The organism is Clostridium sp. USBA 49 (assembly GCF_900167505.1).
GTDB lineage: Bacteria > Bacillota > Clostridia > Clostridiales > Clostridiaceae > Clostridium_AT > Clostridium_AT prolinivorans.
In genome coordinates this window covers 57672-115342 of the sequence record NZ_FUYD01000009.1, presented here as the reverse complement: position 1 = coordinate 115342, position 57671 = coordinate 57672, and the positions used below count along the sequence as shown (strand labels likewise).

At 27.8% G+C, this 57671-nt stretch carries 42 protein-coding genes and 1 other annotated feature (1 of these 43 only partly in view); of the genes, 35 read left to right on the top strand and 7 right to left on the bottom strand.

Annotation, left to right across the window (positions count from 1 at the left end; genetic code table 11):
• Positions 1–439 precede the first annotated feature (439 nt).
• The gene (locus B5D11_RS09485; RefSeq protein ID WP_078682790.1) at positions 440–2176 is read left to right on the top strand and encodes an ABC transporter ATP-binding protein; all 1737 of its coding nucleotides are present in this window, start codon (positions 440–442) and stop codon (positions 2174–2176) included.
• Between the two features lie 57 nt (positions 2177–2233).
• Here B5D11_RS09485 and B5D11_RS09480 read toward each other — a convergent pair whose 3' ends face one another.
• Positions 2234–3553 (bottom strand): replication-associated recombination protein A, encoded by a 1320-nt coding sequence (locus tag B5D11_RS09480; RefSeq protein ID WP_078682789.1) that lies wholly within the window; start codon positions 3551–3553, stop codon positions 2234–2236.
• Positions 3554–3893: 340 nt separating this feature from the next.
• Between B5D11_RS09480 and B5D11_RS09475 the strand changes: the two genes are divergently transcribed.
• The 8 genes from B5D11_RS09475 to bglX all read left to right on the top strand — a co-directional run bounded on the left by B5D11_RS09475 (position 3894) and on the right by bglX (position 17666).
• Positions 3894–5558, top strand: coding sequence for a ribonuclease J (locus B5D11_RS09475; RefSeq protein ID WP_078682788.1), 1665 nt, complete (start codon positions 3894–3896; stop codon positions 5556–5558).
• Positions 5559–5979: 421 nt separating this feature from the next.
• A complete protein-coding gene (locus B5D11_RS09470) occupies positions 5980–6990 on the top strand; it encodes a LacI family DNA-binding transcriptional regulator (protein ID WP_078682787.1) in 1011 nt (336 codons plus the stop codon).
• 37 nt (positions 6991–7027) lie between these two features.
• Positions 7028–9424 carry a beta-galactosidase gene (locus tag B5D11_RS09465; protein WP_242942268.1) on the top strand — a complete coding sequence of 799 codons (2397 nt, stop codon included), beginning with the start codon at positions 7028–7030 and terminating at the stop codon, positions 9422–9424.
• Between the two features lie 17 nt (positions 9425–9441).
• Positions 9442–11823 (top strand): GH36-type glycosyl hydrolase domain-containing protein, encoded by a 2382-nt coding sequence (locus B5D11_RS09460; protein ID WP_078682785.1) that lies wholly within the window; start codon positions 9442–9444, stop codon positions 11821–11823.
• Between the two features lie 53 nt (positions 11824–11876).
• Positions 11877–12806: an ABC transporter permease gene (locus B5D11_RS09455; protein WP_242942267.1), complete on the top strand. Its 930-nt coding sequence runs from the start codon at positions 11877–11879 to the stop codon at positions 12804–12806.
• A gap of 14 nt (positions 12807–12820) precedes the next feature.
• Complete coding sequence (locus tag B5D11_RS09450) at positions 12821–13708, top strand: carbohydrate ABC transporter permease (RefSeq protein WP_078682784.1); 888 nt, start codon at positions 12821–12823, stop codon at positions 13706–13708.
• Between the two features lie 152 nt (positions 13709–13860).
• Positions 13861–15417 (top strand): DUF3502 domain-containing protein, encoded by a 1557-nt coding sequence (locus B5D11_RS09445; RefSeq protein WP_078682783.1) that lies wholly within the window; start codon positions 13861–13863, stop codon positions 15415–15417.
• Positions 15418–15497: 80 nt separating this feature from the next.
• Entirely contained in the window at positions 15498–17666 is a 2169-nt protein-coding gene (gene bglX, locus B5D11_RS09440; RefSeq protein ID WP_278320350.1) for a beta-glucosidase BglX, read from the top strand.
• Positions 17667–17794: 128 nt separating this feature from the next.
• On the opposite strand, the gene murQ is transcribed toward bglX, so the two are convergent.
• The 3 genes from murQ to B5D11_RS09425 all read right to left on the bottom strand — a co-directional run bounded on the left by murQ (position 17795) and on the right by B5D11_RS09425 (position 21267).
• A complete protein-coding gene (gene murQ / locus B5D11_RS09435) occupies positions 17795–18718 on the bottom strand; it encodes an N-acetylmuramic acid 6-phosphate etherase (RefSeq protein WP_078682782.1) in 924 nt (307 codons plus the stop codon).
• Positions 18719–18754: 36 nt separating this feature from the next.
• Complete coding sequence (locus tag B5D11_RS09430) at positions 18755–19834, bottom strand: DUF871 domain-containing protein (RefSeq protein WP_078682781.1); 1080 nt, start codon at positions 19832–19834, stop codon at positions 18755–18757.
• A gap of 83 nt (positions 19835–19917) precedes the next feature.
• Positions 19918–21267 carry a PTS transporter subunit EIIC gene (locus B5D11_RS09425; RefSeq protein ID WP_078682780.1) on the bottom strand — a complete coding sequence of 450 codons (1350 nt, stop codon included), beginning with the start codon at positions 21265–21267 and terminating at the stop codon, positions 19918–19920.
• Positions 21268–21742: 475 nt separating this feature from the next.
• On the opposite strand from B5D11_RS09425, the gene B5D11_RS09420 reads away from it, so the two are divergent.
• From B5D11_RS09420 to B5D11_RS09395, 6 genes are all read left to right on the top strand, one after another.
• Complete coding sequence (locus B5D11_RS09420) at positions 21743–23374, top strand: glycoside hydrolase family 13 protein (protein WP_078682779.1); 1632 nt, start codon at positions 21743–21745, stop codon at positions 23372–23374.
• Positions 23375–23562: 188 nt separating this feature from the next.
• Positions 23563–23798 (top strand) — a binding site (T-box leader).
• A gap of 104 nt (positions 23799–23902) precedes the next feature.
• Positions 23903–25219: a dicarboxylate/amino acid:cation symporter gene (locus tag B5D11_RS09415; protein WP_078682778.1), complete on the top strand. Its 1317-nt coding sequence runs from the start codon at positions 23903–23905 to the stop codon at positions 25217–25219.
• 127 nt (positions 25220–25346) lie between these two features.
• Entirely contained in the window at positions 25347–26252 is a 906-nt protein-coding gene (locus B5D11_RS09410) for a phosphate ABC transporter substrate-binding protein (protein ID WP_078682777.1), read from the top strand.
• Between the two features lie 80 nt (positions 26253–26332).
• Positions 26333–28045, top strand: coding sequence for a methyl-accepting chemotaxis protein (locus B5D11_RS09405; RefSeq protein ID WP_180376997.1), 1713 nt, complete (start codon positions 26333–26335; stop codon positions 28043–28045).
• Positions 28046–28229: 184 nt separating this feature from the next.
• Entirely contained in the window at positions 28230–28922 is a 693-nt protein-coding gene (locus tag B5D11_RS09400; protein ID WP_078682775.1) for an iron-sulfur cluster assembly scaffold protein, read from the top strand.
• A gap of 13 nt (positions 28923–28935) precedes the next feature.
• Positions 28936–29934 (top strand): GGGtGRT protein, encoded by a 999-nt coding sequence (locus tag B5D11_RS09395; RefSeq protein ID WP_078682774.1) that lies wholly within the window; start codon positions 28936–28938, stop codon positions 29932–29934.
• Positions 29935–30060: 126 nt separating this feature from the next.
• Here the strand turns inward: B5D11_RS09395 and B5D11_RS09390 are convergent, their stop codons facing one another.
• The 3 genes from B5D11_RS09390 to pgmB all read right to left on the bottom strand — a co-directional run bounded on the left by B5D11_RS09390 (position 30061) and on the right by pgmB (position 35978).
• Positions 30061–32631, bottom strand: coding sequence for an FAD-dependent oxidoreductase (locus B5D11_RS09390; RefSeq protein WP_078682773.1), 2571 nt, complete (start codon positions 32629–32631; stop codon positions 30061–30063).
• 309 nt (positions 32632–32940) lie between these two features.
• Positions 32941–35244: a glycoside hydrolase family 65 protein gene (locus B5D11_RS09385; RefSeq protein ID WP_078682772.1), complete on the bottom strand. Its 2304-nt coding sequence runs from the start codon at positions 35242–35244 to the stop codon at positions 32941–32943.
• A gap of 83 nt (positions 35245–35327) precedes the next feature.
• Positions 35328–35978, bottom strand: a complete 651-nt coding sequence (gene pgmB, locus B5D11_RS09380) for a beta-phosphoglucomutase (RefSeq protein WP_078682771.1) — start codon at positions 35976–35978, stop codon at positions 35328–35330.
• Between the two features lie 304 nt (positions 35979–36282).
• Here pgmB and B5D11_RS09375 point away from each other — a divergent pair, with 304 nt between their 5' ends.
• The 20 genes from B5D11_RS09375 to B5D11_RS09280 form a co-directional block, all read left to right on the top strand.
• The gene (locus tag B5D11_RS09375; RefSeq protein ID WP_078682770.1) at positions 36283–36876 is read left to right on the top strand and encodes a hypothetical protein; all 594 of its coding nucleotides are present in this window, start codon (positions 36283–36285) and stop codon (positions 36874–36876) included.
• 350 nt (positions 36877–37226) lie between these two features.
• Positions 37227–37562 carry a DUF6514 family protein gene (locus B5D11_RS09370; RefSeq protein WP_242942266.1) on the top strand — a complete coding sequence of 112 codons (336 nt, stop codon included), beginning with the start codon at positions 37227–37229 and terminating at the stop codon, positions 37560–37562.
• Between the two features lie 97 nt (positions 37563–37659).
• The gene (gene acpS, locus B5D11_RS09365) at positions 37660–38067 is read left to right on the top strand and encodes a holo-ACP synthase (protein WP_078682769.1); all 408 of its coding nucleotides are present in this window, start codon (positions 37660–37662) and stop codon (positions 38065–38067) included.
• Entirely contained in the window at positions 38051–39553 is a 1503-nt protein-coding gene (locus tag B5D11_RS09360; RefSeq protein ID WP_078682768.1) for an NAD(P)H-hydrate dehydratase, read from the top strand. Before acpS ends, B5D11_RS09360 begins: the two co-directional genes overlap by 17 nt.
• Positions 39554–39633: 80 nt before the next feature.
• Entirely contained in the window at positions 39634–40248 is a 615-nt protein-coding gene (locus tag B5D11_RS09355) for a germination lipoprotein GerS-related protein (RefSeq protein ID WP_078682767.1), read from the top strand.
• A gap of 47 nt (positions 40249–40295) precedes the next feature.
• Positions 40296–41456 carry an alanine racemase gene (gene alr / locus B5D11_RS09350; RefSeq protein ID WP_078682766.1) on the top strand — a complete coding sequence of 387 codons (1161 nt, stop codon included), beginning with the start codon at positions 40296–40298 and terminating at the stop codon, positions 41454–41456.
• 231 nt (positions 41457–41687) lie between these two features.
• Positions 41688–42008 (top strand): CopG family ribbon-helix-helix protein, encoded by a 321-nt coding sequence (locus B5D11_RS09345; protein ID WP_078682765.1) that lies wholly within the window; start codon positions 41688–41690, stop codon positions 42006–42008.
• Positions 41968–42318 (top strand): type II toxin-antitoxin system PemK/MazF family toxin, encoded by a 351-nt coding sequence (locus tag B5D11_RS09340; protein ID WP_078682764.1) that lies wholly within the window; start codon positions 41968–41970, stop codon positions 42316–42318. The genes B5D11_RS09345 and B5D11_RS09340 overlap by 41 nt, the downstream gene beginning before the upstream one ends.
• Before the next feature lie 60 nt (positions 42319–42378).
• Entirely contained in the window at positions 42379–42729 is a 351-nt protein-coding gene (locus tag B5D11_RS09335; RefSeq protein ID WP_078682763.1) for a hypothetical protein, read from the top strand.
• Between the two features lie 25 nt (positions 42730–42754).
• Positions 42755–43609 carry a YitT family protein gene (locus tag B5D11_RS09330; protein ID WP_078682762.1) on the top strand — a complete coding sequence of 285 codons (855 nt, stop codon included), beginning with the start codon at positions 42755–42757 and terminating at the stop codon, positions 43607–43609.
• A 333-nt stretch (positions 43610–43942) separates the two neighbouring features.
• The gene (ftsE, locus tag B5D11_RS09325; RefSeq protein ID WP_078682761.1) at positions 43943–44632 is read left to right on the top strand and encodes a cell division ATP-binding protein FtsE; all 690 of its coding nucleotides are present in this window, start codon (positions 43943–43945) and stop codon (positions 44630–44632) included.
• Positions 44622–45512, top strand: coding sequence for a permease-like cell division protein FtsX (gene ftsX, locus B5D11_RS09320; protein ID WP_078682760.1), 891 nt, complete (start codon positions 44622–44624; stop codon positions 45510–45512). Before ftsE ends, ftsX begins: the two co-directional genes overlap by 11 nt.
• Before the next feature lie 106 nt (positions 45513–45618).
• A complete protein-coding gene (locus B5D11_RS09315; protein ID WP_078682759.1) occupies positions 45619–46911 on the top strand; it encodes a murein hydrolase activator EnvC family protein in 1293 nt (430 codons plus the stop codon).
• 129 nt (positions 46912–47040) lie between these two features.
• Entirely contained in the window at positions 47041–48240 is a 1200-nt protein-coding gene (locus tag B5D11_RS09310; RefSeq protein WP_078682758.1) for a S41 family peptidase, read from the top strand.
• A gap of 25 nt (positions 48241–48265) precedes the next feature.
• A complete protein-coding gene (locus tag B5D11_RS09305; protein WP_078682757.1) occupies positions 48266–49597 on the top strand; it encodes a PDZ domain-containing protein in 1332 nt (443 codons plus the stop codon).
• A gap of 245 nt (positions 49598–49842) precedes the next feature.
• The gene (gene uvrB, locus B5D11_RS09300; RefSeq protein WP_078682756.1) at positions 49843–51819 is read left to right on the top strand and encodes an excinuclease ABC subunit UvrB; all 1977 of its coding nucleotides are present in this window, start codon (positions 49843–49845) and stop codon (positions 51817–51819) included.
• Positions 51820–51845: 26 nt separating this feature from the next.
• Positions 51846–54668 (top strand): excinuclease ABC subunit UvrA, encoded by a 2823-nt coding sequence (uvrA, locus tag B5D11_RS09295; RefSeq protein WP_078682755.1) that lies wholly within the window; start codon positions 51846–51848, stop codon positions 54666–54668.
• A 61-nt stretch (positions 54669–54729) separates the two neighbouring features.
• A complete protein-coding gene (locus tag B5D11_RS09290) occupies positions 54730–55164 on the top strand; it encodes an FHA domain-containing protein (protein ID WP_078682754.1) in 435 nt (144 codons plus the stop codon).
• Positions 55165–55174: 10 nt separating this feature from the next.
• Complete coding sequence (locus B5D11_RS09285) at positions 55175–56374, top strand: FtsW/RodA/SpoVE family cell cycle protein (protein ID WP_078682753.1); 1200 nt, start codon at positions 55175–55177, stop codon at positions 56372–56374.
• Positions 56375–56376: 2 nt separating this feature from the next.
• A protein-coding gene (locus B5D11_RS09280; RefSeq protein ID WP_078682752.1) for a peptidoglycan D,D-transpeptidase FtsI family protein crosses the window boundary here: on the top strand, positions 56377–57671 show its 5' portion. The gene runs 148 nt beyond the window's last position; only the first 1295 of its 1443 coding nucleotides appear in the window; the start codon lies at positions 56377–56379; the stop codon falls past the right edge of the window.

The window sequence follows — 57671 nt, the reverse complement described above, 5'->3', positions numbered from 1 at the left end:
ATTAATTATTAATAATATTATTAAAAAGCAAAAATCAGTTTTTAAAAAATATATAGTATAAAATTGCTATTGATAAAAATTATTAATTAGGATAGAATGTTATGTGTAAATAAGCTTATTATTTATTATTAAAGTTTAACAACACAAAAAGGTTATAAATACAATAAATTTACAAAAAATATTTACTTTTACATCATAAATATCCAACATGAAAATCAGCATTAAACCTTAAATATATAATAAAGTAAAATAATAATCCGAGCAGGGAATATCTTTTATCTGACCAGAGAGGATTATTATTTTACTTATAAAATTAGCATTAAACTTTAAATATATAATAAAGTAAAATAATAATCCGAGCAGGGAATATCTTTTGTCTGACCAGAGAGGATTATTATTTTACTTAATGTATTAAATTTTAGAATTAAGGGGGATAATAATGACCAAAATCTTAAAAAAATTTATAAGTTATTATAAGCCTTATAAATTTATGTTTTTTATGGACATGTTTTGTGCACTAACTTTGTCAGTCATAGATTTAGTTTTTCCATTATTTGTGAATTTCTTATTAGATGATGTATATAAAGGAGAAAAATCTCAAATATTAAAATATGTAGCATTAGTAGGTACCATACTTCTTTTTATGTATATCATAAGATATTTTTGCCAATATTACATAACTTTTCAAGGACACGTTATGGGTGCAAAAATGGAAACAGATATGAGAAGAGATATATTTAATCATCTTCAAAAATTATCATTTTCTTATTATGATAACAATAATACGGGTAAGCTAATGTCTCGAATAGTTACAGATCTTTTTGATATTTCAGAATTAGCACACCACGGCCCAGAAGATATATTTATATCTATATTAAAAATAACAGGTTCTTTTGTAATTCTTATGAATATAAATATTAAGCTTACAGTTATATTAATTTTTATAACTTTATTTATGGCTTATTTTTCATATTTTTATAATAAAAAAATGAAAACAGTATTTACAAAAAATAAAGAAAAGATAGCTAATGTAAATGCTCAAATTCAAGACAGTCTTTCTGGAATAAGAGTAGTAAAATCTTTTGCAAATGAAAGCGTAGAAAAGAAAAAATTTCAAAAAAGCAATAATGAATATTTACAAAGTAAAGAAGATAATTACAGCGTTATGGGAAAATTTTATAGTACAAATGGATTTTTCCAAGGTATTTTATATCTTTCAGTAATACTTTTTGGAGGAATATTTATAAGTACAGGAGAAATACAAACATCAGATCTTGTAGTTTATATACTTTATATCAATATATTCTTAAACCCTATAGAAAAACTTATAAATTTTACTGAGCAATATCAAAGAGGTATAACAGGATTTGAAAGATTTTTGGAAATTATGGATACTCATCCTGATATAAAAGATAAAAAGGGAGCAATAGAGCTTAAAAATACAAAAGGTAATATTACTTTTGAAAATGTATCTTTTAGTTATGATAATAAAAATACTATTCTTAAAAATATAAATGTTAATATAAAATCAGGAAAAACTGTAGCTATAGTTGGACCATCTGGAGCAGGGAAAACAACTTTTTGCAGTATAATACCAAGATTTTATGAAATAGATGAAGGTTCTGTTAAAATTGATGGTATGGACATAAAAGACATTAAGCTAAAATCTTTAAGAAATAATATAGGAATTGTACAACAAGATGTTTATATGTTCTCTGGAACTATAAAAGAAAATATAGCTTATGGAAAACCAGATGCTACAGATGAGGAAATAATAGAAGCTTCCAAAAGAGCTAATGCTCATGAATTTATAATGGAACTTGAAGACGGATATAATACTTATGTAGGTGAAAGAGGAGTTAAACTTTCAGGAGGCCAAAAACAGAGAATTTCAATTGCTAGAGTGTTTTTAAAGAATCCTCCAATATTAATACTTGATGAAGCAACATCAGCTTTAGATAATGAAAGTGAAAGATATATTCAAAAATCTTTAGAAGATTTATCAAAAAATAGGACAACCATTGTAATAGCACATAGGTTAAGTACTATAAGAAATGCAGATAATATATTAGTTTTAACAGAAGATGGAATTAAAGAAGAAGGAACTCACGAAGAATTATTAAGGAAAAATGGAATATATGCTGGCCTTTATAATATGCAGTTTGAAATAGCATAAAAAATGACGAGAAAAATCTCGTCATTTTTTATTATCATTTATATCATTTATTATATTTTATCTTTTTTTATTTTTCCAAAGAGTATTTAATCTATTTTTTAATTTTGCTTCTATACCATTTTCTGTAGGATTATAATATATTTTATCCTTATGTGATGTTGGAAGATATTGCTGCTCTATAAAACCTCCAAAATCATGAGGATAAAGATATCCTTTACCACGATTAAGATTTTTGGCTCCTTTATAATGAGCATCCATTAGATAAGGGGGAATTCCGCTATCATTTGTTTTTCTTACATCAGAAAGAGCTTTATCTATAGCCATTATAGAAGCATTGGATTTTGGTGCGCAAGCTGCATATATAGCTGCTTGTGATAAATTAATCCTACATTCAGGCATACCTATCATATGGCAGGCAGTCATAGCACTAGTTGCTACAACAAGAGCCATTGGGTCTGCGTTTCCAATATCCTCAGAAGCGAAAATAACAATTCTTCTTGCTATGAAAACAGGATCTTCACCGGAATCAAGCATTTTTGCAAGATAGTAAACTGCTGCGTCAGGATCGCTTCCTCTCATAGATTTTATAAATGCGCTTATGGTATCATAATGATTATCTCCATTTTTATCATATAAAGTCATTTTTCTTTGTATACATTCTTTTGCATCTTCTACAGTTATAACAATTTTATTTCCATTCATTTTTGAAGTTTTTACAGCCATTTCTAAAGCATTAAGAGCCTTTCTTATATCTCCATTACTGTGAATAGCAAAATATTTAAAAACATCTTCTTCTATATCTATATTTAGATTACCAAGACCTTTTGGGTTTTTTACTGCATTTTTTAGTGCAAGTATTACTTCTTCATCAGTCAAAGGCTTAAGTTCAAATATCATAGAACGGGATAAAAGTGCGTTATTTACTTCAAAATAAGGGTTTTCGGTAGTAGCACCTATTAAAATTATTATACCTTTTTCGACAGATGGAAGAAGAGAATCTTGCTGAGATTTACTAAATCTATGTACCTCATCTAAAAAAAGTATTGTTTTTTTACTGTATAGCTTTAAGTTATTTTCGGCTTCTTGAACAATTTTTCTAATATCAGCTGTTCCTGCAGTAACAGCACTTAATTCTATAAAATTTGCTTTAGTTTGATTGGCAATAATTCTAGCTAATGTAGTTTTTCCAACTCCAGGGGGTCCATAAAAAATAGCTGAAGATATATTATCTGTTACTATGGCTCTATAAAGCATTTTATCTTTAGATAAAATATGCTTTTGACCTATATATTCATCAAGTGTTTCAGGTCGTACTCTTTCTGCTAAAGGTTTTAAATTTATGTTATTTTTAGCATTAGCTATATCGAATAAATCCATATATTCACTTCCTAAAAATTTTAGTTTCATTTGTTTTATATATTTTACCATACTTTATTATAATGATAGAATAGTAATTTTAAATTAGGTGAAAATAGATTTATATAAATAAAATATAATTAACAATTATTACATATTATAAATTAAAAGTATCATTAAGATTTAAAATATTTTTATTAAAAATTGATAAGCTGATATATAAAAATAGAAATCTTAAAACACTATGAAATATATAGTGAAAATTAATTTATAGTTTATTGTGGGTTAATATATATAAAAATTATTAAAACTTTAATTTAATATAGAAATATTTTAATTATATAAAAACAGGAGTGATAAAATGGATAGCAATGATATATTAAAGGTTATTCCTTTAGGTGGGTTAGGTGAAATAGGAAAGAACATTACAGTAATAGAATATAAAGATGAAATAATAGTAATTGATTGTGGGCTTTCTTTCCCAGAAGAAGATATGTATGGAGTAGATTTAGTAATACCTAATATTACTTATCTTTTAAACAATAAAGAAAAGGTAAAAGGTATTTATTTAACTCATGGACATGAAGATCATATAGGGGCAGTACCATATATTTTAAAACAGATAAATGTTCCAATATACGGAACAAGATTAACATTAGGCTTAGTTGAACTTAAGCTTAAAGAACACAAGATGCTTTATGATTGTAAACTTAATATTGTAGAGCCGGGAGATATAGTTGAAAATAATTTTTTAAAAATAGAATTTATAAGAAACAGCCATAGTATTTCAGATTCATGTACATTAGCTATACATACTCCTATTGGAGTTATAATTCATACAGGTGATTTTAAAATTGATTATACACCAATAGATGGTAAAATGATGGATTTACACAGAATTTCACAATTAGGAAGAGAAGGGGTTTTACTTCTTTTAGCAGATAGTACAAATGTAGAAAGACAAGGATATACTGTTTCGGAAAAGGTTATTGGCGAAACTTTTGATAAAGTATTTAAAAAAGCTATGGGGCGTATTATAGTAGCAACTTTTGCTTCTAATATACATAGAATACAGCAAATTATAGATTCATCTGTAAATTATGGCAGGAAGATAGCTTTTAGTGGAAGAAGTATGGAGCAAGTTTCTCAAGTAGCAATGGAATTAGGATATTTAAATATACCAGAAGGATATAATATAAGTATTGAAGAAATAAATGAATATCCAAATAATAAATTAACAATAATTACAACTGGAAGTCAGGGGGAACCTATGTCAGCTTTAGCAAGGATGTCTATTGGAACACATAAAATACTAAAAGTAGAACCTCAAGATTTAGTTATTGTTTCAGCATCTCCCATTCCAGGTAATGAAAAATTTATATCTAGGGTAATAAATGAATTATTTAAAAAAGGGGCAGAGGTTGTTTATGAAGCTTTTGAAGAAGTTCATGTTTCAGGTCATGCTCGTCAGGAAGAATTAAAGCTTATACATACATTAGTAAAACCTAAATTTTTTATGCCTGTTCATGGAGAATATAGGCATTTAATGCATCATGCTATGCTTGCAGAAAAATTAGGAATGGATAAAAAAAATATTGTTATAGGAGAAACAGGAACAGTTGTAGAAGTTACAAAGGATTCTATAAAATTAGGAGGAAAGGTAAGCTCTGGAGCTATTATGGTAGATGGTTTAGGTGTCGGAGATGTAGGCAATATAGTTCTTAGAGATAGAAAACATTTAGGAGAAGATGGAATTTTAACAATAGTAGTAACTATAGAAAAAGAATCATTTAGTATTATTGCAGGACCAGATATAATAACAAGAGGCTTTATTTATGCAAAAGAATCTGAAAAATTACTTAATGCAACTAAAGATATAGTAAGAGAAGAAATTGATAAATGTTTAGATAATAAGATTATAGAATGGACAGTTATAAAATCAAATATAAAAAACTCTGTAAGCAGATTTTTATATGAAAAAACTAAAAGAAGACCTATTATACTTCCTATAATTATGGAAATATAAATAAAATAGTATTTAGAAAATAACAATAAATTTGTAATTAAAAATGCAATAAATAAAATATGTGTAATGAGATTAGAGTTTTTAAACTTTATTTAATTCTCTTTGCACATATTTTATTTAATACTACTTTTTGAATATGGTGTTTTGTTTATAGTATAATTGCTTTAATTGGAATTTTTATTGGAGAGTTGTTAATTAAATACAAGAAAAGGTAGAAATATTTAATTTATTTTAAGATCAACAACTCTATTTTGTTACAGTATTTTTAAAAATATTTGAGAAAAATAAATGTAAACTATTGCATTTATATAAAATAACATATATAATAAAATCATAGTCGAAACGTTTTTACAGTAATGTAAATAGAAAATATATTGTTTTATATTTTATTAATGAATAAAAAAGTAGAGGATGAAGTTATATGCATACAATAAAGGACGTAGCTCGTTTAGCTAATGTAGCTTTATCAACAGCATCTTATGCACTTAATGGAACAGGAAAAGTTAGTCAAGCTACTAAAGAAAAAGTTTTAAAAGCTGCCGAAGAATTGGGCTATAGACCAAATGGAGCAGCAAAAGATTTAAAAAGAAATAAAAAAACAGGCATAATATGTATGTTTGTTAGCGATTTTGGAGGACCTTTCTACAGTGAAGTTTTAAGAGGAGTACAAGATGTAGCGATATGCAATAATTACAATTTAATTGTATGTACTTATAAAATGACAGAAAAATTTTTAAATGAAAGACGGGTAGATGGAGCTATAATATTATCTCCTCATATTCCTGATGACTTAATTTTAAAGGTAGCTAGTCCTCAGTTTCCTATAGTTGTTATGGATAGAGAATTAGAATGCGAAAATGTATATACTGTTCTTTTAGATAATGTACAAGGGGCTTATAATGCTACTCAATATTTAATTGAATTAGGGCATAGAAATATTGCTTATATAAGCGGACCTGTTGTATCATATGATAATACCAAACGTTTAGAAGGATATAAAAAAGCATTGTCAGATAATAATATAGAATTTAATCCTAATTTGATTGTTCAAGGAAGATTTACTGAAGAAGGCGGATATGGAGCTGCTAAGCTTCTTATATTAAATTCTAAATTAAATAAAATACCATTAGATGCAATATTTTGTGCTAATGATGAAATGGCAATAGGTGCAATAAATGCATTAAATGAAGATGGAATTAATGTACCAGAAGATATTTCTATAGTTGGTTATGATGATATTAGATTGTCTTCTTACATTAAACCTTCTTTAACTACTATAAGTCATTATAATTATGAATGGGGAACCATGGCTGCTAATTTGATATTTCAAGGATTAAAAGAAAATTCTAAATGCGGGAAATTGATCTTACCTGCAAAACTTATAAAAAGAGAGTCTTGCATAAAATCACAAAGTAAAGAAAAATTTAATTAAATTAAAATTATAAATATAGTACTAAAAGGAGTACTATATGAAAAAAATCGAAACGTTACGAATTGATGGTTTAAAGGAGTTGCTAAATTTGATAGACAGTAAAGAAGAAACTTTTATTATAAATGGCGAAAAAATTTTTATATATGGTGGAGAACTTCATTATTTTAGAGTTCCTAAAAAAGATTGGGAAGATAGAATAAAAAAAATTAAAGAAGCAGGATGTAACCTTATTAGTACTTATATACCGTGGATGTGGCATGAAGTTAAAGAAGGTGAGATAGATTTAATTGGGGAAAGTACCCCTGAAAGAGATTTAGTATATTTTTTAAAAAAAGTAGAGGAACAAGGTATGTATTGTTTGGTAAGACCAGGACCATATGTAATGTCAGAAATAAAAAACCATGGTATACCATATTGGATAAACGAAAAGTATCCAGAAGTAATTGCTAAAAAACAAAATGGAGAAATGCATACTACAGGAGTTGTAAGTTACTTACATTCTATTTTTTTAGAGAAAGTAGAAAATTGGTATAAAGCTATTTGTAAAGTTATAGCTCCAATGCAAATAACAGAAGGAAAAAATGTTATAATGTTTCAATTAGATAATGAAGTTGGAATGCTTCAATGGGTTACTAATCAAGCAGATTATAATGAAGATACATTAAAAAAATTTGTTTGCTATATTAAATCTAAATATACTTTAGATAAATTAAATATTTTGTTAAAAACAAATTTAAAAAAGTATGAAGATGTAATTAAATTAATTAAAGAGCCTAAAGAATATTGTAACATTAAAATTCAAAATGAATTTATGTTATTTATGAGAATGTACTATAAAAAATATATTGAAACATTAAAAGCAATAGCAGTTAAATATGGAATTAAAATTCCTTTTGTAATAAATGTGCATGGTTTTGATTCTAATGATTATGCAAAACGAGGGCTAAAATATCCAATAGGGTTATCTCAACTTTATGAAGCCAGCAAAATTAACGAAATTATTACTGCAGGAGATTACTACATAGGAAATATTGTTCATGAAAATTATCATGATATTGTTTTAGCTAATGCTTTTACTAAAGCAATTCAAAATGAAAAGCAGCCTCTTTTTTCTGCAGAATTTCAAGGAGGATTTCAATATGATATACCAAGGCTTCAACCAACTACTTTTGATTTAACAACTAGGCTTTGTATTGCAAATGGAATGAATTCGCTTAATTATTATATGTTTGCAGGAGGAGAAAATTATGAAAATATAGGGATTCTTGGGAAAAGACATGATTGGCAGGCTCCTATATCTTCAGATGGATCTTTAAAAAAACATTATTACATAATTCAATATTTAGGAAATGTAATAAAATCCATAGAAAAAGAATTATTAGAATCTAAAAAAGATATTGTAACTTATATTGGTTTTTATGTTGATTATTATATGACTGAGTATTCTAATAAATATACACAAAAAATGAATGATAGATTAAAAATATTTAGAGAATCTTTTTTATACGATGGAGTAGGTAAAGGGCTTACACTAAATAATATAACTTATGAAGGTTATGATGTAAAAAGAGATAAAAAAATTAATGTAAAAAAAATAAAAAGTTTATGGATGTTTTCAAGTTATTGGATGGATGAAGATATTCAAGAAAAACTTATTGAATATATAAAAGAGGGAGGAAAATTAATATTATATCCATCCGTTCCTACTATGAATATGAAAGGTGAACCATGTACTAAACTTATTGAAGCTTTAAATATAGAAGTTGGTGAAAGTTTTTTTGGTAAATATGTAAATTTAGAAGATATAGATTCAGTTCTAGCAGATTATGTTGAAATATATAAAGGAAAGGACATTAAAAGTTTTGCTTACTTGCAAGATGATAATCAAAAAGTTTGTGCTTTTGAGAAAAATATAGAAAAAGGTAAAATAATAGTTTTAGGTATAGGTTTTAAACTTGATCACCATTTTAAAAATGAAATAATTTTAAAACTTGCAGAAAAAATAGATAATTATCCTGTAACAAAAAGAAATGATTATATAGATGTTTCATTTAGGAGTATATCAGGTAAGAATACAAAATTTATGTTTATACAAAATTATGATGAATATAAAAAAACAATGGCATTTGACTATTTTGGAGAAATTCTATTTGATGGCCATGAAATTACAATAAATCCAAGAAGCGGGTTACTCCTTCCTATTAACTATAAAATAAATGAAAATATTGAATTAATTTATTCTACTTGCGAGCTAGTTTTAAATGATAAAAATAAAATTGAAGTATTTTGTAAACAAAATATAGAAATAATGAAATTTAGTAAAAAAGTTCAAGTAGAAACTCAAAATATAGATTATAAACTAATTAATGAAAATGAAAAATATAAGTTAATTTTAAAAAATTGCTTACACAAAAATATTAAGATAACGTTTTAAAATTGGGAGGAAATAATATGAAAAAATTGTTTGAAAGCAAATATGGTTATTTCACAGAAGATGGAAGAGAGTATGTTATTACAAATCCTAAGACTCCAAGACCGTGGGCTAATATTATAAGTAATGGTGATTATTCTTTTATGGTATCACAAACTGGTGGTGGATATTCATGGAGAGGGAATGCAGGACAAAACAGAATAACAAGAGCTTTTCAAGATCTTATTAAAGATTCATGGGGAAAATATGTATACATACGTGATTTAGAAAGCAAAAAATATTGGTCAGCAGCTTGGGCTCCAGTAAAAGCAGATTATCAAGAATATGAAGTACGTCACGGTATTGGATATTCTGTTTTTAATCATAAAGTGGACAATATAAGAAATGAAATGATTGTATTTGTAGTACCTGAAAACCCAGTTGAAATAATGCAGATTACTTTAACTAATGAAGATCTAAAAGAAAGAAAATTAGATATAACAACCTTTTTTGAATGGGGACTTGGAAATGCTCCAGATGAACATAGAGAATTTCATAAAATATTTATTAATTCTAAATTTGATGAAGAAATAAATGGACTTTTGGTTGAAAAATATCTTGGCCAATTTACAGATGAGAAAGGTAGGGCAAACAATACAGATTGGGATTATATAGCTTTTCATGCTTCTAGCGAAAAAGTTAAATCTTATGATGGTGATAAAGAGTCTTTTATTGGTATGTATAACTCAGAAGTAACCCCTCAAGCTATGAATATGGAAAAACTTTCAAAAAGAACTGGAAGATTTGTAGACGCAGCAGCATCTCTTCAAGTAGAAGTTAGCTTAAATCCAGGTGAGTCTAAAACAATAGTATTTACTATAGGAGCTGCTAAAAAAGGAGATGAAGATGTTTATAAGATTGCTAGAAAGTTTACAAATATTGAAGCTTCAAAGGTGGCATTAAAGGCAGTTAATAAATTTTGGAGTGAATTTATAGATACAGAAGAAATTAATACTCCAGATGATGCTATGAATATTATGACAAATATTTGGCTAAAGTATCAATCTATTTCTTGTAGACTATGGGGTAAATCTGCATATTATCAAACTTCAGCAGGATATGGTTTTAGAGATCAGCTTCAAGACTCTCAAATATTTTTGACCAATAAAAGTGAACTTGCAAAAAAACAAATATTAATGCATTCAAAACAGCAGTTTAAAGAAGGGGATGTTCTTCATTGGTGGTTTACAATAAATGGAGGTGGACCTAGGACAAGATGTTCTGATGATCTTTTATGGCTGCCATTTATAACTGAATCTTATATAGAAGAAACAAAAGATTATTCAATATACGATGAAATAACCCCATTTTTAGATGATAAAGAGGCTACTATATATGAACATTGTAAAAGAGCTATAGAAAGAGTATTTTTAAGAATAAGCCCAAGAGGAATTCCACTTATGGGAGATCATGATTGGAATGATGGATTAAGTGCAGTAGGTAACGATTGGAAAGGTGAAAGTATTTGGGTGGGAGAATTTTTATATAAAATATTAAAAGATTTTATACCTATAGCAGAAAGCCGTGGAGATAAATTATTTGCTGATAAAGCAAAAGATGTGTTAGAGACATTAAAATTTTCAATTAATAAATATGGTTGGGATGGAGAGTGGTATATTCAAGCAACTACAGATAATTGGGAAAAAGTTGGATCAAAGGAAAATGAAGAAGGAAAAATATTTTTAAATCCGCAGATTTGGGCTGTTATAAGTGGTATAGCAGATAAAGATAAAGCAGAAAAATCTATGGAAGCTGTTACAAAATATTTATTAAAAGATTATGGAGCATTACTTTTGCATCCAGCATATACAAAGCCTAGAACAGATATAGGATATATTACTAGGTATGCTCCAGGATTAAGAGAAAATGGTGGTGTATATACTCATGCTGAAACTTGGGCTGTTTGGGCTTATGCTTTGATGGGAGATGCTGAACACGCTTATGAAGCTTATAGAAAAATATGTCCTCCTAATAGATCAAATGATATTGAAAATTATATGGCAGAACCTTATGTAACTCCAGGTAATAGTGATGGCCCATTATCACCTTATTATGGACGAGGTGGATGGTCATGGTATACAGGTTCTTCACAATGGCTTCATAGAGTTGGAACACATTTTATACTAGGAGTTAGACCAACAATAGAAGGATTAAAAATAGATCCATGTATACCAAAAGAATGGGATGGATTTACTTACAAAAGACAATTTAGAGGTTCGGAATATTTAATTGAAGTAGATAACAGTTTGCATGTAAGTAAAGGTATTAAAGAAATATATGTAGATGGAAATTTAATACAAAACAATATAATTCCTGATTTTTCAGATGGTAAGCAGCATAAAATTAAAGTTATTATGGGATAGTCTAAAGCAAAGTATTGAGAATTAAATATAAGCGAAAATAGGAGGAAATTATGATGAATAGTATAAAAAGTAAAAATTTTATACAGGAAATCAAAAATAACAAAACATTATTTATTATGCTCTTACCTATAGTAATATATTTTTTTATATTTAGTTATATGGTAATGCCTGGAGTATATATAGCGTTTGTTAATTATGATTATTCTAATGGCATATTTGGAAGTAGTTTTGTAGGATTTGATAATTTTAAATTCCTTATTACAAGTGGTGATTTATGGCGTATTACTAAAAATACAATTCTTTATAATATAGTTTTTATATTACTTGGAAATATAATTCAAATCTTTATTGCAATATTAATTAGTGAAATATCAAACAAATTATTTAAAAAAATATCACAATCTGTTATTCTTCTTCCTAATTTTATTTCTTATGTAATTGTTGGAGTGTTTGCGTATAATTTATTTAGCTATGATCAAGGATTAATAAATTCTATATTAAATAATTTAGGCATAGGTAAACATGACTTTTATGGAGATGCAGAAATATGGAAATATATTGTAACTATTTTTTATATTTGGAAGGGTACAGGATATGGAATGATAGTATATCTTGCATCTATTACAGGTATAGATGAAGAAATATATGAAGCAGCAGTAATAGATGGAGTTAATATATTTCAAAAAATAAGATATATAACATTGCCTTTATTAAAACCTACCTTTGTAATGTTATTATTATTTAGTCTTGGAGGTATATTAAGAGGTCAATTTGATTTATTTTATAATCTTATAGGGAATAATGCATTACTTTTCCCACAGACAGATATTATTGATACTTATGTATTTAGAAGTTTAATAGGAAATTTTAATTTTTCATTAAGTGCAGCAGCAGGATTTTATCAATCAATATTTGGTCTTGTATTAGTACTTACTATAAATTTTATTGTAAAAAAGATAGATAGTGATTATGCACTTTTTTAATGGAGGTGAATTAGTTGGATCTTTATAAAGACACTAAAAGTAAAATATTTAAAGTATTTTGTTATTTAATTATAAGCGTATTTGCATTGTTTTGCTTGATACCATTTTTTTTAGTTATATCTGCTTCCATTACTCCAGAAAATGATATTGTAAAATATGGATATTCGTTAATTCCTAAACATATAAGTTTTGATGCATATAAGCTTTTGCTTAGTAATGGAAAAGAAATATTCAATGCATACAAAGTTACAATATTTATTACTCTTTTTGGTACAGCAACAGGATTAATACTTATGTCAATGACGGCTTATGTATTAGGAAGAAAGGATTTTAAATATAGGAATAAATTTGCTTTTTATATTTATTTTACAACTTTATTTAATGGAGGGTTAGTTCCTTTTTATATAATGATGGTTAAATATTTACATTTAAAAGATAACATTTTTGCAATGATTCTTCCAGGTCTTGCTAATGTATGGTCAATATTTTTATTGCGTAATTTTATGAAATCCATACCAGATTCTCTTTATGAAGCAGCAAAGTTAGATGGAGCTGGAGATTTTAGAATATATTGGCAAATTGTAATACCTCTTTCTAAACCTGCATTAGCAACAGTAGGATTATTTCAAGCACTTGGATATTGGAATGAATGGTATAATGCTATGCTTTATATACAAACTCCTGAAAAGTATCCATTACAGTATTTTCTACAAAATATGATGGCTTCAGCTAATATTACTAATTTAATAAAAATTGGAGCGAATATAGATTTATCAAAAATACCTACTGAATCTATAAAAATGGCTACAGCTATTATAGTAACTGGACCTGTAATATTATTTTATCCATTTTTACAAAAATATTTTGTAAAAGGGTTAATAGTTGGATCAGTTAAAGGATAGCAGGATAATATATAATGCTTGGTTGAATTATCATTATATATTTAATGTTTATAATAAAACTTTAACAAAATAAAGTATAGAAGGGTGGTGATATTAACTGTTTAATTATTAATACAATCAATATATAGTATGTAGAATTAGGAGGGGAATCTATGAAAAAGAAAATTCGTATAAAAAAATGTATTGCATCTTTACTTGTTTTATCTATGAGCTTAGGTACTTTAATTGGATGCTCAAAGAAGGTGGACACAGGCTCATCAACTAATGGAAAAAAAGTTGATACTTCTAAAAAAGTAAATCTAGTTATGTATTTATGGGGTAATCAATCTCCAGACCATGAAAATGTTATGGCTGAGCTTAATAAAAAGCTTACTGAAAAAATAAATGCTACACTTGAAATAAAGTATATTCCATGGGATGCTATTTCAACAAAATATCCTTTAGTATTTGCTTCAGGAGAAAACTATGATATGATATATGTATCAAGTGCAGCTAACCCTAATTATTTTAGCTTAGCTGAAAAAAATTCTTTCAAAGCACTTGATGATTTATTGCCAGTATATGCTCCAGAAACTTGGAAAAAGACAAGTCAGGATATGTGGAATGATACAAAATATAATGGTAAAATATATGCTATACCTTCAAGATATACTGAATATATACCTCATGGATTTGTTTATAGAGGAGATTATTCTAAAAAATATGGTATAGAATCTATTTCTTCTATGGATGATATGGAAAAATATTTTAATGGGGTACTGAAAAATGAAAACGGTATAATTCCATGGGATGCTAATATTAATAATGCTAGTGATTTATATAAGATGTTTATTGAAAGTACAAGCACTTGGATTCCAGCTCCTGGACTAGCTTTAAGTACAATGTATCTTACTGCAAAATCTAAAGACGAAATTAATAATATATTCCACCCAGCATTTACAGATGAATTTTATGCATTTGCAGAAAAGATGAAAAATTGGGCAGATAAAGGATATTGGCCTCAAGATGTTCTTTCAAGCAAAAAAGATCCTGTTAATTCTTTTAATACAGGTAAAGGTGCATCATTTTTTCAACATGCTCAGGGTTATATTGGATGGTATGGTGGACTTCTAAAAGCTCAACCAAATTCTGATCCTAAGTTTTATTGCTTTGGTGAAGCTAATAAAAAAGTTATAAAAACAAATACAATGCAAAATGCTACAGCAATTAGTGCAAATTCTAAAAATCCTGAAAGATCTCTTATGATGATTGATTTACTTATGAATGATAAAGAAATTTATGATTTATTCCAGTATGGTATAAAAGGGAGAAACTATGAGTTAGATAGCAATGGTAAACGTATAACTCCTGAAAATTTTGATGATAAGAAAAATGGATATGGTCAATCAGCATGGGCTGTAAGAACTGATGAATTTGAAATACCAATGGCTTCAGATTATAAAGGAAGAGATGATATGAACAAACATTATGATACATTTGCTATAAAAGATCCTTTTGCTAATTTTAATTTTAATTCAAAAGCAGTAGATTCAGAAATAGCAGCTGTAAATCAAGTAAATGTAATGTATGGTGTTCCGATATTATTTGGAAAATCTGGAGATCCAAAGACTGCTGTAGAAAATTATAGAAATAAACTTAAATCAGCAGGAATAGATAAAATTATAGATGAAATAAAAAAACAACTTCAAAATTATAAACCAGCACAATAAAATTTATGAAATAATTTAAGGCCTCCTAATTTGGAGGCTTGAATTATAAATATTAATTTTAAAAGAAAGAGGTAAAAAATGTGAATAGCAAAAAAATAGATATTAAAAAGATATTAGAAAGTATGACATTAGAAGAAAAAATAGGTCAATTAATTCAAATAATTCCTAGTTTTTTTAATCCAAAAACAACAGGAGAAATAACAGGACCATTAGAAGACTTAGGATTAAAAGAGAAAGATATATGGCAAGTTGGTTCTGTTATTGGGATTAGTGGAGCTAAAGAAGCTATAAATATACAAAAAAATTATTTAGAAAAAAGTGAAAAAAAGATACCGTTAATTTTTATGGCAGATATAATACATGGATATAGAACTATATTTCCAATTCCATTAGGTATAGGTTGTACTTGGGATAAAGATTTAGCTAAAGAAGTTGCAAGAGTTTCTGCAAAAGAAGCTTCTGCTGCTGGGATTCATGTTACATTTTCACCTATGGTAGATCTTGTTAGAGATGCAAGGTGGGGAAGAGTAATGGAATCAACAGGGGAAGATCCATATTTAAATAGTTTATTTGCTCGTGCTTTTGTTAAAGGATATCAAGGAGATGATATAAAAAAAGATGAAAATATTGGAGCGTGTGTAAAACATTTTGCAGCTTATGGAGCACCAGAAGGTGGTAGAGAATACAACACAGTTGATATTTCAGAAGGTATGTTAAGAGAATATTATTTTCCTTCTTATAAAGCAGCTATTGAAGAAGGTGTAAAAATGGTTATGACATCTTTTAATCCAGTAAATAGGATACCTTCAAGTGGCAATACATGGTTAATGAGAGATATATTAAGAAATGAATGGGGATTTGACGGAGTAACAATTTCAGATTGGGGGGCAATTAAAGAATTAATAGCACATGGAGTAGCTGAAGACGAAAAAGAAGCAGCAGAAAAAGCAATTAAAGCTGGAGTAGATATAGAAATGATGACTGGATGCTATGTTAAATCTTTAGAAACTCTTGTTGAAGAAGGGAAAATAAGCAGTGAATTTATAGATGAAGCAGTTTTAAGGATATTAAAACTTAAAGAAGAATTAGGCTTGTTTGAAAATCCATTTAAAGGAGCAAATGAAAAAAAAGAAGCCGAGATAATACTATGTGATGAGCATAGAAAATCTGCAAGAAATGTAGCAGCATCTTCTATGGTATTATTAAAAAATGAAAATGTTCTACCAATATCTAAAGAGGTTAATAAAGTTGCAATAATAGGTCCTTTTGCTGACAATCATGAAATATTAGGTGGATGGTCATGGCAAGGGAAACCTGAAGAAGCAGTTTCGTTAAAAGAAGGTATTATAAATAAAATAGGAAGTGAAAAAGTTATAGTTTCAAATGGTTGTGGAATATTAGATGGAAATGATTATGAAATTGAAAAAGCAGTCTCTGAAGCTGAAAAAGCAGATATTATAATACTTGCATTAGGAGAAGATTCTGGAATGACTGGAGAAGGGGCAAGCAGAGCTTTTATAAAACTTCCAGGAAGGCAGGAAGAACTTGCGGAGAGAATATTGAAACTTGGGAAAGAAACTATTGTTGTATTATTTAATGGTAGACCTTTGGAAATAACGAAATTGTATAGTAAAGCACCTGCTATTTTAGAAGCATGGTTTCCAGGAACAGAAGGAGGTAATGCAGCAGCAGATATTTTATTTGGAGACAAATATCCTAAAGGACGTTTAAGCATGAGTTTTCCATATACAATAGGTCAGATACCAATATATTACAATGCTTTTAATACAGGAAGACCTAAACCATCAGATGAAAGTAATGAATATAGATATTCTTCACAATATCTTGATATACCAAATTTACCATTACTGCCTTTTGGATTTGGGCTAACTTATACTACTTTTGAATATTCAGATTTTAGAATTAGTGAAAAAATATTAACAAAAGATAATACTATAACAGTTTCTGTAAATGTTAAAAATACAGGAAGAAGGGCAGGAGAAGAAATAGTTCAGCTTTATATAAGAGATTTATCTGCAAGTGTAATTAGGCCAATAAAGGAACTTAAAGGATTTAAAAAAATAAAATTAGAGGCAGGAGAAGAAAAAAAGGTAATATTTGAGATAAAAGAGGAAATGCTTAGATTTTATAATGATAAAATGGAATTTAAATCTGAAAAAGGTATGTTTAATGTTATGGTAGGTTCAAATTCAAGAGATTTACAAGTTTTAAGCTTTGAACTTAAATAAAAATAAAATAGTATTTTTATAAATTTTATTTTTATATTTTATAATAATTAAAAAATTAATAAAAAGTAAAAGCAGGCTTTGTATTAATTTACAACCTGCTTTTGTTATAAAAACTTTAAGAAATAAAATTATTTAGAATTATTGTCTTGTAATGCTTTAATGGCTTTTGATATATAACCATTATTTTCGTTTAAAAGCTTTTGAGCTTTTTCTTTAGTAAGGCCTGTTTTAAGCATTAGTATGCTTAGCTTTACATCAAAATTAGTTTCTTCTAGTATCTTAGATACAGTTTCTTCTTTTTCATAAGTAGCAAGCATAGTTATTCTTTTAGCTCTAGCATAAAGCTTTTTATTTGAAGCTTTAACATCAACCATTAAATTGCTATATACCTTTCCAAGTTTAATCATAGCTCCAGTGGTAAGCATATTAAGTACCATTTTTTGAGCTGTGCCTGCTTTCATTCTTGTAGATCCCATAATAACTTCTGGACCAACTATGACGGATATAGGTATATCTGCAAGTTTTGCCATTTCACTTTTTGGATTCATAGTAATACATATAACAGCTGCTCCTAAACTTTTAGCGTATTTCATTCCTCCTATGACATAAGGAGTTCTTCCTGAAGCTGCTATACCACATACAACATCTTTACAAGTTAAATTTTTTTCTTTTAAATCTTTTATGGCAAGTTCACTGTCATCTTCTGCTCCTTCAATTGCTTTAAACATAGCAGCATATCCTCCTGCAATAACACCTTGAACTAAATCTGGAGAAACTCCATAAGTTGGAGGGCATTCTGAAGCGTCAAGTATTCCAAGCCTTCCACTTGTACCTGCACCAATGTAAATAAGTCTGCCTCCTTTGGATAATTTATCAGCAATTAAATCTACTGCTTTAGCAATACTTTCTTTTTCTTTACTAACTGCTTTAGCAACTTTTTTATCTTCTTCATTTATCATCTCTATCATTTCTAAAGTACTCACATTATCTATATTCATAGTATTTGGATTTCTTTCCTCTGTAATAAGTTTTGATAAATTTTCAATTTCCATATATATGCTGCAAATTTTTGCAGCCTTCACCTCCTGTTATTTTCTTATAAATCTAAATTTTGTTTCATCATCTATATAATTAATTAAAAAAATTTCTTCATCGATAATTTTACCTACTACATTTACTCTTTCATCTTTAGGTAAATCTTTTTTACAAATTTGAAGTTCTCCACAATATCTTAAATAATTTTTGTTATCTATAGTTATAAATCCTAAATTTCTCTCTAAAGTATTATTTGGATTTATTATATCGTCTTTTTTTAAACCAATTCTTGAATTAGTTGATCTTATTACATCTTCTGCACAATCAGGCCTATTTTCATGAATATAATTGAAAATAATATTTTCTTCTATACTGCATGGCTTAAAAGTTTCTATTCTAATGTCAATAATATTTTCTGAAATTTTTCCAACTGTTTTTAACTCTTCATCTGTAGGTATGGCATCTCCAAAAAAAACTCCATCTATGCCTAATGCAAAAAGTTCTTTGGCAGATATTTGAGGTTCTAAAAATCTGTGAATTTCAAGAGTTGGAAGTCCTTCAAAGATAGGTCCTCTTTTATTTACTAAAGAAGGAATAAAAGCAGATATTTTCAAATTATGTTTTTTTAACAAATCATTTTTCTTTTTAAAAGTTTTAATGGATATTCCTGTGTTTAATCTTGGATAATAATTGTGGCAGGATTGAAGCATTTCATAATTAGGGTTATAACTTTCAAGTTCTTTTAAAAATTTTTCTGTTACAGTACTGGCGTTTATTTCTATTTTTAATCCATAAGGATTTTGGGTGAAATATGCAATTTCTTTTGCAGAAAATCCGAAATCTATTCTTATAGCAGATACACCTAAATCTTTAATAGCTTTTAGATTATTTATATCAAATCCAAGATAATTAAATGCTCTAGGAGAAATATCTGCAATTATATTCATATTTAAATTCTTACATAAAGCGGCAATTTCTTTAAAATCTAAAATAGCCTTTTTATAATTTGCTTCTGGAATATGAAGTGAAGTAAATACATTATTAAAGCCAAAAGTTTTAGCACTTTTAATAAATTTTATATTATCTTCTAAAATATAATTCATTCCTACAAAAACGGATATACCTTTAGACATAAAATTCCTCCTAATTAAAATAAAAGGACAGCAGTATTTTATAAAGTTAATTATATAACAGTATTCTGCTGCCCAATTTTATATTATTCTTGTGGATCGTCAAAACCTAAAATATAAGTTGCTGCAAACCCAGCTGCATATGATATTATTACTGCAAGTAAATAAACCATTGGCTTATTTACTAATAATGAAAGAGGTATTCCTGATAATCCCATACTTTTAGCTCCTACAGCTAAAGCGGCATTAATTGCTCCTCCAAAAGCTCCCCCTATACAAGCTCCTAAAAATGGTTTACCAAGAGGCAGAGTAACACCATATATTAAAGGTTCTCCTACACCAAGTATACCTACTGGAAGTGCTGACCATATTGTTTTCTTTAATCTTTGATTTTTTGTTTTAACAAGTACAGCAATAGATGCTCCAACTTGACCTGCTCCAGCCATAGCTAATATTGGAAGAAGCAATGTCATACCTGTAGTTTTTATAAGGTCTGCATGTATTGGAGTTAAACCTTGATGCAATCCAGTCATAACAAGTGGAAGGAAAGTTCCTCCTAAAATAAATCCAGTAAATGCTCCACCACCATTTATAGCTGCTTTAACTGCATTTCCAATTCCATCTGAAATAGCTCCTCCTATTGGTTGTAATATTATTAACGCAATAAATCCAGATATTAATACAACTAATAATGGAGTAATAAATAAATCAAGTACTTCTGGTACTATTTTTCTTATTTTCTTTTCAAGATAGCTGCTAAATGCAACTACTATAAGAACTGCTATTATTCCACCTCTGCCTGGCACTAATGCTTTGCCAAATAATTTTATATTTGCTAAGTTTGGATGAGTTATTATTGCGGCCATTACACCACCAAGTATTGGGGAACCTCCAAATTCTTTAGAAGCATTAACACCTACAAATAAGCTTAATCCCCAAAATACTGAATTTCCTATTATAACTAATATTTGTGCTGTTGGAGTTGCTGCAAAGCCAGCATTAAATTTTACTAAAATATTAAGTATTCCAGTTACAAGACCACATCCTATAAATGCTGGAATAAGAGGGATGAATATACTGGATATTTTTTTTAATAAATTTTTAAATGGAGTATTGTTTTTAGCTTTTATTTCAGCTTTTAAAAGTTCGGCTTCATCAACTTCTCCAATTTTAAGTCCAGTGATTTCTCCAACTTCATTTGCTACTTTAGTAACTCTGCCAGGACCTAAAATAATTTGAATCTGACCTCCTTGTTCTACAAGTCCCATAACTCCTTCAATCTTTTTTAGGCCTTCCTTATCAGCAAGATTTGGATTTTTTAGAGTCACTCTAAGTCTTGTCATGCAGTAAACTACAGATGATAAATTGTCTCCTCCACCAAGTTTGTCTAAAATGTTTTCAGCCAAAATTTTGGGAGTTATGTTTGTATTAGCCATAATGATTCCTCCTAATTAAAATTTTTATAATAAATAATAGTATTAATAAAATGCTCTTATGATAAATTAAATAAAAATTATAAGTATTGATTTTCAAAATTTGGTGTAATCGTATTAATAAAGTGGTCAATTCTAAGAAAAAATAGTTTTTGTGAGATAATCATTAATATATAAAAATAATTTATAACCTTGTAATTTTATTTTATATTTTTTTAAATATCTTGTCAATTTCTTTCATAAGCATTTTTTAAACTTTTTCAATATAAACAGACAAATATTTTATTTTATATTTTGAAATAAAAGAAATATTAATATTATAATGTCTAAAATTCAATATATTTACATATTTTGAATTTTGAATTAAAATAAGATGTAATAGATTATAAAAATAAAATTATACAAAAGGTATTTATATAGGGCATTAACAAGACAAGCATACAATTTGTATAAGATAAAATAAAAGGTGGTATTTTTTATGGAAAAATGGTGGCATGACAAAGTTGTTTATCAAATTTATCCTAAAAGTTTTATGGATAGTAACAATGATGGAATTGGAGATTTACAAGGTATAATAAGTAAACTTGATTATCTTAAAGAATTAGGTATAGGGATAATATGGTTATCACCAGTATATGAATCACCAATGGACGATAATGGCTATGATATAAGTAATTATAGAGAAATTGCCTCTGAGTTTGGTACTATGCAAGATATGGAAAAACTTATAAAAGAAGCAGACAAAAGAGGCATTAAAATAATAATGGATTTAGTTGTAAATCATACTTCAGATGAACATACTTGGTTTATAGAGTCTAGAAAATCTAAAGATAACCCGTATAGAGATTATTATATTTGGAGAGATGGGAAAGACGGCAAAGAACCAAGTGATATTAAATCTTATTTTAGTGGTTCTGCTTGGCAGTATGATGAACATACTAAGCAGTATTATCTTCATTTATTTAGCAAAAAACAGCCTGATTTAAATTGGGATAATGCAAAATTAAGAGAAGAAATATATGATATGATGAACTTTTGGCTTGATAAGGGTATAGCAGGATTTAGAATGGACGTTATTGAATTAATAGGTAAAGATATAGATAATTGTATTTTAGGAAATACTGATAATACTCATAAATATATTCAAGAGATGCATAAAAAAACATTTGGGAAATTTGATTCTTTTACAGTAGGGGAAACAGGTGGAGCAACAATAGAAAGAGCAAAACTTTACAGTAATCCAGAAAGAAAAGAACTTAATATGGTGTTTCATTTTCAGCATGTAGGATTAGATGAACAAAAGGGTAAATCAAAATGGGATTTAAAAGAATTAGATTTAATTGAGCTTAAAGATATATTAAGTTCTTGGCAGACTGATCTTGGTACAGAAGGATGGAATAGCCTTTATTGGAATAATCATGATCAACCAAGAATAGTTTCAAGATGGGGGAATGACAAGGAATATAGGGTAGAGTCTGCGAAAATGCTTGCAACTATACTTCATTTTATGAAAGGTACACCCTACATATATCAAGGTGAAGAAATTGGTATGACTAATGCATATTTTACAGATATAAACCAATATAAAGATATTGAAACATTGAACTTATATAAAGAAAGAATTGAAAAAGGGTATCCTTATGAAGAAATCATGAAATCAATTATGACAAAAGGAAGAGATAATGCTAGAACTCCAATGCAATGGAATGATGAATATAATTCAGGTTTTACTAAAGGAACACCATGGATAGAAGTAAATAAAAATTATAAAGAAATAAACGTAGAAAATGATTTAAAAAATAAAGACTCTATATTCTATTACTACAAAAAGCTTGTAGATTTAAGAAAGAATAATCCTTTAATAGTATATGGAGATTATAAACTTATAAATAGGGAACATCCTCAAATATTTTCTTATATTAGAGAATATAAAGATGAGAAACTTATTGTTATATGTAATTTTTATGGGAAAGAAACAGAATTTACTCTTCCAGAGGATATTTTATATAAAGATAAAGAGCTTATTATTTCAAATTACCCTAATAAAGAAAATGATATAAGAAGATTTAAACTTGCTCCTTATGAAGCATGTGTTTATAAGCTATTTTAAAATAGTAAAAGTTAAAATTTTATTGAGATTTAAAAATTATTATAATTATAAACTGATTTAAATGGATAAGTTTAAAAAGTTTTAATATTCATTAAAACTTTTTCTAGATTTAGATTTTATTCTTATAAAAATATATTGATTTTTTTACATAAGTGTTTATAATATAAATATAAGTAAAATAGTATGAATTAAATGCTGTGATCAGGAAAAGTAAACTATATGAATCAGACAGAGAGAAGTTTCTAGGGTGAGAGAACTTTATGTTGGATTATAGTTGAAGTGCCCCTGTGAGCATTAAGCCGAAGAAAGTAGGCTGATACGTGAGCTCACGTTATAGAGCTATGACATGATTGTGTCAGAATAAAGATGGGTATTTTATACCTAATCAGAGTGGAACCGCGGAATTTAACCTTCTGCCTCTGTATAAATTACAGAGGCAGAAGGTTTTTTGTTTATATACCAAGGCGCCGGTATATAAATTAATATTTTACTTATAATTTACTTATAAAAATTTAAGGAGGATTAAGTATGTTACAATTTATAATTTTAATAATATCTATACTATTAATAGGTTTATTATATTTCTTAAAAACAAAAAAAATTAGCTTTGGAAATAGAGTGCTTATAGCAATGATATTAGGTATTGCTATTGGTTCAATATTTAAGAAAAATGCTTTAGTTATAGAACCAATTGGTAAAATTTATGTTAATTTAATTAAAATGCTTGTTATTCCGCTTGTTACTACATCCATGATTTCAAGTATAACTAATTTAGATAATACTGCTAAACTCAAAAGCATAGGATTTAAAACAATTGGATGGCTTATAGCAACAACAGCTATAGCATCAATAATTGGATTAATAGTAAGTATTATTATGGATCCAGGGGCAGGTATAAAGATTGTTAAGGATGCCTCTTTTAAAGCGAGAGAAATACCTTCTTTTGCTGATGTTTTAATAGATTTAACTCCATCTAATCCGGTAGCAGATGCTGCAAATGCAAAAATAGTACCTGTTATTATATTTTCAATGTTTGTAGGAATAGCTATTGTTATTGAAAATTCAAAAAAACCTGAAGTTATAAAGCCAGTTATAAATTTTATTAATGGTTTTGCTCAAATTATGTTTAGAATTACAAAGATGATACTTAAAATAACTCCATATGGGGTTTATGGATTAATGGCAGGAGTTTCTGCTAAGTACGGTTTTGAAACATTATTGCCTCTTGGTAAATTTGTTGTAGCAATTTATATAGCATGCATAATCCAAATAATTTTGGTTCATTCAACCCTAATAACTTTCATAGCCAAAATTAACCCAATTAAATTTTTTAAAGCAATATTGCCAGCACAGATTGTTGCATTTACAACAAGAAGTAGCTATGGGACGCTACCTGCAACAATTAAAAGTTTAACTGAAAGAGTTAAAATTTCAGATAGAATTGCAAGCTTTGTCGCACCAATGGGAGCTTCTATGGGTATGAATGCTTGTGGTGGATTATATCCTGTTATGGCTGCAATGTTTGTAGCGAGGGTTTATAATATAAATTTAAATTTTAGTCAATATATAATATTAATTGTAGTAACTACAATAGCTTCTTTTGGTACTGCAGGTGTCCCTGGAACTGCATCAATAATGTCAACAGTTGTATTATCAAGTATGGGACTTCCAGTAGAAGGTATGGCAATGCTTCTTGGAGTAGATACAGTTATAGATATGGCAAGAACCGCAACAAATGTTACTGGTGCTGCAGTATCAGCTTTATTAGTTGCAAATTCTGAAGGAGAATTTAATAAAAAAGAATTTAATAATCAAAAATTAGAAGAACTTAAATTAACATTATAATTAAGTTTATTTATCTTAAAGTATGTTAATTTTCTTTAACCTCATCATAATATTTATATAACTTTAAGGATATAAAATTGAAAATGTTGAAAGAAAAAAGAAAAAATTAAGATGGGGGTACTTATTTATGAAAAAGAACAATATTAAGTTATTAATTACTGCATTGGCAATAACAATGTCTGCAGGAATATTTGCAGGGTGTGGTAATAAAAATAATGATAATAATTCTAATCAAGCAGAAAGCAATAAAACTGAGATAAGTGGTTCTATAACTGCTGCAGGATCTACAGCACTTCAGCCATTAGCAGAGCAAGCTGCAAAACAGTTTACAGAAAAAAATCCAAATGCAACAGTAACTATACAAGGTGGAGGAAGCGGTACTGGACTTACTCAAGTTATGCAAGGAGCAGTTGAAATTGGAAACTCTGATATTTTTGCTGAAGAAAAATTAAAACCAGAAGAAGCAAAACAATTAGTTGATCATAAAGTTGCTGTAGTTGGATTTGGATTAGTTGTAAATGATAAAGTAAATATAGACAATTTAAGTAAGGCTGATACAATAAAAATATTCACAGGGGAAATAACTAACTGGAAAGAAGTTGGGGGAAATGATTTAAAAATAACAGTTATAAATAGACCTAAATCATCGGGAACAAGGGCTACCTTTAAAAAATATGCTTTAGACGGTAAAGAAGAAGTTGAAGGAAAAGCATTAACTCAAGATTCAAGTGGAGCTGTTAAGAAAACTATAGAAGAAACAGAAGGAGCTATAGGATATTTAGCAACATCATATATAAATGATAAAGCAAATTTATCAGGAGTAAAAGTATTAAAATTTGATGGCGTTGAATTAAATAATGAAAATATAACAAATGGAAAATATTCAATTTGGTCTTATGAGCATATGTATACAAAAGGTGAGCCAAGTGGACTTACAAAAGCTTTTTTAGATTATATGGTTAGCGACGAAGTAAAACCAATAATCACCAAATTAGGGTATATACCAGTAACTGATATGAAGGTTACTAGATAGTTTTAAGGCTGGCTTATTAACCAGCCTTAAATTCTTAAATAAATAAAAACTTCTAAAACATGCAGGAGGATAAATTTAAAATGAAGTTGAATTTAGATAAGTTTTTTAAATTTAAACTAAAAGGTAAGTTAATGTCTGCTTACATATTGTTATTTTGTATTTTTAGCATAACTGTTTTTTTAGTTATTAATGTTCAAGTTAATAAAATAATTACAGATACTTCAAGACAGCAGCTAAAAGCAGCTTCAAAAATGGGGACATCATTTTTAAATCAATCTTATATTGGGGATTTTAATTTGATAAATGGTAAACTTTATAGGGGAGATGTACCTCTTGAGACTGATACGATTATAGTTGATAAGATATCAAAAGAAACAGAAACATTTTCTGCAATTTTTAATTTAGATAAATGTGTGTCAACAAGTATTAAAGATAAAAATGGGAAAAGATATTTGAATATAAAAGTACCTGATTACATAAAAAAATCTGTAATAAATAATAAAAAAGAAGAAATAACAGAAATAATAATTGACAATAAAAAATATGAAGGAATGTTTACTCCATTGATTGATGGAAAAGGAAAAGCTATTGGAATGTGGCTTACTGCTGTAGATAAAAGTAAAGCAGAAGAAACTATATTTAATGTTAATTTTATAGTTGGTATTACTACTATTATTTTTATATTATTAGGAGTAATTGGAATTAATATTTTTATTAATATATTACTTAAAAACGTTAATAAAGTATCTAATACTATAAACGAATTAGGTCAAGGGAAGCTTAATATAAACTGTAATATAAATACTAAAGATGAAATTAAAGATATTGCAGACAGCGTAAATATTACCATAGAAAATATTAGAAATTTAGTTGAAAAAACAGCAAATATAATTGAAAAACTAAAAACTACTTCTAATACAATTTCAATTATTTCAGAAGAAATAGGCTTTTCAAGTGAAGAAATAGCTTCTGCTATGGGGAATGCTTTAGAAGGTTCAGTAGTTCAAACAGAAAAAATTGAAGAATGTGATAAAACAATAGATACATTATCACAAAAAATTCATGAAATGAATATTCAAATTGAAAACACTATTAAAAATGGTGAGTATACAAAAAAAAGTACAGAAACTGGTATTAATGCATTAGAAGTTCTTAAAGAAAAGCTGAATAAAAATCATACAAGTACTTTAATTCTTACAAAACAAATTGATAAACTTTCAAAAGGATCTAAGGTTATTGAAAATATAATAAGTACAATTAAAGATATAGCAAATAAAACAAATTTATTAGCTTTAAATGCGTCAATAGAAGCAGCAAGAGCAGGAGAAGCAGGTAGGGGATTTACTGTTGTAGCTGAAGAAATAAGAAATCTTGCAGAACAATCTAAAAATTCAACAGAAGAAATAAGCATAATAATTCAAGATATTACTAAAGCTATAAAAGAATCTAAAATTCACATGGATGAAAGCAATGAAATTGTTGAACTTTCAAATAATTCAATGCAGCAAACAGAAAAAGCATTTATGAATATAAAAAATAACACTAATATATTGATAAAAGAAATTTTAATTCTTAAAAATAATTTAAATGAAGTAAGGGATGTTGAAAGTAAAGTAATTAGTTCTATGGAAAACATACTTGAAGTTACAAAACAATCAAAAATAATTACTATGGAAGTAAATTCATCAACGGAGAAACAATCATTTTCTATAAACCAAATTATAGGTTCACTTCAAGAAGAAAATTCTGTGATTAATGAATTAACAGAAACAATTTCTATGTTTAAGATATAATATAAATAAAAATATAAAAATTTTTATAAAAATCTTTAACATTTCCAAAGATTAGTTTGCGAAATTTATAACAAGTGGTAAAATATAAATGTCTAGTTATTATAATTTATATTTATAATATAACTAGTATATTTTATGGGCAGTATTTTTGCACTTAAATATTTAATAACGGGAGGATGGAAAAATGGAATACACATCAGAAGTTCAAAAGATGACTTGTGTTGCAAAAGGTCCAAATCACGGGCCAGCACCTATACCTGAAGAAGGGAAATGGGTACAAGCTAAAGAAATAAAAGACATATCAGGATTAACTCATGGAGTAGGTTGGTGTGCACCACAACAAGGAGCTTGTAAGCTTACATTAAATGTTAAAGATGGAGTTATACAGGAAGCATTAGTTGAAACTCTTGGCTGCTCAGGAATGACTCACTCAGCAGCAATGGCAGCTGAAATATTAGCTGGAAAAACTATACTTGAAGCATTAAATACAGACTTAGTATGTGATGCTATAAATACAGCAATGAGAGAATTATTTTTACAAATAGTTTACGGAAGAACTCAAACAGCTTTTTCAGAAGGTGGTTTACCTATAGGAGCTGGACTTGAAGATTTAGGAAAAGGTCTTAGAAGTCAGGTTGGAACTATGTATAGTACTGTAGATAAGGGACCTAGATATCTTGAAATGGCAGAAGGTTATGTAACAGAAACTGCTTTAGATGAAAACAATGAAATTATAGGTTATAAATTTGTTCATCTTGGAAAAATGATGGATATGATAAAAAAAGGTGTGGATGCAAATGAAGCACTTAAAAAAGCAACAGGTACTTATGGAAGATTTGACGAAGCTGTAAAAGTAATAGATCCAAGACATGAGTAAGGAGGGAAAATAAATGGCTTTATTTGAAGGTTATGAAAGAAGAATAGACAAGATAACTTCTGTTTTAAATAAATATGGAATGAGCTCTTTAGAAGAAGCAAAAAAAATATGTGATGAAAAAGGTATAGATGTATATAACATAGTAAAAGGCATACAGCCAATTTGTTTTGAAAATGCTTGCTGGGCATACATACTTGGTGCTGCTATAGCAATAAAAAAAGGATTAACTAAAGCAGCAGATTGTGCTGAAGCTATAGGAGAAGGACTTCAAGCTTTTTGCATACCAGGTTCTGTTGCTGATGATAGAAAAGTTGGTTTAGGACATGGAAATTTAGCAGCAATGCTTTTAAGAGAAGAAACAAAATGCTTTGCATTTTTAGCTGGACATGAGTCATTTGCTGCTGCTGAAGGAGCAATTGGTATAGCTAAATCAGCTAATAAAGTTAGAAAAGAACCTTTAAAGGTTATATTAAATGGTCTTGGAAAAGATGCAGCACAAATAATTTCAAGAATAAATGGATTTACATATGTTCAAACAAAGTTTGATTACTACACAGGAAAAGTTAATGTTGTTCGTGAAATAGCATATTCTAAAGGAGAAAGAGCAAAAGTTAAATGCTATGGTGCTGATGATGTTAGAGAAGGTGTTGCTATAATGCATCTTGAAGGAGTTGATGTTTCCATAACAGGTAATTCAACAAATCCAACAAGATTCCAACATCCAGTAGCAGGAACTTATAAGAAAGAATGTTATGAAATGGGTAAGAAATATTTTTCAGTAGCATCTGGTGGTGGTACAGGAAGAACACTTCATCCAGATAATATGGCTGCAGGTCCTGCATCTTATGGTATGACAGATACTATGGGTAGAATGCATTCAGATGCACAATTTGCAGGTTCATCATCAGTTCCAGCTCATGTTGAAATGATGGGATTTTTAGGAATGGGAAATAACCCAATGGTTGGAGCAACAGTTGCAGTATCAGTTGCAATAGAAGAATCAGCTAAATAATTTAAATAAAATGATAGTAATCTTTATTCATTTAAAGATTACTATCATTTTTATTATAAAATTAATGGAAAATATAAAAAAGATATTTTGCATAATTACAATTTTTTAAATTGTGGCTTAAGAATTTTAGTAATTAATATCTTTAATAACATCATTAATTGTCATAGCATTTTGTATAGCTTTCATAATTTTTACAGATTGTTTTGTGTCATTTAAAAGTATTGCTCCAACAAGTTTATTATCTTTAAAGAAAAGTTTTTTATAAATTTTATTTTCTTTATTTGCAGAACATAAAGTTTTTATGTTTCCTTCATTAGGATATATATCACCAGCTGTAAAAAGCTCAGTATTTATTGCATTAAACACTGTAGAATTTACAAAGTCTTTAAATATTATTTCTTCTCCAACTGCATTAGAACCTGCAATTTTACCCATTTCTATAGCTGCTGGCCAGTTTCCATAAATTTTACCATTAAGCTCTGCACTATCACCACAAGCATATATGTCTTTTATATTTGTTTCCATTTTTTCATTTACTAATATTCCACGATTAACGGAAATACCTGCTTTTTCTGCTAGAGATTTATTTGGTCTTATGCCAACTGAGAATAATATTAAATCTGCATCAATAATTTTACCAGTTTTTAATTTAAGTCCAGTTACTGATCCTTCTCCTAAAATTTCTTCAGCAGCATCGTTAGTATAGACTGTTATTCCATTTTCAGCAACTATTTGTTCAAATAAAGGAGAAGCTTCTTCATCAAGTTGAAGAGGTAATAACCTTGGAGCTAGTTCTACTACTGAAACATTTAAACCTGCATTTTTCATTTCCCATGCAGCTTCAAGTCCTAAAAGACCGCCGCCGACAATTACAGCATTTTTAGCATTTTTCATTTCTTTTTTAATATTTTCAGCATCTTCAATATCTCTTAAAACATATACTCCTTTATTTTCAAATCCTTTAAGTGGGGGAATAAAGTTACTTGCACCTGTTGCAAGAATTAATTTATCATAACTTAATTCTTTGCCATTGTTTAAAGTAACTGTTTTTTTATCTTTATTTATAGATTCAACTTTTACTCCAAGAGTTACATTTATGTTATTTTTATCATACCAATCCTCAGGAGTTACAAAGAAATTTTTATCTAAAATATCTTTATTTAAGTAGTCTGAAAGTTGAGGACGATAATAAGTTAAAACTTTGTCATTTGAAATTATATTTATTTCTGCTTCAGAATTTCTTTTTCTTATAGAATCTGCAGCATAATAGCCTGATATACCATTTCCAACTATAACGTATTTTTCTTTTTTATTTTGTTTAAATTTTATTTCTTCTCTTTTTACTTCTATAAATTGGTCTTTTCCTGCACCACAAGCAGGACAAACCTCAGGGGCTTCTTCTGATTCAAATTCTTCTCCACAGACAATACACTTCCAAATTTTCAAGTTAGATTTTTTTGATGGTTTAACTCCATTATTTGTATTTTCTTTTATTTTAATAGCTACACTTTCACCAAACTTATAGGCTTTTAAAAGATCTTCTTCACTTGGCTTAAAGTTTATTTTAAGTCCAGGAGTTATAATATTCATTCTTAAAGATTTAAGTCTTGCTTCAATATTAGGTACAGCCTCGCCACTCCATCCAAAAGAACCAAAAGCTGCGGATATTTTGCCTCCATGTACTAATGGGTTCATAGAAGTTAAAATATCAAGTATAGGTTTTAAAGCATCTCCATTTATTGTTGGAGAGCCAAAAAGTACGGCATCTGCCCAATATATTTTATCTAGTATTTCTTCTTGTTTATGATAAATTACATTGTAAATGTCGATAATTGCATCGCTTATTTTCGACTTTATTCCCTGGGCAATTTTGTTAGCAATTTCTTCAGTGAATCCATAAGCAGAGACATAAGGAATAACGACTCTGGCTTTTTTATCTTGAGGAGCAGTTTCAGTACTCCATTTTCGATAAATATCTTTATAAAAGTCTATATTACCTCTAAGTATTGGTCCATGACCTGTGCATATTGTGTCTATTTTAAAATCTTTAATTTTATCTAAAGCTTTTAAAACATAGGGTTTAAATGGTCCCATTATGCAATCATAGTAATATTTTAAAGCATCCATATATTCATTTTGCTTTTCTTTTGGAATTAAATCAACAAACATATCTTCAAAACAATAGTGGCTTCCAAAAGAATCACAAGTCATTAACGTATTATCTTCTTCTATATATGTGTATATAGAATCAGGCCAATGAAGAAATGGAGCATCAATAAATCTTAATGTTTTATTTCCAAGACTTAAAGTATCATTATTTTTTACTACTATAGATTCAAAAGGTCTGTTTGCTATTTGCTTTAAAAATCTTATAGCAGTGGCAGAACCAACTATTTTAGCATTTTTTGCATAATCTAAAAGTTTTGCTACGGAGCCTGCGTGATCTGGTTCTGTATGTTCTATTACTATATAAGCTATTTCATCAAAATTAACATTTAAAGATTTTAATCTTTCGATATATTGATCAAAAGTATTTTCTTTTACTGTTTCAAATAAAGCCGTTTTTTCACTTCCTTTTACAACATATGAGTTATAAGTTGTGCCATAAGGAGTATACATTACTATGTCAAAAATTTTAAGATCTGGGTCTAAAGAACCTACCCAATATATGTCTTTTTTTACTTCTAGTGCTTTCATTATATTAAATCACCTTTCTTTCCAATAAATTTCATTATTACTATGACTATTAATTAACAATAATTATTTATGAATTAATTATATTATATAAAAATATAATTTTCAATAAAATTTAATATATTTAGTATGTCTAATTTATATGTGTAATATTGAAAGTTAGAAAAATGTTTTAAAAATAACAAATATTTTTTAAAGCTATTTTTGCTTAAAGAAAAAACTCGAGATTATGTCCCGAGTTTTCTATTTATTATTTAGTATATAGTTTTCTATTTGTGAAATTATTATTAGCTTTACTTGATATTTTTGTTATTAGCATGCAATATTTAAAGTATCATTTGCATTAATTTTATAATCTTTACCATATACAGATAATATCAAATCTTTAGAACTTTCGTTTGATATTATTATATTTTCTTTAGTTACATTGACTTTTAATAATGTACCTCTAAACATGATTTTAAAAGAAAATGATTGCCAGTGTTTTGGTATGAATGGATTTAGATGAAGTTTATCATTTCTAACTCTCATACCTCCAAAGCCTTGCACAACTGACATCCAAGTTCCAGCCATACTTGTTATATGGCATCCATCTTTTGTATCATTGTTATAGTTATCTAAATCAAGCCTTGAAGTTCTTAAATACATTTCATAAGCTTTATCATGCATTCCAAGTTTTGAAGCTAAAATGGAATGAACACATGGTGATAAAGAAGATTCGTGTACTGTCCTAGGCTCGTAAAATTCAAAGTTTCTTCTTATAGTTTCATCATCATATAAATGTTCTAAGAAATATAAACCTTGAAGTACATCGGCTTGTTTTATAAAACAAGAACGCAATATTCTATCCCAAGACCATTTTTGATTTAAAGGTCTATCTTCTTCGCTTAATTCTGACACAAGACGTTGTTCTTTATCCATATAACCTTCTTGCTGCAGAAATATTCCAAGCTCTTCATCTACAGGATAAAACATATTTTTTATAATATCTTTCCATTTAATGATTTCTTCTTCTTTAAGATCAAGTTTGTTAATCAATTCATTATATCTATCAGGTTCATTATTTTTTAAATAATCTATAACTTCTAAAGTATATTCCATTGTCCATGAAGCTATTCTATTGGTGTACCAATTATTATTTACATTATTTTCATATTCATTTGGGCCTGTAACTCCATGAATTACATATTTACCTTTTCTAGGAGCGTAGTGAACTCTTTCTTCCCAAAATCTTGATATTTCAACAAGAACTTCAAATCCGTATTGACCTAAATAAGATTTATCTCCAGTATAATTTACATAATTGTATATAGCATATGCTATTGCTCCGTTTCTGTGAATTTCTTCAAAAGTTATCTCCCATTCATTATGACATTCTTCACCATTCATTGTAACCATTGGGTACAATGCACCTTTTTTAAAACCAAGCTTTCTAGCATTTTCTTTAGCTTTTTCAAGGTGTTTATATCTATAAATTAATAAATTTCTAGCTACCTTTTGATCAGAAGTAGATAAATAAAAAGGCAGACAGTAGGCCTCTGTATCCCAATATGTGCTTCCTCCATATTTTTCACCAGTAAAACCTTTAGGACCTATATTTAAACGTTCATCTTCACCAGTATAGGTTTGATTAAGCTGAAATATATTAAATCTGATTCCTTGTTGTGCAGCAGTATCTCCTTCAATAACTATATCACTTTCCAACCATTTGTTTTCCCAAACTTTAATATGATTTTTTAAAAGATTTTCAAAGCCTTCATTATAGGCTTTTGTTAATATTTCTTTACCATAAGGAACTAAATTTTTTAAAGAGTGATCTCGTGAAGTTACATTAGAAACATATTTATAAACAACAATTTCTTTTCCTTCTTCAGCATGAATTTTTAGAGTATTTGAAACAAATTTTTCCTTTTTATCTATTTTTATTTCATCTTTTATTAAATTTCCATCTTTAAATACATCAAATTTCATTGAAGAGGAAAGATGAAAATCAAGTTTTTTTGTTTTTATAACTAAAGTTGAAATATCTGACGATGGAATAATTTCAACTTCTTCCCAAAATTTTTCATCATAATTTGAGTCTTCATTTATAACATCACCATCTAAATAAGGTGTTATTATAATTTCTCCAGAAAAATTAACAGGAGTTATAGAATATTTTATAGCACCAATTTCAGGATATACTGCACTTAAAAATCTTAAACTTTCTACATTTACTGTATTTCCATTAGATAAAGTAGCTGTAAAACTTCTTTTTAAGTAAGCTTCTTTCATATTTAAAACTCTTTTAAAATTTTTCACTTTGGCTTTAGCTAAATCTAAAGTTTCACCGTTTATAACTATGTCTATGCCTATCCAATTTGTTGAATTTAAAACTTTAGCAAAATATTCAGGATATCCATTTTTCCACCAGCCTACTCTTGTTTTATCAGGATAATAAACTCCAGCCATATAACTACCTTGAAGAGAATCACCACTATATTTTTCTTCAAAATTTGCCCTTTGTCCCATATGACCATTTCCTAAGCTAAATACACTTTCTGCAACTCTATTTTCTTCAGGAGAAAAATTTTCCTCGATTATATTCCATTCATCAATTTTAAAATATTGTTTCATAATATTTACATCTTCCTTTCATAAAATAAAATTAAATATAGACAAGCGTTTGCATAAAGATTATAAATTTAAGGTTAGTTAAATCAAACTAACCAAAGTTTCTCTATTGTCATATCTTCAAAAGATGGTATGACTAAATCAGCTTTATTTAATATTTCAGGGGAACCAACACCTATGCTGTGCATACCAGCATTTATAGCTGCCTCTATTCCTGCTTGTGCATCTTCAAATACTACACAATATTTTGGATCTATATTTAATTCTTGAGCACCTTTAAGAAAAACTTCAGGATTAGGTTTAGCATGAGTTATTTTAGTTCCATCTATTATTGCATCAAAATAGTGTGTTATACCTGTTTTTTCTAATATTAATTTTGAATTTTTGCTTACAGAACCAAGAGCTATTTTAATATTATTTTCTTTTAAAGAGTTTAAAAAACTTATTACCCCTGGGAGTATTTCTGAAGAATCCATTTTAGATATATACTCTACATACCAATTATTTTTTTTCTCTGCAAGTTTTTCTTTTGTTTTATCATCAAAAGAAAGACCTCCAATTTCTAAAAGTATATCTAAGGATTTCATTCGGCTCACACCTTTAAGTCTTTCGTTTTGTTCTTTAGTAAATTCAAAACCTAATTCTTCTGCTAATCTTTTCCAAGCAAGATAATGGTATTTTGCAGTATCTACTATAACTCCGTCTAAATCAAATAAACAAGCTTTTACATCTTTCAATTAAAACCCTCCCACAGTTTTTTATATAATTTATAAAACTTTAATAAAAGTGTAAACTCAAAACAAACAAAAATATTTTGAGTAAACATATATATAGGTAAAAGTACAATATACCTTAATGTAAAGTATATCATAAAAGAATGTAAAGGTTAATAAAAATTTTAAATACAGCTTTATTTTTAATAAATGAATAAAGAAATATATGTTTGATTTAGAAAACTATACAAAAATATTTATTTAAATGTTTTTGTATAATTTTTTATTTTATGCATAAAATAAAAAAGTGTTAACGGAGGATGAGAAAATGAAAAATAAAGAATTTATGAAAAAAATATATAGAAAATTTTCTGATTTTGTTTCTGTAGCTTCAGCTAGAGAACTTGAATATTTTGTACTAGATTCAAAATTTACTTCAAGTTTTAATTATAGAATGAAAAAAATTATACAAGAAATAAAAAAAGAAAAAAATGAGGATATAGAATTTAGTATACTTTTCAACACAAATGGAGAAATAGCAGTAATAGATGCAAATATATTAGGTAAGCATATTGGGAACAATTATAACATAAAAATAGAAGAGTACTATAAAAATACAGCTTTAAATAAAATAATAAGGGATGTGATAAATGGCAGTGAAAAATCTCAAAAGGATTTTGTAACTATTTCTTACTCTATTTTGTATCATACTTTAGAATCCATTTATAGTGAAATAAAATGCAAAAAAGACATTGTGGATAAGTACAAAAGAGAATATTTTTTAACAGAATATAAGGGGGAAGATATTGGAGCTGTTATTGCATGTATTTTGATTTTGGAAGATATTTGTAAGTACATAAGGATAAAAGAAAGCTTAATTGTACAAGTAATAAATGACACTGTATTAAATAAAAAAATATAGTCATTATTATTCTAAATTCGACATGATTTACAATAATTTATATAAAATATGTAATCAAAATACATATAATTTTGTAACTAATGGAACTAATGTGATTTACATGTCATATTATGGGTATAAGAAATTTGATAACATTTTCATAAAACGACAATGTTTTTATGTTAATAATGTTAATATTGTGGTAAAGAGTTATTCAGGGGGTGAAGAAATGTTCTATGTAGCTGATTTTAAAATAGTAAAAAACAATCCACATATGTTAATAATTAATGTTAATAATGTGGACAAGTTTATATCTAAATAAAAATTATAAGATATACATAGAACGAAATGTTATGGTGATAGTTGAAAATATGATTAGGAATGAAATATGCGAAGATATGAAGAGAAACTATTTTTATAGGCTTACAAGAAATACTGTTTCTCTTACTTTAGGTGGAGATGAAATGATAGTTCAATCTTACGGAATTGAAATAGAAAGACAAGATGTTGTAAATGGATCTATAGTAAATATTGAAAGAGATTGTGTTGAAAGTATAAGTCCACATAGGCATAAAGTACATAATCTTCTAAAGCTTTTATATGATAGAGGCGTTTCACCAATACATCTTATAGATGTTTTAGGTGAGTATATAGATGAATATATTGTAGATTTTGATGAGGCTTTAAAAGAAATATCTGCTTATTAAAAAAGAGGGTGAATTTTCCTCTTTTTTATTTTTTACTATTATTAAAAATTTTTTAGTGGTAAAATATAAGTACCAATATAAATTAGGGGTGAATTTAATGATAATTGGTGTTGGAGTAGATATAGTAGAAATAAGAAGAATAAAAGAAGCTTTAGATAAAAATGATAAATTTATGGATAAATTATTTAGTAAAGAAGAAATTGAATATTTAAAAAGCAGAAATTTAAGACCAGAGTATATAGCTGGAAGATTTGCTGCTAAAGAAGCTGTTTCTAAAGCCTTAGGCACAGGTTTTAGAGGCTTTGATTTTAAAGATATAGTAATAGATAGAACTGCATTAGGGAAACCTATTGTTGTACTTAAAGGCAAAGCTAAACTTTTAATACAAAAGTACGGGGAATGCAAAATACATATAAGTATAAGTCATGGAGAAGATAATGCTATTGCTTATGCTTTAATTGAAAGTAATTCAAATGAAGGTGAAGAAGATGAAAATAGCTTCTAGTTCTATAACAAGAAAAATTGATAAATTTTGTATAGAAGTTTTGAAAATACCTGGTATTGTTTTGATGGAAAATGCAGCTCTTAAAATTATTAAAAATATAGATTTTAATAATTTTAAAAGTTTTTTAGTTTTATGTGGAACTGGTAACAACGGTGGAGATGGTTTTGCTGTAGCTAGACATCTTTTTTCAATTAATAAAAATGTAGAAATATTTTTTATAGGTTCACAAGATAAAATGACTTCTGATTGCAGAACAAATTATAATATTTTAAAAAATATGGATTTAAAAATTAATAAAGTAAATAATCTAGAAGACGCCAATGAATTAAAAGAAGCAGCAGCACGCTGCGATATGTGTATAGATGCTTTATTTGGAACAGGAATTACAAGGAATATAGAAGGTATATATGATTTAGCCATAACTATAATAAATGAAAATAGTAAATTTACTTTATCTATAGATATACCCTCAGGACTTAATGGTGATACTGGAGAAGTCATGGGGAATTGTATAAAATCAAATAAAACAGTTACTTTTCAGTATTATAAAAGAGGTTTTTTAAATTACGGAAATGATAAATACACAGGTGAAATTATTGTAGAAGATATTGGAATTCCTAAATTTGTAGAAGACAAATTTTATGATAAGGAATTTATTGTAGATAAAACTCTTATAAAAAATAGTATTAAAATTAGAGATAAATATTCACATAAAGGAGATTATGGAAGAGTATTAATTATTGCAGGTTCAAAAGGTTTTACAGGAGCTTCATATATATGCACTGAAGCAGCAGTAAGAAGCGGGGCAGGACTTGTTACATTAGCATGTAATGAAGAAATACAAGATATTTTAAGTTCTAAGCTTATAGAAGCTATGACTATATCTTATAATGATGAAACTAAACTTAAAGAATTAATACAAAAAAGCAATGCTATTGCCATAGGTCCTGGTCTTGGGAATAATGCAAAAACCTTTGAAATTTTAAAATATGTTATATTAAATGCTAAATGCCCTGTAATTATAGATGCAGATGGTATAAATATGCTAAAAGATAATCTTCATATTTTAGAAAATAAAAAATGTAAAATTATAATAACTCCTCATGTAGGAGAGATGTCAAGAATAACAGGCTTTGAAACAGAATATATAAATGAACATAGAATAGAGGTTTCTAAAAAATTAGCACAAGATTATGGAATTATAGTGCTATTAAAAGGCTATAATACTGTAATAACTGATGGAGAATATGTATTTATAAATTCAACTGGGAATAGTTCTATGGCTTCAGGTGGTATGGGAGATTGTTTAACTGGTATTATAGCATCTTTTATAGCTCAAAAATATGAGCCTTTAAAAGCTGCGTATATTTCTGCATTTATACATGGATATACTGGAGAAAAGCTTTCTAAAGAGATGTTTTGCGTAAATGCAAGTCATGTTATTGAAAGTATTCCTTATATAATAAAAAAATTTCAAAATAATTAAAAGAAATTTCTATTAAAGAATATTAATAAAACAATAAGAATAGTATTAATATTGAAGTACATTTAAGTTTGGAGGCTGCCATGAGGGAAAAAATATTAATACTATTTTCTTTGATGCTTATTTTTCCTATAATATTTGGATCTTGCATAAAAAAAAATAAAAGCCCTGAGGAAGTAGTTAATTTTTTAAAAGATTTAAACACATATACATCAGATTTTAAAATGGAAATAAAAAATGATAAACAAGTAATAACATACGAAGGAAAACATTATTATGATAAAAATTTAGGCCATGTTATGAAACTTGATGAAGATAAAATTTTTATTTATAAAGAGGACAAGATATATGCTAATGATGTAAAAAATAATGTTAAATATACTGTTGATAAAGAATTTGATGAAGGCTTTATATATACTTTTATTGAAAAATACATTGAACTTTTATATACTAATGAAGAAATAAAATATGATTTTAAAGAAATAGATGGGAAAAAATATCAAATTATAAAACTTATTATTCCAACTTCAAATAAAAATATTGATAATGCACAAATGTATGTTAATCTTGAAAACTATATACCTGAGTATATATTTATATACGATGAAAAAAACAATGAAAAAATTAAGGTAACCTATAAAAACTTTGAAGTTAATCCAAAGCTTAATAAAAATCTATTTCAAACGGAGAATAAATGAAATAATTTTATAATAATATTTAAGCACAAAAGATAGGAGGCAAAGTTTTGTTTAAGCATTTAAGACCAGTATGGGCAGAAGTAAATTTAGATAATTTAGCACATAATATGAGAGAAATAAGGAAAATTTCTAAAAGTAAAGATATTATAGCAGTTATTAAAGCAGATGGTTATGGGCATGGAGCTTTAGATATAGCACCAACACTTTTAGAAAATGGAGCTACAAAAATTGCTGTAGCAGTTTTAAATGAGGCTATAGAATTAAGACGGGGAGGAATTAAAGCACCTATAATTATTTTAGGGTTTACTCCTCCAAGCCTTATAGATATGCTTTTACGATATGATATAGAACAGACAGTTTATTCTTATGAGTTAGCTAAAGAAATATCTAATATGGCTCAAAAGAAAAATAAAAAGGCAAAAATACATATTGCATTAGATACAGGAATGGGCAGAATAGGATTTTTGCCCAATGATGAAAGTGTAGAAGATGTATATAAAATTAGTAAATTACCAAATATAATTATAGAAGGGCTTTATTCTCATTTTTCTACTGCAGATGAAGAAGATAAAACTTATACAGAACTTCAATTAAAAAAATTTAATGAATTTTATGATAAATTAATAAAAAAAGGCATTAAAATAAATATTAGACATATTGCCAATAGTGCTGCTATAATTGATTTGCCTAAATCACATTTTGAAGCAGTAAGACCTGGAGTAATACTTTATGGTTATTATCCTTCTGAAGAAGTAAGCAGAGAAAAAATAAATTTAAAACCTGTAATGAGTTTAAAAACTAATATTGTTCACATAAAAAAACTTCCAGCTGGAGAATATATAGGATATGGAAGAAAATTTAAAACAAATAGAGAAAGTATTATAGCTACCCTTCCTGTAGGTTATGCAGATGGATATACTAGATTTTTATTTGAAAAAGCAAAGGTAATTATAAATGGAAGCTTTGCTCCGGTAGTAGGACGAATTTGTATGGATCAATGTATGGTCGATGTTACAGATATAAAAAATGTACAGCTTGGAGATGAAGTTATACTTTTAGGAGAAAAAGATAATTTAAAATTTGATGCAGATGATATAGCAAAATTAATAGGAACTATAAACTATGAAGTAACTTGCATGATAAGTAAAAGGGTACCTAGAGTGTATTTAAAGTCTGGAAAAGTTATAAAAATTAGAAATTATATTTAATTATTTTTTAAGTTGTGTTATAATGCTATTATGCCTAAGAATGGGGAAATATCAATAATTTGCTTTGACATATTTTAATATTTTAAATTATAATAATTTTAAATTATAATAATATAGTACATATTTGTGCACTTTTGTATATCTAATATATTTTAGTGCTGCAAATTATTAACAATTATGTTACTTTTCGATAAGTACTTAGTATACGGATTTTTAGGAGGCGTTTTTCCCATGGCAGGTTCAAAAAAACTGGTGGTTAATCTTAATGAAACACTGTATAATGAATTTAATAAAGCCCTTGAAGAAGATTGCAAAAAAAGAAGTGAATTTATTCGTGATGCTATAATAGTATATATTGAGGAGAAAAAAAGACTTAGTTTAATGGACAGTATGAGAAAGGGATATATGGAAATGGCTCAATTAAATCTTGAAATAGCAGAAATGGGCTTTGCAAATGATGTTGATGAATTAAAAAAGTATGAAGCGAAGCTAGCGGAGAGTGATTTTCCTAATGACAACGATAGTGAAAAGAGGAGATATATTTTATGCTGATTTAAGCCCAGTAGTAGGCTCAGAACAAGGAGGAATAAGGCCAGTCATCGTTATACAAAATGATGTTGGCAATAAGTACAGTCCAACAGTAATTGTAGCAGCAATTACTTCACAGATAAATAAAGCTAAACTTCCAACTCATGTTGAAATCTCCTCAGAAGAGTATGGTTTAAACAAAGATTCAGTAGTATTGCTTGAGCAAATAAGAACTTTGGATAAAAAAAGACTTAAAGAAAAAATAGGGCATATGACAGACAAAGACATGAAAATGGTAGATGAAGCACTTTCCATAAGTGTTGGGTTACAATAGGGGGCTTTATAAGCTCCCTATATTTGGTTGTTTTTAAATATACAAAAGAGGAGGTATTAAATGAAGCAATATATAGAAGATATATTGTATGCACTTAAATTATCAATATATTATTTTATAGGTTCTTTTATATTTGGAATTATAATAGGGCTTATTTTATATGGATTTGATTTTATAAACGTAATGCTTTGGGGATGCAGATTATCTCAAATAGTATCTGTATTTGGCTTATCTATATCAGCAATATCTTTTGTAAAATGGGATCTAATGAGACCTCTTAATTATCAAAAAACTTGGGAAACATATTTTCATAAATTAAATTTATCTCATGTTATATTTATAATATCAATCTCTATTTTAGCTTTTTCTTTTATAGTTGATTACTTTGTAAGGCCAATTCCTTCTTTTTAAAAAATATGTAAGTGAGGAGGTTTTTATGAGAAAATTTAAAGAATACATATTTATAACAATAGGTTTTATGCTAGTAGCACTTTCTCTTAGACTTTTCCTAGTACCAAATAAAATAGCAGCAGGAGGGGTTTCTGGAATAGCTATAATACTAAATAGTATTTTTCCTTTTTTAAATGTTGGTATGATAATGCTTGGCATAGATGCCGTATTATTTATAATAGCTTTTGCAGTAATAGGGAATAAATTTGGTGCAAAAAGTATATATGCAAGCTTAGGTATATCATTAACTATATGGTTAACAGATAATCTTAAAATTTTTGATAAAGCTATTACAAATGATTTACTTCTTGCATCTATATTTGGGACTTTACTCTCTGGTATAGGTATGGCTATAGTTTTTAATCAAAATGCTTCTACTGGAGGAACAGACATAATTGCTAAAATATTAAATAAATTTTTTCATATAGATATAGGCAAAGCCATTTTAATTGTTGATTTTATTGTAACTTTATTTGCAGGCATTACTTTTGGCACAAATATAGCTCTATATTCTTTACTTTGTGTTATAATGAATGGTTTTGTTATAGATAATGTAATTGAAGGTGTAAATACCTGTAAAGAGGTTATAGTTGTAAGTACAAAAATAGATGAAATAAGTAATTATATAATTAATGAATTAGATAGAGGCTGTACTATTTTCAAAGGAAAAGGTGGATTCACTAAAAAAGATACAAATATTTTATATACTGTGTTATATAGAAAACAGTTTATAAAACTTAAAAAATTTATTAAAGATGTGGATAATAAAGCTTTTATAACAGTAAGTGAAACTCATGAAGTTTTAGGAGAAGGATTTAAAGATATACTTGGAGATGAATAAAAAAATAGCCACAAATTTTAGTGCTTTTCGTTTTTTAGATATTAAGTTTAACGGAAAAGCTTGATTTGTGGCTATTTTATTTTTTGTCTAATTTTGCACATTAACATTAAAATGATAATATTTTAGGTTTAAATATAGAAATAGAGTATATATTAGATTAGAGCATGTAGGAGATTGTTATTTAGTTTTCATATTAGATATATAAAAGTAAATATTTCCTTTAAAAAATCTTAATTGTTTATTTTAGTATTATTATGTTATAATAAAAAAGTGAAATATGTATTTTTGTGTATAAATTTTGTATATAAATATGAAATAGAGGGAGATGCAGTAATGATTGAATTTAAAAATGTAACCAAAATATATGACAATAATGTGACTGCTCTTAAAGATATTAATATAAAAATTGAAAAAGGAGAATTTGTTTTTTTAGTAGGATCCAGTGGTGCAGGAAAATCCACATTTATAAAAATGATTTTAAAAGAAGTAGAACCTACTAAAGGCTCAATAATTTTAAATGATAATATAGATTTAACAAAGTTAAAAAGAAAACAGATTCCATACTATAGAAGAAAAATAGGTGTGGTTTTCCAAGATTTTAGATTAATTCCTACTTTAAATGTTTATGAAAATGTGGCTTTTGCTATGAGAGTCACAGAGGCATCAGAAAAAGAAATAAGAAAAAGAGTACCTATGATGCTTTCACTTGTAGGCCTTTCTAACAAATATAAATCCCTACCAAGTATGCTCTCTGGTGGAGAACAGCAAAGAGTTTCTTTAGCAAGAGCTATAGTAAATAATCCATCTATTTTAATTGCGGACGAGCCTACGGGTAATCTTGATCCAGATACATCTATGGAAATTATGGAAATATTAAGTGATATTAATCGTGCAGGTACTACTATAATTATGGCTACCCATGCTAAAGAAATAGTAGATACTATGAAAAAGAGAGTTATAGCAATTGAAAAAGGTGTAATATCAAGAGATGAGCAGAGGGGAGCATATGGGTATGAAGATTAATACGTTTGTTAATTTTATAGGTGATGCAGCCAAAAGTTTAAAAAGAAATAAAACTATAAGTATAGCTTCTGCAGCAACTGTTGCAGCAACTTTGTTTATAGTTGGAACATTTTTACTTACTATACAAAACATAAATCAAGTTATGAGCGAAATGGAATCTAAAGTAGAAATAAAAATAATTTTAAAAGATGATATAAAACTTGATGAACAAAAGGCTATTGAAAATAAATTAAAAAATACATCAAGTGTTACGAATGTTGAATATGAAAGCAAGGCTAAAGCTCTTGAAAATTTAAAAAGCAGATTTGGGAAACAGTATGAATCAGCTTTAGAAGGCCTTGAAAAAGAGAATCCACTTCCAGCATCTTACATAGTTAAGGTAGAAAAACCTGAGTTAATATCTCAAGTAGTAAAAGATATAGAAGGTATGTCTGGAATTGAAACAATAAAAGACGCTAAAGAAGTAGTAGATAAAATTATAACATTTAGTAATGCTATAAGATGGATAGGAATTATTATATTTGTGATACTTATAGGAGTTTCTTTATTCCTTATAGGCAATACTATAAAACTTACTGTATATTCTAGAAGAAAAGAGATTAATATAATGAAATATATTGGTGCTACAGATTGGTTCATAAGATGGCCTTTTATATTGGAAGGTATGTTTATAGGTATATTAGGAGCTATTGTTGCAGATCTTTTACTCTATTATGGATATAAATTTGTTTTTATAAAAATGTCTGCACAAATTATGATGATACCACTTATAAATCCAGCTTATGTATATAGCGTTATACTAGGGGAATTTATTCTTGGGGGAATTTTTATAGGAATAGTTGGTAGTATAATGGCAATTAGAAAATTTTTAGTAGTTTAAAAGTGGTTTAAAAATTAGGATACTTATATATTAAAAGTCTAATATAAACTTTTAAATAAATAACAAACTTATTTTAGTAACATCTTAAAAGTTTGGGGGAATATTTATGAAAAAAGGGGTAAGTCTAGTATTAGCACTAACCTTGAGTATTACTTCTGTAATTACAGTAAAAGCTGATAATTTAAATGATGCTCAAAATAATTTGAAAAACATTCAAAATTCAATAAATGATAAAAAAGAAGAATTGGAAAATATTAACCAAAAACATATGGACACAAAAAAGAGCGTAGAACAGCTTGATGAAAAGGTAAATGAATCAGAAAAAACATTAAAAAATTTAAATAGTAAAATTACAAATATAGATAAAAAAATAAAAAACTATGAGAAAAAAATAGAAGAGAGCAAAAAAAATTTGGAAGAACAAGATGAACTATTTAAAAAAAGGGTAAGAGCTCTTTATGTAAATGGGAATGAAAGCTATTTAGAACTAATTTTTAGTTCTAATAGTTTTTCAGAGTTTTTTTCTAGAATTGAATCTATAAGTAGAGTTATGGAATATGATAAAAAATTAATTGAAAGTATGGAAAATAATAAAAAAGCTTTAGAACTTCAAAAGGCTGAACTTGATAAAACTAAAAAAGAAAATATAGTTTTAAAAACTCAAGCAGATAAGCAATATAAAGAACTTCAAGCAAATTTAGCTCAAAAACAAAACTTAATGGAATCTTTAGAAAAAGATAAAGCTTCCTATGAAAAAATGATTGAAGAGGAAGAAAAGGAATCGCAGGCAATAGCCTCATTAATAGCTACTATAAAAAAGAAAAAGGAAGAAGAGGCTAGGAAAAAAGCAGAAGAAGCGAGAAGAAAAGCTGAGGAGGCTAAGAAAAAAGCTGAGCAAGAAGCAAGTAGAGGCGGATCAGCTGCAAACACCAGTAGTACTAATACTAATAACACTACTAATACTAATCAAACAATTTTATCTCAGTCTTCTTCTAGTAATAGTGCTCAAAAGTTATATTGTGTTACAGGAAGAGTTTATCCTATAACTTCTCCTTATGGTCCAAGAATTCATCCTATATTTGGAGTGCAAAAACCTCATACTGGTATAGATATTGGAGTTGGGTATGGAACACCTATATATGCTTTAAAAGATGGTGAGGTAATTTATGCTGGAGTCCAGGGAGGATATGGGAATGTTGTTATGATTGATCATGGAGATATTATAAGTTTGTATGCACACAATTCTTCTTTAGCAGTTAGTGTAGGACAAACTGTAAAAGGTGGACAACTTATATCAAGAGCTGGAAGTACTGGAAATTCCACAGGACCGCATCTTCATTTTGAAATAAGGAAACCAAATGGAAGTACTATTAATCCAACTCCATATTATGTTAAATAAATGATTAAAAATAAATTTGCAATGTTTTTGCAAATTTATTTTTTTTAGTGTTATAATTATTGAAGATTTATATAAATATATAGATATAGTAAAAATAAAAATGCCTAAGTAGTGAGGAGAGATAAATATATGAATAATAAGAAAAAATGGATAGCTGGAACAATAGCTATTGTTTTAGCTACTAATGTATTAACCTTTGTAAGCGCAAAAACGTTGCCTATATTTTCAACTGGGCATGTAATACAAGCAGGAAATAATGAAAATATTTCAAGTTACAATAAATTATTTGAAGTGAGGGATCTTATATATAAATTATATGATGGACCAATAGATGAAAATAAATTAGTAGAAGGAGCTATTAAAGGCATGACAGCATCTCTTGAAGATCCTTATACTGTATTTATGAATCAAGAAGAATTTCAAGCGTTTAATACTCAAACAGAGGGAAGTTATTCAGGTATAGGACTTCAAATAGAAGTAAAGGATGATAAAATAATAGTTTTAAGTACGTTTGATGATTCACCAGCACAAAAGGCAGGTATACTTCCAGGAGATGTTATAGAAAAAGTAAATGATACTAAAGTATCTGGTAAAGACTATCAAAATGCAGTGGCTATGATGAAAGGAAAAGAAGGTACAACTGTAAATATAACAGTTACAAGAAATGGGAAAGAAACATATACATATACTGTAAAAAGAGCTAAAATAAATTTACAAACTGTAAGTGGTGAACTTCTTTCTAACAATATAGGCTATATAAGAATTTCTATGTTTGATAAAAACACAGGAGAAGATTTTAATAAAAAATTAAAAGATTTGAAAGATAAAGGTGCTAAAGGAATAATTTTAGACTTAAGACAAAATCCAGGAGGGTTATTATCTACTTGCGTAGATGTAGTATCAAATTTTGTACCAAAGGGAGAAGTAATAGTTTCTACTATTGATAAATACAAAAAAGAAGAAAAGTATAAATCTAAGGGAGGAATAGCAATAGGAATGCCTTTAGTTGTATTGACTGATGGACTTACTGCTAGTGCTTCTGAAATAGTTTCAGGTGCAGTAAAAGATTATAAAGTAGGAACATTGGTAGGCGAAAAAACCTTCGGAAAGGGAGTTGTTCAAACTTTAGTTGATACTGGAGATGGAACAGCATTAAAAGTTACAATATCTAAATACTATACTCCTAATGGAGTAAATATACACAAAACAGGTATTAAGCCAGATATAGAAGTTAAGTATCCTGAGGAACTTTTAAAAGAACCATATGCAAGGAATAAAGATCCACAATTTAATAAAGCATTAGAAACATTAAAAGAAAAAATGAAATAATTTTATTTGAGGAGAATTTTTTTACATGAGCATTTTAATAAATACTTTAAGAGCTATTGCTTACACTTTAGTAAATCCTAATAGTGTATTAATTCTTATAATGCTTGCTTTTATGTTGTATAGACAAAATAAGAATATAACTATAATGCAAAAGATGATAGTTGGAGAAAATTTTGACTCTTCATTAGAGCTTACTATTTCTCAAATAGTAATAGGTATAATTGCTGGAGCAGTCTCCAGCATTATACTTGCCTTTTTAGGAGTAGCTTTTGATGAAAATTCAGCTATATATTTAATATTTTTAATATCAATATTTTTTATGTTTATAAAACCAAGGTTTATATGCTTTGCATATTCAGGAGCATTGCTTGGAATTTTAAGTTTAATTTTAGAACTTATATCAAAGATATATGCTGGAGTTAAAATAAATTTATTTGGAAGTGTTATAGATTTAGCAAATGTAGACATTCTTAAAATAGATATAGGCTCTCTTATAGTATTAATTTCTGTTCTTCATTTTATAGAAGGAATTTTAGTTATTATAGATGGTAAAAGAGGTGCTATTCCTGTATTTACAAATAGAGGAGATAAAATAATAGGCGGTTTTGCTCTTAGAAGAAATTGGCTAGTTCCAGTAGCATTATTTTTAATAATTAACAATCCAATTAATTTAGAATATACTCAAAATATTGCAACTCCTAGTTGGTGGCCTTTTCTTAAAATTTCACCATTTTTAAATATGGCAAAAGGAGCTGCAGTTACCTTATTTGCCTACTTTAGTATAATAGGATATAGTAGTGTAACATTTACTAAAAGTAAAGAAGAAAAAACTTTTTCTTCAGGTATAGCACTTTTACTATATAGCATAATACTTTTTGTGTTAGCTCAGTTTTCATATTTAAGTTATATGTATAAACTTCTTTTAATAATATTTACACCTGTGGCTCATGAATTTATGATTAATATACAAAATTTCCTTGAAGTAAAAAGAAATCCTAAATATGTAAGTGGAGATAATGGGATTATGGTTCTAGAGGTAGCACCTAACTCTCCAGCACAAGAAATGGGAATTAAAAGTGGGGATTTATTAGTAGAAGTTAATAATAAAAAAATTACAAGTGAAAATGATATTTTGTATCCATCGATAGAAGGAGTAAATTATATTAGTTTCAAAATTGAAAGAGGAATGGGCAAGCATTATGAAGTAAGTTATAACAAAATGAATAAAGAAAAAAAAATAGGAATAGTTTTTGTGCCTAAAAACATTCCTAAAGATAGTACTGTAATACATTATGATGAAACTAAATTTAAAGAAATATTTGATAAAATTAAAAATAAAAAAGATGACGATGAATAAAAAATTAATGTAAATCTCTTAAAACAGTTTTATTATTTAAACTGTTTTAAGAGATTTACATTTTTACTTAAATTCTATACAATTATATATTTATATTAAGTATTATACTTAATATAAGTAGTTTATTAATATAAAGTTTTAAAAAATATATACTCTCACTTACTAATTAAGAATTATTGACATAGACATTATAAAAGTATAGAATAATTATTATTGAACAAATGTTCGTAAAGTGAGTGATATAAATGGGTAAATTTAAAATAAGTTCAAAATTTAAGCCTACTGGTGATCAGCCTCAGGCTATAGATAGTATTTCCAAGGGAATAGAACGTGGTGAAAAATTTCAGACTCTTCTTGGAGTAACTGGTTCTGGAAAAACTTTCACTATGGCTAATATAATCGAAAGAGTTCAAAAACCTACTTTGGTTTTGGCTCACAATAAAACTCTCGCTGCTCAGCTTTGTTCTGAGTTTAGAGAGTTTTTTCCTAATAATGCGGTAGAATATTTTGTTTCTTATTATGATTATTACCAGCCAGAAGCTTATGTGCCTCAAACAGATACTTATATAGAAAAAGATGCAGCTATAAACGATGAAATAGATAAGCTTAGACACTCTGCTACAGCAGCACTTTTTGAAAGAAAAGATGTTATAATAGTTGCATCAGTTTCATGTATATATGGTTTAGGAAATCCTGAAGAGTATAAAAATTTAACAATTTCTTTAAGAGAAGGAATGATTAAAGATAGAGATGAAGTAATTAAAAAACTTATAGAAATACAATATGAACGAAATGAAATTAATTTTGTAAGAGGTACATTTAGAGTAAGGGGAGATGTATTAGATATTTTTCCTGCAGGGTCTACAAATAAAGCTGTTAGAGTTGAATTTTTTGGAGATGAAATAGAAAAGATTAGAGAATTTGATGTTTTAACTGGCGAAATTCTAAATAGCAGAAGCCATATATCAATTTTTCCAGCTTCTCATTTTGCTACTTCTTATGAAAAACTTGAAATAGCTATTAAAAAAATTGAAGAAGAGTTAGAAGAACGTCTTAAAGAACTTATTGCTCAAGATAAAATTTTAGAAGCTCAAAGATTAAAGCAAAGAACAAATTTTGATATAGAGATGATAAGAGAAGTTGGATATTGCAGCGGCATAGAAAATTATTCACGGATACTTGACGGAAGAGCCAAAGGTTCACCACCACAGACTCTTATAGATTATTTTCCAAAAGATTTTTTAATGTTTATAGACGAAAGCCATGTTACCCTTCCGCAAGTAAGAGCTATGTATGCAGGGGATCGTTCTAGAAAAGATACATTAGTAGAGTATGGTTTTAGGCTTCCAAGTGCATATGATAATAGACCATTAAAATTTGAAGAATTTGAACAAAAACTTAATCAGGTTGTTTTTGTAAGTGCTACACCATCAACTTATGAGCTTGAACATTCTACAAATGTGGCAGAGCAGATTATTAGACCTACAGGACTTTTGGATCCTGAAATAATAGTAAAACCTATTAAAGGACAGATAGATGATTTATATGAAAATATTAAAAATACAATAGATAAAGGATTTAGGGTTCTTGTAACGACTCTTACCAAAAAGATGGCAGAGGATTTAACTAAATATTTTAAAGATATGAATATTAAAACTAATTATCTTCATTCAGATATAGATACAATTGAAAGAATGAAAATTATACGAGATTTAAGAAAAGGTGAATTTGATGTACTTGTGGGTATAAATCTTTTAAGAGAAGGACTTGATATCCCTGAAGTTGCTTTAGTAGCTATTTTAGATGCGGATAAAGAAGGATTTTTAAGATCTGAAACTTCTCTTATACAGACTATAGGAAGAGCAGCTAGAAATTCAGAAAGTAAAGTTATAATGTATGCAGATGTTATAACTAAATCTATGGAAAGAGCTATAAGTGAAACAAATAGAAGAAGAAAGATTCAAATGGAATATAACAAAAAAAATGGTATTGTGCCTTCTACAGTTGTTAAAGATATAAGAGAAATTATTGAAGTTACAAAAGCAGAAGAAAATCATTATGAAAGCTTGGAAGAAGCAATTGTAGCTAATAACGAAAATATAGATAAACTTATAGAAAAATATGAAATGGAAATGTCACAAGCTGCTAAAGATTTGCAATTTGAAAGAGCAGCCCAACTTAGGGATATTATATTTAAACTTAAAAAGCAGAAAACAAAATAGTTAGTTTTATAAAAATGGAGGTACTAATGAAGGAAAAAATTATTATAAAAGGTGCTAAGGTTCATAATTTAAAAAATGTGGATCTTGAAATACCTAGAGATAAATTTATTGTATTCACAGGACTTTCTGGTTCTGGTAAATCTTCTCTTGCCTTTGATACTTTATATGCAGAGGGACAAAGAAGATATGTAGAATCACTTTCTGCTTATGCAAGACAATTTTTAGGTCAGATGAATAAGCCTGATGTAGAATATATAGAAGGCTTATCTCCTGCTATTTCTATAGATCAAAAAACTACTAGCAGAAATCCACGTTCTACTGTTGGAACTGTTACAGAAATATATGATTATTTAAGACTTTTATATGCTAGAATAGGCGTTCCTCATTGCCCAAAGTGTGGTAAAGAAATTAAAGCACAAACTGTAGATCAGATGGTAGATAAAATAATGGAAATGCCAGAAAGAACTAAAATTCAAATACTTGCTCCACTTGTAAAAGGAAGAAAAGGAGAGCATGTTAAAATTTTAGAAAACATAAGGAAAAATGGTTTTGTAAGAGCTAGAATAGATGGGGAAATTATAGAGCTTTCAGAAGAAGATATAAAGCTTGAAAAAAATAAAAAACATAATATAGAAGCTGTTGTAGATAGACTTGTTATAAAAGAAGACATAAAAAGCAGATTAGCTGATTCTATAGAAACTGCATTAGAACTTGGGGAAGGATTAGTTTTAGTAAACATTATAGGAAAAGGAGATGTCCTTTTTAGTGAAAAATTTGCATGCCCTGATTGCGGCATAAGCATAGATGAATTAGCTCCAAGAATGTTTTCATTTAATTCTCCTTTTGGGAAATGTGATAAATGTGATGGACTTGGGACTCTTATGGAAATAGATGAAAATTTAGTTATTCCAGATAAAAGTAAAAGTCTTTCAGAAGGAGCAATTTTGCCTTGGGCAGGTACAAGTGGTAAAGATGATTCCTGGACTTATAGTGTGCTTAAAGCTTTAGCTAAAGAATATAATTTTAGTTTAGATACTCCAATTGAAAAACTTCCTCCTGAAATAGTTAAAATACTTTTATATGGAACGGAAGGTAAAACAATAAAAGTTAGATATGAAAGAGAAAGCGGAGTAGGAGAGTTTAATCATAAATTTGAAGGTGTTATAAATAGTTTAAAAAGAAGATATATGGAAAGTAATTCTGATTATATTAAAAGTGAAATTGAAAACTATATGAGTGATGCACCTTGCCCTAAATGTAAAGGAGCAAGGCTTAAACCTGAAGTTTTAGCTGTAACAGTAGGAGATAAAAATATATATGAATTTTGTCTTATGTCAATAAAAGATGAACTTGATTATGTAGAAAATTTAGTACTTTCAGAAAAGGATACTATAATAAGCAGTCAGATATTAAAAGAAATAAAAAACAGACTTAAATTTTTAATAGATGTTGGTTTAGATTACCTAAATCTTTGGAGAAATGCAGGTACTTTATCTGGAGGCGAAGCCCAAAGAATAAGACTTGCTACACAAATAGGTTCAAGCTTGGTTGGAGTTTTATATATACTTGATGAGCCAAGTATAGGGCTTCATCAAAGGGACAATGATAAACTTATAGCTACTTTAAAACGCCTTAGAGATTTAGGAAATACTCTTATTGTTGTAGAGCATGATGAAGATACTATGAGAGCAGCAGATTGTATTGTGGATATAGGACCTGGTGCAGGAGAACATGGAGGAAGGGTTGTAGCTGTTGGAACATTAGATGAAATTTCAAAATGTGAAGAGTCTATTACAGGACAGTATTTAAGTGGTAAAAAATTTATCCCTGTTCCAAAAGAAAGAAGAAAACCTAATGAAAATTATATAACTGTTATAGGAGCAAAGGAAAATAATCTTAAAAATATAGATGTAAAATTTCCTATTGGAGTGTTTACTGCTGTTACAGGAGTTTCTGGTTCTGGTAAAAGTACTCTTGTAAATGAAATACTTTATAAAGGATTAAATAAAAAATTAAATAATTCAAAAGATATACCAGGTAAACATAAAGATATAATTGGTATTGAAAATATTGATAAAATAATAAATATAGACCAAAGCCCAATAGGAAGAACACCTCGTTCTAATCCTGCAACTTATACAGGAGTTTTTGATATTATAAGAGAAGTTTTTGCTTCAACTTCAGAGGCTAGAATGAGAGGTTATAAACCAGGACGTTTTAGTTTTAATGTTAAGGGCGGGCGATGTGAAGCTTGTAGTGGAGATGGAATTATAAAGATAGAAATGCAATTTTTATCTGATGTTTATGTACCTTGTGAGGTATGTAAAGGAAAAAGATATAATAGAGAAACTCTTGAAGTAAAATATAAAGGTAAAAATATAGATGATGTTCTTAATATGACTGTTGAAGAGGCAATAAATTTTTTTGAAAATATTCCAAGAATAAAAAGTAAGCTTCAGACTCTTATGGATGTAGGTCTTGGTTATATAAAGCTTGGGCAGCCTTCAACTCAATTATCTGGTGGAGAAGCTCAAAGAATTAAACTTGCTTATGAACTTTCCAAAAGAAGTACTGGAAAAACTTTTTATATTTTAGATGAACCTACAACAGGTCTTCATATAGACGATGTTAAAAGGCTTATTGATATTCTTCAAAGGCTTACTGATGCTGGAAATACAGTAGTAGTTATAGAACACAATCTTGATGTTATAAAATCTGCAGATTATATTATAGATTTAGGTCCTGAAGGTGGAGAAAGAGGAGGAACTATTTTAGCTTCAGGAACTCCTGAAGAAATTATTAAAGTTGAAAATTCTTATACAGGACAATACCTTAAAAAGATGTTATAATTAATAAGGCTAGTATTTAATATACTAGTCTTATTAATTTAAAAGAAAGGCAGTGTCGAAGTTGGATTTTAGTAAATTAACTACAATATTTAGATTTATTATTATAGGCATAATTTACATAATTATATTCTTATCACTTAAAATAATGTACAAAGACATTAAAAATGGAGGTAAAAGAAATCCTACAAAGAAAAAAACTTTTGGACTTGAAATATTAGATAAAGGAGAAAATCATGAATTAAAAAATGGTGCTGTTATTCCAATTAAAGGTGAGATTACTATTGGAAGAAAAACAACAAATAATTTAATTTTAGATGATCAGTATGTTTCAGGAAACCATGCTAGAATATTTTTAAAAAATACTGACTACATAATCGAAGATTTAGGAAGTACAAATGGAACAATTATAAATGATAAAAGGCTTGAAGGTAAAGCTATACTTAAAGTTGGAGATGAAATACAAATAGGAAGTGCTTTGTTTAAAGTTATAGGATAGGTGATATTTGGTGGATAGTTTAAAAGATGAAAAAAGAATTATTAGATATATATATTTACTTTGTATTGTATGTTTTGGAAATCTTGCTTTATTAAAAAATCCTTTTGATGAAGGTGCGGTACTTATAGGAATAATAATAATTGTATTAATAGCATATTCTCAATTTATAATAAGAAAATTTTATCCTGACGGAGATAAATATATATTGATATTTGCAAGTATTTTATCTGTTATTGGTATTGCAGTTATATATCGTCTTAATCCTACATTAGCTTTAAAACAGGTAATGTGGTTTGCTCTTGGAGTATCTGCATTTATAATTATTATTGTACTTTTCCCAGATTTAAAAAGTTTTCAAAAATATAAATATATTTATCTTGCACTTACTTTAATTTTTATGTCTATGGCTCTCATATTTGGTACAGAAAGAGGAGGGGCTAAAAACTGGATTATAATAAAAAATATAAGTTTTCAGCCGGCAGAATTTGGGAAATTATTTTTAGTAGCTTATCTTGCCTCTGCTCTTAAAGATTATAAAAGTTATAAAAATTTAATAGAGCCTGCATTTGTAGTTATGATATCTCTTGGATTTATGGTACTTCAAAGAGATTTAGGAACTGCTCTTATAGTGTTTGCTTTATCAGTAACTATTCTTTACATAGCAACTTCAAAGGTTAAGTATGTTATAACCTGTTTAATCCTTTTTATTTTAGGCGGAGTAATAAGTTATGAAATTTTTGATCATGTTAGAATAAGAATTATGATTTGGCAAAATCCTTGGAATTATGCTAATAATGAAGGACTTCAAATAGTTCAATCTCTTATAGCTATAGCATGGGGAGGACTTTTTGGAACAGGCCTTGGCTTTGGCTTTCCTAATTATATACCAGTAAATGTTTCAGATTTTATATTTACAGTAATTTGTGAAGAATTAGGTATAGTTACTGGACTTGGATTAATAATAATTTATTTCTTACTTTTTTATAGATGTATGAGAGCTGCAGTTTATATAGAAGATAATTTTTCAAGACTAGTTGCTGTTGGGTATAGTTCTATTATAGCTTCTCAAGCTTTGGTAATTTTAGGAGGAGTTATAAATTTAATTCCTTTAACAGGTATTACACTTCCACTTGTAAGTTATGGAGGTACATCTATGCTCATAACCTTCTGCTCTTTGGGGATAGTGCAAAAGATTTCGGAAGGAGAATAATTATGGAAAAAGATATTTCGGCTAATATAAAGAAAATTTTCGTAGTTTTTCTTTTATGTTTTATAGTAATTATGTCATATATAACTTATTTTGAACTTTACAAGTCAGAAGAAATTGTAAAAAGTCCATATAATAAAAGAACTTGGGCCGTAAGAAATAAAGTTTTAAGAGGAACTATTTATGATAGGAATATGACAATACTTGCTAAAAGTGAAAAAACAAATGAAGATGGACAAAAAAGAGTTTATGAAGGTGGAGAAGCCTTTACCCATGCAATAGGATATATAGATTTAAAATATGGTATTACTGGACTTGAAAAAAAATATGATTCACAGCTTAGTTATGATGAAGGATTTGATATAATAAGCTTTATAAAAAATAAAGGAAAAACAAAAGAAAATGATGAAAAGGTAGGAAGAAGTTTAAAAACAACATTAGACACAGATTTGCAGATGCTCTCTTATGAACTTTTAGGGAATAATAGAGGAGCAATAGTAGTTTTAAATCCTAAAACTGGAGAAGTGCTTACTATGGTATCTAAGCCATCATTTGATGCTAATAATTTAGACAAAATATGGGATAGCCTTCAAAAGAAAGAAGCAAATTATCCTTTTATAAATAGAGCTACATCTGGACTTTATGCTCCAGGTTCTACATTTAAAGTTATAACAGCTGTAAGTGCTTTAGAAAATATTAAAGGAATAACTTCTAGAAAATTTAAAGACAATGGTAAATTAGTTTTTAATTCAAATGAATCTATAAGTAATTATGGAGGGAAAGCTTATGGAAATATTGATTTAAAAAAAGCTTTTGCAGAATCTAGTAATGTGTATTTTGGAAGTCTTGGTATAGAGCTTGGAAATGAAAAGCTTAAAGAAACTGCAGAAAAATTTTTATTTAATAAAGACATTCCTTCAGATGGATTAACAATAGAAAACAGCAGGTTTCCATCTTATAAAGATAATGAAAAAGGTAATCTTGCTCAAAGTGCTATAGGGCAAGCAGAAGTACTTGCTACACCTATGGAAATGGCTCTTGTTGCTAGTACAATTGCAAATAATGGTGTTATGATGAAACCATATATAGTAAGTGAAATTTTAAATAATGAAAAAAATGTAGTAAAAAAGATTAATTCGGAAAAAATAGGAAATATAATTTCTGAAGAAAATTCAAAAATAATGAGAGATTTAATGAGAGAAGTTGTATTAAAAGGTACAGGGAAAAATGCTTCTGTATCAGGTATAAAAGTTGCAGGGAAAACAGGGACTGCAGATCATGATGATATACCAAATGTAGA

What these genes read in the sequence shown, in the direction of transcription:
- B5D11_RS09485 (WP_078682790.1), top strand. Translation starts at nt 440, where the DNA reads ATGACCAAAATCTTAAAAAAATTTATAAGTTATTATAAGCCTTATAAA.
- B5D11_RS09465 (WP_242942268.1), top strand. Translation starts at nt 7,028, where the DNA reads ATGAAAAAAATCGAAACGTTACGAATTGATGGTTTAAAGGAGTTGCTA.
- B5D11_RS09400 (WP_078682775.1), top strand. Translation starts at nt 28,230, where the DNA reads ATGGAATACACATCAGAAGTTCAAAAGATGACTTGTGTTGCAAAAGGT.
- B5D11_RS09375 (WP_078682770.1), top strand. Translation starts at nt 36,283, where the DNA reads ATGAAAAATAAAGAATTTATGAAAAAAATATATAGAAAATTTTCTGAT.
- B5D11_RS09425 (WP_078682780.1), bottom strand. Translation starts at nt 21,267, where the DNA reads ATGGCTAATACAAACATAACTCCCAAAATTTTGGCTGAAAACATTTTA.
- B5D11_RS09335 (WP_078682763.1), top strand. Translation starts at nt 42,379, where the DNA reads ATGAAGCAATATATAGAAGATATATTGTATGCACTTAAATTATCAATA.
- B5D11_RS09310 (WP_078682758.1), top strand. Translation starts at nt 47,041, where the DNA reads ATGAATAATAAGAAAAAATGGATAGCTGGAACAATAGCTATTGTTTTA.
- B5D11_RS09430 (WP_078682781.1), bottom strand. Translation starts at nt 19,834, where the DNA reads ATGTCTAAAGGTATATCCGTTTTTGTAGGAATGAATTATATTTTAGAA.
- B5D11_RS09415 (WP_078682778.1), top strand. Translation starts at nt 23,903, where the DNA reads ATGTTACAATTTATAATTTTAATAATATCTATACTATTAATAGGTTTA.
- B5D11_RS09385 (WP_078682772.1), bottom strand. Translation starts at nt 35,244, where the DNA reads ATGAAACAATATTTTAAAATTGATGAATGGAATATAATCGAGGAAAAT.
- ftsE (WP_078682761.1), top strand. Translation starts at nt 43,943, where the DNA reads ATGATTGAATTTAAAAATGTAACCAAAATATATGACAATAATGTGACT.
- B5D11_RS09470 (WP_078682787.1), top strand. Translation starts at nt 5,980, where the DNA reads ATGCATACAATAAAGGACGTAGCTCGTTTAGCTAATGTAGCTTTATCA.
- B5D11_RS09355 (WP_078682767.1), top strand. Translation starts at nt 39,634, where the DNA reads ATGAGGGAAAAAATATTAATACTATTTTCTTTGATGCTTATTTTTCCT.
- uvrA (WP_078682755.1), top strand. Translation starts at nt 51,846, where the DNA reads ATGAAGGAAAAAATTATTATAAAAGGTGCTAAGGTTCATAATTTAAAA.
- murQ (WP_078682782.1), bottom strand. Translation starts at nt 18,718, where the DNA reads ATGGAAATTGAAAATTTATCAAAACTTATTACAGAGGAAAGAAATCCA.
- B5D11_RS09460 (WP_078682785.1), top strand. Translation starts at nt 9,442, where the DNA reads ATGAAAAAATTGTTTGAAAGCAAATATGGTTATTTCACAGAAGATGGA.
- B5D11_RS09480 (WP_078682789.1), bottom strand. Translation starts at nt 3,553, where the DNA reads ATGGATTTATTCGATATAGCTAATGCTAAAAATAACATAAATTTAAAA.
- B5D11_RS09345 (WP_078682765.1), top strand. Translation starts at nt 41,688, where the DNA reads ATGGCAGGTTCAAAAAAACTGGTGGTTAATCTTAATGAAACACTGTAT.
- uvrB (WP_078682756.1), top strand. Translation starts at nt 49,843, where the DNA reads ATGGGTAAATTTAAAATAAGTTCAAAATTTAAGCCTACTGGTGATCAG.
- B5D11_RS09405 (WP_180376997.1), top strand. Translation starts at nt 26,333, where the DNA reads ATGAAGTTGAATTTAGATAAGTTTTTTAAATTTAAACTAAAAGGTAAG.
- B5D11_RS09315 (WP_078682759.1), top strand. Translation starts at nt 45,619, where the DNA reads ATGAAAAAAGGGGTAAGTCTAGTATTAGCACTAACCTTGAGTATTACT.
- B5D11_RS09475 (WP_078682788.1), top strand. Translation starts at nt 3,894, where the DNA reads ATGGATAGCAATGATATATTAAAGGTTATTCCTTTAGGTGGGTTAGGT.
- B5D11_RS09395 (WP_078682774.1), top strand. Translation starts at nt 28,936, where the DNA reads ATGGCTTTATTTGAAGGTTATGAAAGAAGAATAGACAAGATAACTTCT.
- B5D11_RS09330 (WP_078682762.1), top strand. Translation starts at nt 42,755, where the DNA reads ATGAGAAAATTTAAAGAATACATATTTATAACAATAGGTTTTATGCTA.
- B5D11_RS09390 (WP_078682773.1), bottom strand. Translation starts at nt 32,631, where the DNA reads ATGAAAGCACTAGAAGTAAAAAAAGACATATATTGGGTAGGTTCTTTA.
- B5D11_RS09340 (WP_078682764.1), top strand. Translation starts at nt 41,968, where the DNA reads ATGACAACGATAGTGAAAAGAGGAGATATATTTTATGCTGATTTAAGC.
- B5D11_RS09445 (WP_078682783.1), top strand. Translation starts at nt 13,861, where the DNA reads ATGAAAAAGAAAATTCGTATAAAAAAATGTATTGCATCTTTACTTGTT.
- acpS (WP_078682769.1), top strand. Translation starts at nt 37,660, where the DNA reads ATGATAATTGGTGTTGGAGTAGATATAGTAGAAATAAGAAGAATAAAA.
- B5D11_RS09360 (WP_078682768.1), top strand. Translation starts at nt 38,051, where the DNA reads ATGAAAATAGCTTCTAGTTCTATAACAAGAAAAATTGATAAATTTTGT.
- B5D11_RS09410 (WP_078682777.1), top strand. Translation starts at nt 25,347, where the DNA reads ATGAAAAAGAACAATATTAAGTTATTAATTACTGCATTGGCAATAACA.
- B5D11_RS09455 (WP_242942267.1), top strand. Translation starts at nt 11,877, where the DNA reads ATGAATAGTATAAAAAGTAAAAATTTTATACAGGAAATCAAAAATAAC.
- B5D11_RS09305 (WP_078682757.1), top strand. Translation starts at nt 48,266, where the DNA reads ATGAGCATTTTAATAAATACTTTAAGAGCTATTGCTTACACTTTAGTA.
- ftsX (WP_078682760.1), top strand. Translation starts at nt 44,622, where the DNA reads ATGAAGATTAATACGTTTGTTAATTTTATAGGTGATGCAGCCAAAAGT.
- B5D11_RS09370 (WP_242942266.1), top strand. Translation starts at nt 37,227, where the DNA reads ATGATTAGGAATGAAATATGCGAAGATATGAAGAGAAACTATTTTTAT.
- B5D11_RS09420 (WP_078682779.1), top strand. Translation starts at nt 21,743, where the DNA reads ATGGAAAAATGGTGGCATGACAAAGTTGTTTATCAAATTTATCCTAAA.